Here is a 57,671-nt window from a genome sequence, read left to right as displayed (position 1 = left end):
AATTGAACCCGCCGAACGACCTTTATACATGGCACCATGGGCCTGAGCGCAATCTTCAATGACATATAGACCTTTTTCTGCAGCCAACTGCATAATCGGGTCCATATCGCACATCCAACCCGCCAAATGTACGCAAATGATGGCTTTGGTATTCGGTGTGATCACCGCTTCAATCGTACAGCGTGAAATATCTTGCGAATCCAGCTCAACATCGGCAAACACCGGATTGGCCCCTGCGGTGACAATTGAACTAGCAGAAGCTAAGAAGGTTCGTGATGTCACAATAACATCATCACCTGCGCCAATATCCAAGGCTTTCAAAGCAAGATCCAAAGCAACGGTACCATTTGCGACAGCAACCGCATGCGATGTTCCCACAAACTGTGCAAATTCCTTTTCAAATTCACGGCATTCTTGCCCTGTCCAATAGTTGACTTTATTGGATAAAAGAACTTTTGAGACCGCATCTGCTTCAGCTTGTGTGAAACTTGGCCACGGTTCAAATGCACTGTTTAACATGGATATTTTCCTAGTTTAAAAATTTATTTAGCTGTCAAAATTCGGGCAGGATTACCAACAACGGTAACACCGGCAGGTACACTTTTGGTCACTACTGCACCCATACCGACAATAGCGCCACGACCAATAATTAAAGGCTGCTCAGGTGTGCCTTGTTTAATCACTGCGCCTGCACCGATATAAGCATGATCTTCAATATGGATATTGCCATTGCATTTTACGCTCGGCGCAAAGGTAACGAAATCCCCAATGATGCAATCATGCTCGACATAGCTATATAAATTGGCATGAAAGCATTTGCCGATTTTAATATTGGATGTGATGGTAACAAATGGACTGAGCGCTGCACCTTCAGCAATTTCAGCTTCATCCATCAAAATGACGTTATCGGCTGAGATTGACCAAAGCCCAATACCATCTGCCTCTAAACGGTTGGCAATTTTTTCACGGACTTTGCTATTGGCAATCGCAATTTGCACGTATTTTTCAGCTGCTGGCTCATCCAAAAAGGTTTGATAGTTCATGGCACGATGACCGTTTACTTTCCCCATTGAATTGAGTGCATCATCAATAAATACAATTTCTGAAGCGTCGTGTTCACGGAGCAATTGCTGGCGTGCAACAGGCATTAAACTTCGGCCACAACCTGAAGCACCATAAATCGCATAGAGCTTAGTCATTTTTATGCTCCGATGAGCCGGTAAATTTGCTCATGGTCGCCTCACCTTCGGCACTGATATCATCCTTAGCAATCACCTTTTGAATTGTTTTCAGCATGATTTTAAAATCTAGCCACAACGATTGGTGTTCTACATACCAAGTATCGAGTTCAAATTTCTTTTCCCATGAAATGGCATTACGTCCATTCACTTGAGCGTGTCCCGTAATTCCCGGGCGGACATCATGGCGTTTGGCTTGCTCTGCATTATATAAAGGTAAATATTCCATCAGCAGTGGTCGTGGCCCAACAATACTCATATCGCCTTTAATCACATTCCACAATTCCGGCATTTCATCCAAACTGGTGGCACGCAGCATTTTACCAAATGACGTTAAGCGCTCACTATCGGGCAAGGGATTGCCCTGAGCATCCACTGCATCTTTCATGGTGCGAAATTTAATCATTTCAAAGGGCTGACCATGTAAGCCCGGACGTACCTGACGAAACAACACCGGTGAACCTAGATTTTTTTTCACCTTATAAGCCACCAAGGCATACACAGGAGATAATAGCACCAGCGCAGTTGAGGCAATTGCAATATCCAGTACACGCTTTAACATGGGTTCACTCATTCGGTTGATTTAACAGCTAAGCTAAGAAGCTTCGTTTCACGATTATAAATAAGATTCAAACAACAACATATTTAGAAAATGTTTTGCTGATTGAATTCATCATATCTTGGTTGTTCAACATCTATTGCACGGAATTATAGATCCGTCCAACGACGATTTACTGAAGTTCCGGGATTATTCATGCTCAATACCTTGGCATAATTCCCTGCAGCCGTTGCATTTTCAGGAATATCCTTGGTCACCACACTACCAGCACCAATCGTTGCATTATTACCAATTTTGACATGTTCAATAATGCAAACATTGGGGCCAATATAGACATTATCGCCAATTTCCGCTGCTTGACGTCCGCCATTGGCACCAATGGTGATAAATTGAGATAGATTCACATTGTTACCAATAATCGTCGTCGGATTGACCACCAATGGCCCACCATGACCGATATATAAACCATAGCCAATTTGAGTCGTGGTATGGATATCAATGCCATACTGCTTTTTTTTATAATAATAAATAGGATAGGCAAACTTCGCCCAAAATGATTTTGCACTGGCTAAGCGCAGCCAAAACGAAAAATTAAAGCCACGGTTAAAAAAATAATTTTTCAGAAATGCTTTGACCGTCACTGTACCCGTGTAACGATATAAATCACTTTTAATATATTTCAAAGTCATACGTTTAACTCAGATCCGGATATAAATTCAGGCAAAAATTTTAGCCATGCAATTGATATGCTTTTTAGATCATTCCCATTTCTGTCAGCATGTGGCGATTCACTTGATGCACATCATATTTATTTAAGGCAATTTCACGCGAACGCTGCCCCATGTAATCAATCAGTTTCGGATCTTCAATAAAATAGCGCATAGCTTGCACTAATTCATCTACCGATTTCACTGCCACTAAATAACCATTCACCCCATGATTGACGGTTTCACGACAGCCCGGTGCATCAGTGGTAATCACTGCACGACCCATCGCCATGGCTTCTAATACCGTACGTGGCGTGCCTTCACGGTAAGAGGGCAACACATAGATTGAACTGGCTGCAATTGCAGGTCGAACATCACTCAGTTTACCCCAAAATTGCAACCGTTGATCCGCAATCCAACAATCCAATTCGTCTTGTGCAATCGCGGATGGATTATCATCAATCCAACCAACCAAATGAAATTCTGCTTCGGGATAATCTTGTTTAATGATGCGCGCCGCTTCTGCATATTCACGTACGCCTTTGTCACCCAATAATCGTGCAATCAGCAAAAAGGATGCTTTAACCATACCCGCATCATTTTTCGGTAACGGCATCACCTTAAAATCTTGTACATTGACACCCGAACCATTCACCACCACTGTGGGCTTATCGGCAGCGAGCAAATGCATGTCTTGAAATAATTTCAAATCGTCTGGATTTTGGAAAAAGACTTTATTGGCATGTTTTAAAGCTTGCGCGTATAGACCATGCACCATTTTTTGGAAAATACTGCGTTGTCCCGACTCCACATTTTGAAAGGCATAGCCTAAACCGGTAATCAAAGCAAAACGTTGAGGAACTTTAGCCAACCATGCTGCCAAGGTGCCGTAGATCACCGGTTTAATGGTATAAGATAGCACCACATCGGGCTGAATTTGGCGAATGTGTTGATATAAATGCTTGAGTAATTTCAAGTCCGCAACCGGATTCGTCCCAGTGCGCTGCATCGGAATTTCATGTACCTGATAGCCGAGTGCAATGAGTTTACGATGTTCATCAGGAAATTGATGCAGCTCAGGTGCCATGATATTCACCTCATAGCCAAGTAAAGCAATCGCCTCCAATAATTTGCCACGAAAATTCAATGCAGAAGGTAAAAAACTGCTGATCATTAAAAATTTCATGCGTTTTGACTCCACATCTGCATGTATTGCTGACTCACATGGTCAATGGAAAAATTGGATTCAACCCGCTGACGCACCAACTGCTTCATGTTTATTTTTTCATTTGAACTGAGTTGAACATAATTCAAAATGGCTTGTGCTAAAGCTTTCGAATCCCGTGGCGGTACAATCCAGCCAAAGTCATCGACAATAAATTTAGCATCGCCCACATCGGTACTAATACACGGCAATCCCGAAGCCATAGCTTCAACCAAGACATTAGGAAATCCTTCGGTAATCGAGGTCATTAAAAAGGCATCAATCGACTGATAAAAAGCAGGCATATCCGAGATTTGATCGAGTAACTGAACTTTTTCACTCTCTAATTGATACTGCTCAAATAATGCTTTCACTTCAGGATGCTCCAAACTGGCGCCCCCACCCGCAATTTTAAATCGAATCGGATGGTCTTTGAGTAAGCTCATGGTTTCAAATAAATAAGGATAACCTTTAGCGGTATGATAACGCCCAGCAAAACCAATCGTAATCGGCTGATGTAACTCCAGATTAGGCTGAAATTGCTGCAAAAACACCCCATTTGGAATCACTACGCTTTGCGGATTATTTAATCCATATGTTTGATGCTGAATTTGTGAAGAATGCGCACAATACACAATACCCGTAGGCTGACTAGACAAATATCGACTCAGAATTAATGCTGTTTTGGTACTCAAAGACTCTTCTTTGGTCGAGGCCAAAGAATGATGAATACCCCAAAAGACTTTGGGTGCTTGTTTCAAACCCAATAGACTTAAACTGGTCAATACATTGGCATGATACATCCAGCATTGCACAGCCTGTGGTGCCCACTGCTTCAGTAATTGACGCAGTTTTAAAATCACTGGCAAGGTATTTATACCATTCCAACCCAAGGCATAATGTGCCTGACAACGCTGCAAAGTCGTTTGATAGACAGTCGAGGTTTTCATCAGTGCAATCACAATATGTTGATATTGCGATTCTGTTTGCTCAATCAAGCGGGCTAGCATCATTTCCGCCCCACCGACACCAGCAAAATTAGTGATGACATGCACAATGGTTGGTTTTGCTGTACTCATTGTGTTTGCTCCATCAAGCTAAGATATTGCTGTTGCACAGTCTGCTTATTGAACTGTTGGCAATGTTGTTCAAAATCCTCAAGCGTATAGTCTACATAAGCACCATATATGGCTTGCTGCATGGCATTCACCATCGCGGCTTTATCATTACATGGCACCAATAAGCCAAATTTTGAGTCTTGCAAAATTTCCATCGGGCCACTTGGACAATTGGTACTTACCACTTTCACTTGAGATGCCAAGGTTGAATCAATACACCCGGCAAGCCTTCCCAATTGGAACTTAAAACAAAGAGTGCTGCATATTTAAAATAGGCATAAGGATTGGCATCAAAACCGGGCAGGTCCACCACTTCCGTTAAATTGAGCGATGTCCGTAATGCTTCAAGCTCAGCCCTCAGCTCACCTTCACCTAATATAATTAAACGTGTTTCGGGATGTGCTTGATGCAGTTCAGCAAAAGAGCGAATTAAAAAAGCAAAATTTTTCGCTTCAGTTAAACGCCCTACCGCCAAAATAACCTTGTGATCTTTGCCAAAAAACCGATGCTGAACCGGTGCTTTCAGTTTTTCAAAATAAGCCGCATCTAAAACAGGATTATAGATGGTCTTTAAATTATTGGTTTGATATTGATAATAGTCACGAAAATCATCTCGTACCCCATTTGAGACACAGACCACTTGCGCTGCATCTCGATAGGTCCAATTGACCAAAGTTTGAAAGATCCATTTTTTCATCCCTGACAATTTCATGTTCTTTGATGGAGTCGAAACTTCACGGAAAATTAATTTCACTGGCACTTTTGCCAGTTTTTTTGCGATCCCACAGACAATATTACTGTGCGTTTGCGTCGCAACCAGCACTTGATAGTTTTCTTTTTGCAACAGTAATTTTAAAGGCTGTATCGCACTAATTACCCGACCACAAGCCAAATCAACCAAGTTAATTTTAGGACTAACTTCAGGCAATAATTTTGATTTTTCATCCGTGAGATTACAGACCACCAAATCAATATTCAGACCTTGTTCAGCAAAACTATTCGCCAGTTGAATCACTGTACGTTCTGCACCACCACCACCCAATGTGGGCAAAAAGAACATGACTTTATTCAACATGATGGAAGACCTAACAATGGGAGATTAAAAATGATGTTGTTGCGCAGCTTGTTTTGCATTTTGCAGTTCAATAGCGCGCTGCACACGCTGTTGATAATCACTAATACCCACTAATTCAGCATCGCTGACGCAGGTATCTTTAATTTTGGTTTGGAAGTCGGCAAAACTAGAAACGACTTTTGCAGGTGCACCGACTGCGACAGAATCATCTGGAATATCTTTGGTTACCACCGAACCTGCACCAATCACCACATTCGAACCAATAGTCACGCCCGGCATGACAATCGTGTTCACCCCAATAAACACATGTGAACCCACTTGAATTGGCGCAAAGCGTTGATAGCGTTGGCCTTCAGCATTTTTTACCAAACAGGTACTGCCATCATGGGTAATAAATTTCACCCCTGAAGTCACTGTAACATGGTCACCGATACTGACCAAAAATGGCTCTGAACCCCAACTTTTAATATAAATGCGGCAATGTTCACCGACCTTCACCCCTTTTTTACGCGCATACGCCACACTGCCTTTGAGCATAAAATAAGCCAAGTCAAAAATTGCAGTGAATACGGATTTAATCAATGCCATGCACAATACCTAAACGGTAAATAGAGAATGAAAGTGGGCTATTTTACGCTGATTTTCAGCCCAGACCTAGACGCTTTTTTCGCAGTAGACTTGGGTTAAAAATCATGGGGTAAATTCAATCTAAAAATGAATGGAAGCCAAACTACTATTTAATTTTTTTCGCCGGCACACCGACATACACGCCCGATTCAATTAAAGGTTTGGTCACAAGGCTACAGGCTCCAATCACCGTATCATTGGCAATCTGAACACCATCTAATACCGTCACCCGCGCACCGAGCCAAATATTTTCACCAAGCTGTACGCCTTGTTTGGTAATCGCATCTTTGACCAACACATCTGGATCATCAAATTTATGATTACTCGCAATAATAATGCTTTGCGTACCGATACGGGTGTTATCGCCAATGGTCACCCCACCGCAACCATTAATAAATGATTTGGAATTAATACTGACGTCTCGACCAATTTCAATCTGACCGCCAAAGCATTTGATATAACAACTTTCACCAATAAAACTATGGTCTGCAATATGTAATGAAGCACCCTTTTCTACAATCAAACTGACCTGATCGCCAATATAGACATGCTTACCAATTTTCACATCACCTGAAATTTCCAAGCAGCAATTTTTACCAAAATATTTAAATTGCGTCCCAAAAGCCAAGTTATAGAAAAACTTTCTCCCTTGTGCACTTAGCCAGTTCAGCAGTTTTAAGGCTTTAAAAAACATCATTTTTTAGTGCTCCATACCGCATATAAAATGGCAAAGTTATAGAAAATCAGCGATACAGGTACCGCCAGTAACATATAAATTTTATTTTCGACATAGAAATATAAAGCGGCAAATAAGCCAATTTTAATAATTAGCTCTATAATTTGTAATTTAAATAATACCTGACTATTTCGCTTTGCAATTAAAAAGGCTGAACTTGGTGGATTACAGAATATTGCCCAGTAACCCAATGCCAAAATCGCAAAATACTGAGAAATACCGACCCATTCTTGACCAAAAATCCATAAATACACCGATTCTGGTAAAACAAAGAAAATGGCAAAAAATGGTAAAGAAACCAAACTCAGCAACACACTACTTTTAAATGCATCTTGTGCCGCATCAGACTGTTTAAATTTACGAATAAAGAATTGGCGTAGGGTTTGTGAAATTAAATTAATTGGCACCCGCAGCGTACGTTCAACAATGGCATAAAAGCCCATCGCCTGCACACCAACAAAATGTGACACCGCATAATAAGGTAGGTTGTGTGAAAAGCTATTCAACAATGCATGTGGTGTGTTGCTATAAATAAAATCTTTATAACCTTTAAAGGCATTCCAACTGACTTGATACAATTGATGCTTCAGCACGTAGATGAATACTGCCAATAACATCAATACGGAACTGACGTTATAACTGTTGATGAGGCTGATACTGAGCACAAGCGGCAAAGATAATTGCACAGCCACCACGATCAAACTTCGAAAAATATTTAGTCCCGCGCAGAAAAATTCTTGATGTGCGGCGAACTGATAGTTGTATAGGCTTTGAATTAGGGTATTCGCCATAACACCACTGACAATTGCCAACACCATACTAAGCTCTAGAAAAAAACTCAGCACAACAGCGGCAACACAACTGATTGCCAAAGAGAAGACGGCACCTTCAAACATCAGGCTTTTTTTATCTGACTCTTCTGCGACCAATAAGGCTTGATCCAGCCTTAAATTGGCAATGGTCGATAAAACACTGACCACCGCCAAGGCAATGCCGTATGCGCCAAAATCATGGACAGAATATAAACGCGTTAAAAAAGGAAGTGCGGTAAATGTGATTACCGCACCAACTAATAAACTTGCTGTAATTAAGCCAAGCGACTGATATTTGGCGACGAGGCGTTGCATCATGTCAGATTATTAACATACCAACGCATCGCCAATTGAATACCTTCTGCAATTTTAAATTGCGGTGCATAACCTAAATACTGCTGAATTTTCGCAATACTGGCTTGTGAATGACGAACATCGCCAGCTCGAAACTCACGATAAACAGGATCACGCTCAAAATTCACTTGGTTTTCTGCGAGCGCCACTTGAATTGCACGATACAACTCATTCAAAGTCGTACGATCACCCAATGCGACATTATATACTTGATTTTTAGCTTCATCACTTTGTGTCGTTGCCGCTAAAATATTGGCTTGTACAACATTCTGAATAAAGCAGAAATCACGACTGGTTTCACCATCTCCATTAATGAAGACATCCTCACCAGCAATCATGACGCCGTCCATTTCGGAATTACAGCTGCATAAGCACCGTTTGGATCTTGGCGCTGACCAAAAACATTGAAATAACGTAGACCAATTGCTTTAAAGCCATATGTTTTTGCAAAAACATCTGCATACAACTCATTTACATATTTTGTCACTGCGTAGGGTGAAAGTGGTTTACCAATATGTTCTTCGACTTTGGGCAATGCAGGATGATCACCATACGTTGAACTACTCGCAGCATAGGTAAAGCTCGACACCTGCGCATCACGTGCAGCCGTGAGCATATTTAAGAAACCGCTGATATTGGTTTCATTAGTAGTAATCGGATCTGCTATTGAACGAGGTACTGAGCCTAAAGCGGCCTCGTGCAATACATAATCCACACCTGTGCAGGCATTTTGACAATCTGCAATATTACGAATATCACCTTCAATGAAGCGAAAATTTGTCCATTGCTCGATTGATACTAAACCTTGAACTTCATCCAAGTTATGCTGATGGCCCGTGGCGAAGTTATCTAAACCCACAACTTTTTGGTTCAGTTTTAACAAGGTTTCCAATAGGTTTGAACCGATAAAACCTGCAACGCCTGTCACCAACCATGTTTTCGGTGCTCGTTGCAATTGTGCACAAACCGTTTGATATTGGCTCATTTTCATATCCTAAAATGTGGTGAATTACAGACGCAAATCAGATTCAGATTGATCGAGTACATATTTCAAGTCATACAGCACATGACTCGCTTTACCTAAAGCACGAATTTCTGCTGCACCCATGGCTTTAAATTGCTCATGTGCCACCGCCAAAATCACTGCATCATATTGACCATTTTCAAGACGAGCTACTGGCGTAATACCGTATTCATGTTGAGCTTCAGCAGTATCGACCCAAGGATCATACACATCCGCTTGAATATGATATTCTTGCAACTCATGCACAATATCGATAATTTTAGTATTACGAATATCGGGGCAGTTTTCTTTAAAGCTAAGACCCAGTACCAGTACTTTCGCACCTTCAACCTGAATCTTTTTCTTGATCATACCTTTGACAAGCTGGGTCACCACATAAGCACCCATACTGTCGTTTAAACGGCGACCAGCCAAAATAATTTCAGGGTGATAACCAATCGATTGTGCTTTATGGGTTAAATAGTAAGGATCGACACCAATACAGTGCCCTCCAACAAGCCCCGGACGGAACGGTAAAAAGTTCCATTTGGTTCCTGCCGCCTGCAACACTGCTTCTGTATCGATATTCATTTTATTGAAAATCAACGCCAACTCATTAATTAAAGCGATGTTGACATCACGCTGAGTATTTTCAATGACTTTGGCTGCTTCAGCCACTTTAATACTTGGCGCTTTATGCGTACCCGCCTCGATAATCAGGTTGTAGACTTCATCGACATAATCTGCAACTTCAGATGTAGACCCAGAAGTAATTTTCAAGATATTAGTCACACGGTGCAATTTATCGCCCGGATTAATACGTTCTGGGCTATAGCCTGCATAAAAATCTTGGTTGAATTTCAGCCCTGAAACGTACTCTAAAACAGGAATACATTTTTCTTCAGTTGCACCCGGATAAACCGTAGATTCATAAACGACTACGTCACCTTGTGAAAGAACTCGACCAATACTTTCCGATGCTTTCACCAAAGGGGTTAAATCAGGCTGTTTGTACTCATCAATCGGGGTGGGAACTGTGACAATAAAGAAGTTACATGATTTTAAATCATCCAAATTTGCGCTATATGCTAATTGCGTAGACTGCGCCAATTCTTCCGGAGACACTTCTAAAGTGTGATCTTGACCTGATTTGAGTTCATCAATACGCTTTTGATGGATATCAAAGCCCACTACAGGGACCTTTTTACCAAACTCAACAGCCAGTGGTAAACCCACATAACCTAATCCGATAATGGCAATTTTTAATTCGGAGAGTTGTAACATACTGAAGCCTATGTTATCGATGAATCACAATCATCGTTATGTTGTAAATAGAGGGTTAATATAGCAGAAAATTAACTTACACATGGGGGAAAGATAGCTAACTTGTATCGTAATTCGCTATAAATGGTTGATCAACAATGGGGGGAATTTACACCTTATTTTAAGTTGCGTAGCGAGTTCAGCAGTAATTTCTTTTATTTTATAAAACTTTTACAATCTGACTAAACATCCCTTATAAAACTTACTATTGTAAACATCTTTGGCTATATTAAAGCGTGTGATTGGTATAGACTTTGCCATTCTGAAAATGAATAAATTGGATATCTTATCCCGTATTCTAATGGGTCAAATAATTTAATAAATAGGATTTGGATTCGAGTGAGTTACTATCGTTTTAGTTGCATATTAGCACTAGGTTTAAGTATGACAGGTTGTGCCATTACATCAGGCCTTCAAACCTATGATTTACCAGCAGAAGGTGCATATCAAACTGATCAAGGTGCTCAGTTAAATGTTGTTCCATTAACTCAAAACAATCTCCCAGCTATCAGCCAATCTAACAACCAAAATTATTCTGATCTTCAGTCTTTATTTAGATCTCAACAGTCGATTTATCGACTTAGCCCTGGTGATGTTCTTTCAATTCAACTTTGGGCTTATCCTGAAATTACCCCTCCTATTCAAGACGCAACCAACATTAAAGCAGTGGGCTATCCCATTGACCCGAATGGCCGCGTGCACTTACCTTTAGTCGGTTCTGTCAAAGTTTCAGGAAAAACGCTGGCTGAGGTGAACACCTTTTTACGTAGCCAATTTAGCAAATATCTGAAACACCCTGACGTGGTTGTTCGTGTCCTTTCATACGAAGGACGACGTTATTTCGTGAATGGCCAGGTTCTTAAAAGTGGTCAATATACTCTAAATGATCAACCGATTAGTCTTTACACGGCTTTAGGTCAAGCCGGCGGTATTGACACAAAAACAGGTGATACCACAAATATTCAACTCATTCGAAATGGGTCGACATATAATTTGAATACCATTCAATTAGAAAAAAATGGTCTATCCCTACACAATTTATTGATACAACCCAATGACACTATTTTTGTAAATACCAAACAAGATCAAAAATTATATGTCATGGGCGAGTCAAGCAAAAGTCAGGCAATTAGCTTGAGAGATCAAGGTATGACTTTAAGTGATGTCTTAGGTGAAAGTGAAGGAATCAACCCATACTCAGCAAGCGCAGCCAAAATTTATGTCATGCGAACTGATTTAAATAATAATGAATCGACAATCTATCATTTAAATTTAAGCAGCATCGGTAATTTAGCATTGGCCAATCAATTCCAAATGAAAAAAAATGACATCGTGTATATTGATGCCTCTGGTTTAGCTCGTTGGCAGCGCATCATGAATCAAATTATTCCATTCTCCAGTGCTTTATATAGCTTCGATCAGCTTGGAAAATAAGACATGGCCTTTCAAAACATCCTTGTTGTTTGTGTAGGAAATATTTGCCGAAGCCCTATGGCTGAGTATTTTTTAAAATCAAATTGCCCAAATCACAACATCGAATCTGCTGGCTTATCAGCAATGGTTGGGCATCCTGCAGATGAAAAAGCCATTCATTGTATGGATCAATTTAATATTGATATGCGCACGCATGTTGCTAAACAAATTACTGCATCTCTAATCAAGCAAGCAGATTTAATTTTAGTGATGAGCAATAATCAAGCCCAGCATATTGAAAAGCAATGGCCTTTTGCCAAGGGAAAGGTTTTTCGTTTAGGTCACTGGCAAGGTCAAAATGTACCTGACCCATACAAGCATGACCAAGCTTTTTTTAATGAATCCTGTCAAAACATCAAGCTATATGTTCAGGATTGGATCAAACATTTAATTTAAATTATTGAATAATCAGTTGTTAAACTATGACTCAAAACTCAAAAACAGAAGACGATACTATTGACTTAAAAGAGCTATTTTTTTCATTGATTGCTCAGTGGAAATTGATCGCACTTTGCATCATATTAAGTTTAATATGCGCCTTACTTTATATCCGTGTTACTCCATCAACCTACTCAACCGATGCTTTAGTACAAGTAGAAGATGGTAAAAGTGCTGCATCAGCAGCATTAATGGGTGAGTTGAAAGAAATCTCTGGTGGTTTAGGTCAGAAATCTCCAGCCGATGCTGAAATTGAAATCTTAAATTCACGCATGGTATTAGGTAAAGTGATTAATGATCTTAACCTTAATATTAAAGTGTTAGATAGCAAAAATACTGTACTCGGTCGACTCATGTCTGCTGAGCAAGGTCAATTAAAATTTGATGCCCAAGGTGTGAGTTATAGTACGCAACAACATCATTTTTTAATTAAGCAACTTGACGTTCCAAATTACTATTTAGATAAAAAATTAAATCTTAATTTTAAACCCGATAATAAATTTACATTAAGTTATAAAGATAAAATCTTGGTTGAAGGCTTATTAAACCAAACTAACCAATTCAACGATACTTATGGTACTTGGAAAATTAATATTTCAAGTCAAAATCCATTTGAACAAGAATTTATCATCTCCAAATTATCACTTCCTTCAGCCGTGAAAGCGCTCAAATTAAACTATGGCGTCTCTGAAAAAGGTAAAATGACGGGAGTCATTGGATTAAATTATTCAGGTGAAGACAAGCAACATATTACAAATGTATTGAATCATGTTTTGGCAATTTATCATGAGCAAAACATTGAACGTAAGACATTAGAATCCAAACAGACTCTAAATTTTCTTGATCAGCAACTTCCAGAATTAAAGCAGCAATTGGAAAAATCAGAGCTCAAATTCAATGAGTTCCGTGAAAAATATAATACAGTTGATGTGACTCAAGAATCAGAACTCATGCTCAAACAAAATATTGAGCTTGAGAAAATGCGTATTGAGCTAAAACAAAAGCAAGCTGAATTATCAGCCAAATACACTCCAGATCATCCATTAATGGCTGAAATTAATGCACAAGTCAGTGCACTAAATCAGAAAACAAGTGAATTAAATCAATCAATTAAGAGATTACCTGAAACTCAGCGTTTATATTTACAGTTATATCGTGATGTAAAAGTAAATACTGAACTTTACACAGCATTATTAAATAGCTATCAACAGTTAAAAATTGTGAAAGCAGGCGAAATTGGCAACGTTCGAATTATTGATACTGCTGTTGAACCTGATCGCCCGATTAAACCTAAAAAACTGATCATTTTAATATTGTCACTCTTTGTGGGTGGTTTTATTGGTGTCTTAATTGCACTCCTTCGCAATATGATGCGTTCAGGTATCAAAGATTCGACTGAAATCGAAAACAACCTTGATCTACCTGTCTATGCAACTGTACCGCGTTCTCCAATTCAAGAAAGCCGCATTAAACTCTTGAAGAAGAAGAAAACAATTCCTGTACTTGCTGTTAAACACAGTGATGACATTGCGATTGAAAGTTTACGTAGTATGCGTACAGCAATTCACTTTGCTTTATCATCTGCAAAAAACAATTTGATTATGATTTCAGGCCCTGCGCCTGAAGTGGGTAAATCTTTTGTTTCAACGAACTTAGCAACTATTTTAGCGCAAAGTGATAAGCGCGTACTGATTGTCGATGCCGATATGCGTCGTGGCTATTTAAATAAATACTTCAATCAAGACAATCAACCCGGTCTTGCAGAGTTTTTAAATGGGCAAAGTGACATTGACAGTATTGTCAAAACTACAGAAATTCCAAATTTAAGTGTAGTGACTCGCGGTAAGAGCCCAACCAACCCTTCTGAATTATTAAGCTCAAGTAAGTTTAAAGAGTTTTTAGATTTAATTGCCGACAAGTTTGATCATGTGATTATCGATACCCCGCCTGTGCTTGCTGTAACTGACGGTATTATCATTTCACAATTTGCAGGTGTGAATCTTGTCATCGCGCGTTATGCAAAAACCCAGATGAAAGAACTTGAACTCACTATCAATCGCTTTGAACAAGTGGGTGTCAAAGTTAATGGTATTATCTTAAACGATATCCAGCGTAGTTCTGCTGGTTATGGTTATGGCTATAATTATTCATACGGTTATAAAGCAGCTAAAGATCAAGATTAACTTTCAGCTATTTTAATAAGCCAGTGTTTATACACTGGCTTTTTTTATATAATCAATAAACAGGCACCTAAAGATTATGTATAAAAAATGTTTTATATATTCATGCTGTTATAGTATAAAAATTAGAAGATGACTATGATGAACTTTCCTACACAGTGTTTGCTCTAACTTTCTTAGCAATCGCATGTTAGGAAAAGTCTGCTAGAATTTCAGCAACTTTTTACATATAAAATAATTGTGGGAAAATATATGAGTAAGGCCCTACCTATCGCTGTCGCTGTTCTACTCGGCGGTGCCGCACTTGTTCCTGTTTACTATGCAACCAAGACACCTGCTACGCAATCAGCAACATCAACTCAACCTGCTGCAAATGCTTCAGCTGTCGCAAAAATTAGCTATGCATTAGGTTACGAAGTCGCACATCAAACACCACCTGAGTTGGATATTGATAGCTTTGTAACAGGTGTGCGTGCTGGCCATGCTCGTACTAAACCAGCTTATACAGAAGAAGAACTGCAAAAAGCATATACTGAGTTCCAACAAGAAATGCAGAAAAAACAACTGCAAAGTAATCAGCAAGCGCAAAGCTCAAGCGATAACTTTTTAAATGAAAACAAAGCAAAAGCAGGTGTTAAAACTACAGCGTCTGGCTTGCAATACCTGACAACCAAAGAAGGTACAGGCAAACAACCTCAAGCGACTTCTGTGGTAAAAGTACATTACACAGGTAAGCTTGTTGACGGTACTGTATTTGACAGCTCTGTAGAGCGTGGTGAACCGATTGAATTCCCACTGAACCAAGTAATTCCAGGTTGGACTGAAGGTCTACAGCTCATGAAAGAAGGCGGTAAAGCAACACTTTATATTCCAGCTAATCTTGGTTACGGTGCGCAAGGTGTTCCAGGGACTATTCCACCAAATAGCACATTAATTTTTGATGTTGAACTCATCGAAGTTAAATAATAAAACTATGCAGGAGAGCCTAAAAACTCTCCTGCTTCATTTTGAGATAAAAGCATGAAATTAGGATTGGGTTTATTGTGTTTTGCACTGTGCACAAGTAGCACCTTTGCCAAAGACGTTAATAATAAAAGTAGCGCCGCAGAGCAAGTCGGTTATAGCTTTGGCTATTTAATGGGTCGCAGTAATGCTGAATCTATTAAAGATCTCGATATTGATGCTTTTGTTTCAGGACTAAAAGCAGCATCCAAAGGTCAAGCTTCGTCGCTAACCGATGAAGAAATGACACGTGCCTTAACCCAATATAAAAAGCAAGCTGAAGCAAAACAACTCATTGAACTGAAGCAAAAAGCCGATGCAAATGCAAAAATTGGCAATGCATTCCTCAGTGAAAATGCGAAAAAGCCTGGCATGCAAATCACAAAATCTGGCTTACAGTATCAAGTGATTCAGCAAGGTAAAGGAAAAACGCCTAAAGCCAATTCAACTGTAAAAGTACATTATGAAGGCCGTCTATTGGACAATACGGTATTTGATAGCTCTATTGCACGTAACCAACCTGCTATGTTCCAAGTCAGCCAAGTGATCCAAGGTTGGACTGAAGGCCTACAACTAATGAAAGAAGGAGCAAAATATCGCTTCTTTATTCCTGCAAATTTAGCTTATGGACAAATTGGCTCAGGTGATGTCATTGAGCCAAACAGCACACTTATCTTTGATGTTGAACTCATCGAAGTTGTGAATAAATAAAATTCTAAAAATGTTTAAACTGGGCGTAATGATCAATTGATTACGCCCAATACTCAATTATTTAATTTCCACTTTCTTTATTTATTTATTTATTTTCAATCATCAAAATTTCACATTGCTATCTTAGATTTAGATAAATCATTTTTGTTATTTATGCTTTAATTTCTAAGCATTCAAACGATCCATTGCCTTACAGGGATTTAACCATGACCGTCAAAATTAAAACACGCGAAATTGAATATACTGCTGCAGATGGCACAAAATTGATCGGCTATTTTGCCGCGCCTGAAACATCTGAACCCGTTGCAGGTGTATTGGTTTCACCTGAATGGTGGGGACGTAATGAATATACCGAACAACGTGCTCGTGAATTGGCTGAACATGGCTATGCGGCTTTAGCATTGGACATGTATGGTGACAAAAAAGTTACCACAGATGCGAAACAAGCTTATGAATGGATGATGCAAACCTTTGATCATGCAGACACAATTGTGACCCGTGCGTCTGCAGCTTTAACCACTTTGGCACAGCAATCTGAAGTAAATGCAGCTAAACTCGGAGCAATCGGTTTTTGCTTTGGCGGTAAAGTGGTCTTAGACCTCGCACGTTCAGGAGCAGCACTTGAAGCTGTTGTGACATTCCATGCGACCTTGGCGACAGCAACACCGGCTCAAACCGGCCAAGTCCAAGCTGAGATTTTGGTGCAACATGGTGAACTAGACTCGATGGTAACTCTGGATGATGTGGCGAGTTTCCGTGAAGAAATGCATGCTGCGGGTGTGAACCATAATGTCATCGTGTATGCCGATGCCAAACATGGATTTAGCAATCCTTTGGCTGATGAACGTGCAAAAGCGAATAATGTCGATTTAGGCTATAACGCAGCAGCAGAGCAACAAAGCTTAAATGCGATGTATGAATTACTGGATCGAACTTTAAAAGCTTAATCATCATTTGGCTCAGAACTAAAGAGTGATGAAATAAAGTTTCAAATTCAAAAAATAAACGAGGAGATAAAGATGACAGAACTCAATTGCCCATATTGCAACTTCGACGAATATGACGTGCTTGCAAAAAATGATTTTGGTGTTGTGCTTCCTGAGCCTCATAGCTTGTCGAAGGGTCATAGTGTCATTGTTCCCCTTCGACATGTCAGTTCTTTTTTTGATGTGACAGACAAAGAACGTAAAAGTTTGATGTCGCTACTTGAACAAGCGCGTAATGAACTGAATTTAAAATATCAACCTACAGGCTTTCATATTGGTTTCAATGATGGTCATGTTTTTGGTGAGGAAACGGCTCATGTGCATATTCACATCATTCCACGCTATGATAACCAAAAACTAGCACTTGACTCACGTTGGGGTTTTGAAAATTAAACCATGACCCACTATGAAAAAGGAGCTTCGGCTCCTTTTTTAAAGCTCCATATCCTCTAGTCCAAGCAAACTATGTACGCCAAAGCAGCGACTTAAAGCATGTATACTATGCACAGATTTTAGTTTCGATGTTGCTTCATGTTTAAATTTTCAGATGCCCTGCTTGAATGGTTTGATATCCATGGTCGCCATGATTTACCTTGGCAAGTTGCAGATGATCCGTACAAAGTTTGGGTCTCGGAAATTATGTTGCAGCAAACCCAAGTCAAAACGGTTTTACAATATTTTGACCGTTTCATCACACGCTTTCCAACTGTGAACGACTTAGGCACGGCTTCTTGGGATGATGTCGCGCCCTATTGGGCTGGACTCGGCTATTATGCACGTGCACGTAATCTACATAAAGCAGCAGGAATTGTTGCACGGCAGGGACATTTTCCAAAGACTTTGGCTGAGTGGATCGAGCTTCCTGGTATAGGTCCATCTACTGGTGGTGCCTTAATGTCACTGGGTTTACGCCAATATGGCGTGATTATGGATGGTAACGTGAAACGTGTACTTTCACGCTTTTTTGCCATTGAAGATGACTTATCTAAACCGATGTATGAACGTGAAATGTGGAAATTAGCAGATGAGCTTTGCCCTATTGAACGCAATCATGACTACACTCAAGCCATCATGGACTTGGGAGCTACGATCTGTACCCCCAAAAAACCACTATGCCTATATTGTCCAATGCAACAGCATTGCAAAGCACATCAACAAGGTATTGAAGCAGACCTTCCCTTTAAAAAACCGAAAAAGGGTGTTCCTGTTCGCTCGGCAAAAGTCTTATTAATCCAATCTCAAGATGAATGGTTTTGGCTACAACGTTCAGACAGTGGCTTATGGGGCGGCTTATGGTGTTTACCTATTTTTGATGAGCTTCCAGCCTTACAACAGCAAGCGCAGACCTTAGCCTTAACCGCGTTGCCACAACGGGTCGAGATTTCACATAGCTTTACCCACTTTACTTGGCAACTTGAAGCATTATGTTTCAAAGCAAGCAATAATCAAAAAGAACATATCTCAATTGAACTACAAGGTCAGTGGTTAAGTCCAATTGCTGCAACACAGTTAGGTATACCAACAGCAATGAAAAAACTCATTTCTGCGCTAGAAAGTACGGCCGTATCTGTGCCATAGTCAGACTCGACTTAAATAACGAATAGGGATATTTGTGATTCAAAAAGTGTCTGTTAGCCGCCTTGTCGTTGGCACTGTAATCAGTTTATTTATAGCCCTACTTTCTGCCTGTACCTCAGCACCTAAAAAAGTACCCTCTTCTAGCCTTCCTGCTGCGGAAGTGAAAAAGTTGCAACAAATGCGCTTGGCTAATCAACTTCCTGTACCCGTTCATCAAGTCAAACGTAGTCAACTTAAAGACACTTGGGGTGCAGCACGCAGTCAAGGTCGCAGCCATGAAGGCATTGATATTATAGTTCCACGTGGAACAAAAGTATTGAGTGCCACAGAAGGTTTAGTTGCCGACTTACGTAATAACAATTTGGGTGGTAAAGTGATATGGATTATGGGGCCTGCTGGTTCATGGCACTATTATGCGCACCTTGATGGCCACAAACGTGGTTTACAGGTAGGCGACTATGTCAAAAAAGGCGATGTGATTGGTTATGTGGGTAACACTGGAAACGCACGCCATACCGCACCGCATTTACACTATGGCATTTACTTAAATGGTAAGGGTCGAAATGCGGTAAATCCTTATCTATATTTACGTTAATTTTTTAGGAATCTTACATGTCAGAAGCGTTGATCAATCGTCTGGTGGAATTTGCAGAATCAGGCAATCAACAAAAAATTAGTCTTAATGGTCAGTCACATCAGGGCTGGATCATGGAGATTACTGAAGAAGCCCTGCTGATTAGCACAGGTTACGCAGACAAATCTGGCAAAGATGTATGGATTCAATTTGCAGATTTAGGACAAGCTACCCTGTCCTATTGGGATAATAAAAGTGATCAATGGACTGAATTTAAAATTTAAGTTTCAGTTGTCACAGGAGCACTGGACATGACAAAACAACGCTGTGGTTGGTGCTCTGAAGACCCTTTATACATGCATTACCATGATCATGAATGGGGAAAAGCCAATCATGATGAAACACACTTGTTTGAAATGCTGTGTCTTGAAGGACAACAAGCTGGCCTTTCGTGGATTACCGTACTCAAAAAGCGTGACTGCTACCGTCAACATTTTTTTCAGCATGCTATAGCCGATATTGCTGCATTGACTGAAGTACAATTACAAGAAAAATTACAAGATGCTGGACTCATCGACATGTCGGAAAATTAACTGCTATTCGTGATAATGCCAAAGCATGGCAAAACCTTAAAGCACAAGGCATAGATCCCGTACAGTGGTTATGGTCATTTGTGAATAATACAGTTCAACAAAATGATGTCGCAGATTATCGCGCAGCTCCCGCACAAACCTTGCAGAGTCAAGGCTTATCTAAAGCATTAAAAAAACACGGCTTCAAATTTGTAGGCCCCACGACTTGCTATGCATTCATGCAAGCAATTGGCATGGTAAACGACCATGAAAATCATTGTGAATTTAAATAGTTAAGCAAATAAATTTAGAGTATTCATAGATTAATAAGGACTAAGGACAATGAGTGACAATTTAATTCGTGCTTTTGCTGCAATGAATGCCGGTGAAACATTGGTTCCCTATCAATTTGATGCAGGTGAACTACAAGCCCATCAAGTTGAAGTCAAAGTTGAGTACTGTGGTTTATGTCATTCAGATGTTTCAATTATCCAAAATGACTGGAAATCCTCAGTCTATCCGGTGATCCCAGGCCATGAAATTATCGGAACGATCACACAACTTGGTAGTGAAGCCAAAGGTCTAAAACTGGGTCAACGTGTTGGGATTGGTTGGACTGCTGAAAGCTGTCAAAACTGTGATCCCTGCATCTCAGGGCAGCAAGTACAATGCACGGGTGGAAAAACGGCTACCATCGTGGGACACGCAGGTGGTTTTGCAGATAAAGTCCGTGCAGGTTGGCAATGGGTGATTCCTCTCCCTGATGATTTAGATCCTGTGAGTGCAGGCCCACTTTTATGCGGTGGAATTACTGTATTTGATCCAATTTTACAGCACCAGATTCAAGCCATTCATCACGTTGCAGTGATTGGGATTGGCGGCTTAGGTCATATGGCAATTAAGTTATTGAAAGCATGGGGCTGTGAAATTACTGCATTCACCTCAAGTCTTGATAAAACGGAAGAACTCAAGGCCATGGGTGCAGACCATGTACTCAGCAGTCGTGACACGTCTGCACTTAAAGCACATCGCGGCACATTTAATTTAATTTTGAGTACAGTGAATGTCACTTTAGACTGGCAAGCTTATTTATCTACACTGGCACCAAATGGCAGTGTGCATATGCTCGGACTTGCACTGGAGCCAATGCAAATTCCTGCAGGTATGTTGATTAGTGGTGCTAAATCAGTCACTGGTTCTTCAACTGGTTCGCCTGCCGCACTGCGTCAACTTTTAAAATTTGCCGCACGTCAAAACATTGCACCACAGATTGAACTGTTCCCAATGTCACAAGTGAATGAAGCCATAGAACGCTTACATTCAGGCCAAGTGCGATATCGTATTGTGCTTAAAGCGGATTTTGATTAACGCTATTCAATTCAACGTTTAAAGCCTTTTTAACCCAATTGGCCAATAACTGTATCGCCTGTCGTATCTGTTCAGACAGTTCATGTCCTGCATTCAGGCGAATACAGTTACGGTAACGATCTGCACCACCAAACAACAGTCCCGGTACAATGTTGATACCGTGCTGTTGGGCAAAACAATACAGATCCCAACTGTCAATCTGCGCGGGCAATTGCAACCAGAGCGCATAACTTCCCTGCGGCTGATTCAAGCGAATCTCCACACCTTCAAATGCATGGCCAATAAAATCACGATATTGCTGTACTTGCTCATGCAGTTTAGGTCTTAAAGCCGTTAAATGCTGGCGATAAGCGCGACTGTAAATTAAATCAGCCAACCCCAATTGCAGCGGGGTATTCACCAAAACATTTTGAATCAGTAACTGCGCATGTAAATGTTTAAGCCGTGTTGGTAGGCAAAACCAACCCACCCGATAAGAAGGTGACAACGATTTCGAGACCGAACCGCAATACACCACATATCCGTGCTGATCCCAATATTGAATAGGTAAAGGACGCTGCTGCGCATGACTACACTCAGCATAAATATCATCCTCAATCACTGGACATTGATACTGCGCCGCCAATTGTGCAATTTTTTCTTTTTCTTGATTACTTAAACAAAAACCCAAAGGATTTTGAAAGTTTGCTGTTAATAAGCATGCTTTCGCATGGGGTTGTCGCATGGCTTGGGCTAAACGCTCTAAATCAAAACCCTGACTATCTGCAGGTATTTCAATGATTTTACGTTTTAATAAAGCGAGCAATTGCAACTGACCATTATAATTCGGTGTTGGCACAATAATGCTGTCACCGGGTTCAGTCATAGTTTGAATAATGGTCGAAAGTGCAGGCATGCAGCCATTACTGATATAAATTTGTTCAGCTGCAATATGAAATCCGTCCTCAGCCCAATGTGCGGATAACGCATCACGCAGTATTGGATGTCCTTGTCGATCACTATAAAGAAAATCTTCGGGCTTACAATGTTTCAGCGCACGCTGCACAGAACGACGTAAGGCTTCAGTAGGAATCAAATTTGGTGAGAGCTGAATGGAACCAAGATGAATCAATTGATTATTGATAGCATCTTCTTGAATCTGAATTTGTAATTCTAAATGCGACACATCACGCGATGCAGGTTGAAAATCTGGATGCTCTGGCAATGCTAAGTGATCATGCGGGTTAACAAGCTGCTGCTGTTTTACAAAATAGCCTGCCTTATTTTGCGCATAAATCAAACCTTGCGCCTCGAGCAACTCATAACAATTTTTTGCGGTATTCAAACTAATACCTTGCTGTTGAGCAAATTGACGAAGCGAATTGAGGCGCTGCCCTGCGATCAATTCACCGCTATAAATTTTATGCGCCATGCTTGCCGCTAAGCTTTGATATTGAAACGCCATCTGTACCCTTTTTTTAATATTTTCTGTATCTGTACCCATAAAAATAACAGATTTAAGCTGTGTTTATTCAGTTCAAAATCAAAAAATACAGAGGAGGATGTATGGCTTTCAAACTTACAAAATTTACTTTGGGCAGCGTTTTCATCGCTACATTTTTATTGAGTGCCTGTAAGCAAGATGCGCAAACTGCGGCAGAACAGCAGCAAAATTTCATTTGTAATGCTTTGATTGAAGGTTTTCTCAATGCCCAAAAGCTGAATGAATATAAATTAAGAAAGATCCAGCCCTTAGCAACCGGTAATCTGCAGCAAAAAATCTATGTCTATTCAGCTCAACACAGTAACAGCTTAAATTTGACGCCCCAACAAGCTAAGTTACGCTTTGCCTGTCAACAGACCTCGTCACGCCAAATTCAAATTAAATTGCATGATCCAAAAAAAGCTGACAACCAGTTAGAAACTCTGCTGAGTATTGAACTTCCAGAACCTCAACAACTTAAAAAGCTGACTGCTTATTCATTGGCTGAGTCATCACGACCGAGTTTGCAAAGATAGCGTCTATTTTAAAACGTCATGAAGTGCTATTGGTTTATAGGTTGCCAGTTGCACTTTCATTTTTTGCAGCATTTGATAAGGCTGTTGCTGTACGAACATATTCACAAAGCTGAGTGGAATCGACCCTTCAGGGTTCGCATACCCTGAAGTCGACACTTTCACTTTTTGATTACTTAAACGTTGGAAGGTCCAATCACCTTCATATTCGGTTAAACGTACATAATTGGGATGAAGTGGATAGCCTTTTTTAAGGGCTTTGTTTTGAATACTGATGTTGCCCTGTGCATCTTTGCGTATTTTACCCTGCACGACTAAGTCACGGTCTTTTAAGGGAAAAGGAAAATCCAAAACCATATACAGCGTAAATTCGCCTTTTTTGTCATCTCGGGACAGGACTTTTACGCTGCCCATATAAGGCACCCATTTCACTGCATTTTCTACATCTAAAACCAAACTGACTGCATTTTCCATCGGCACATCAAAACTGGTTTCAGCTTTATATTGAATGACAGGGTTTTGTTCATTTTGATAGGTCCAAACTTTAATATTATTTTTATGAATACTGAGTTTAGCATTGTCCATTGGTTTCGCTTGTACTGCCGCAGTCACTGCGACAGTACAAAGCATACATATGACTTTTTTCATTCCATTGATCATCTTATTTTAATTTTATTTTGTTGTTATAACGGAATTTAACGGAAGTTTATACCTCAATATCGTTAAAGCCCAATACATCTTTCATGTCATATTTACGTGCGTCACGACCCACAACCCATGCTGCGGCACGAACAGCACCGGCTGCAAAGTTCATACGATTGGTCGCTTTATGCGTAATTTCCACACGCTCACCTTCCGCAATAAACATCGCTGTATGCTCACCCACAATGTCACCACCACGAATGGTTTGGAAACCAATGGTTTTACGCTCACGCGGGCCTGTATGACCTTCACGACAATACACGGCATCTTCTTTGAGATCACGACCTAAAGCACCGGCAATCGCCTCACCCATCATTAACGCTGTACCTGATGGCGCATCGACTTTATGGCGGTGATGAGCTTCAATGACTTCAATATCTACTGTGTCACCAAATACTTTTGATGCAAGTTCAAGCAGTTTAATCGAAACGTTTACACCGACCGAATAGTTCGCTGCATACACCACTGGAGTGTGTGTTGCAGTTTCATCTAAATAGGCTTTTTGTTCGTCATTCATACCAGTCGTACCAATCACGATTGCCACCCCAGCTTCACGGCATAATTTTAAATGCTGTGCTGTTGCAACAGGAGCAGTAAAGTCGATGACCACATCACAATCTTTCAGTACATCAGCCAAGTTACCGACAACCTTCACACCCACTGCACCAATGCCAGCAAGTTCACCAGCATCTGCACCAATTAAGCTGCTTTCAGGACGTTCTACTGCAGCAGCCAATTGATAGCCCGCTTGTTGAACGGCTTGAATTAAGATGCGTCCCATACGACCGCCTGCACCTAATACACCAATGCGTGGAGAAGCTGACATAACATTTTCCTAATGTTGATTCAAAATTGGTCTTACTATAGCAAAACTCCATGCACAGGCTAAGTTGGAATTCATAAAAAGTGCAAATTTCCTGATGCATTTACAGTCAATGCTTACGCACTGCACTTCCATCGCTTTTCAATCTGATTGACGCTTACATCACCAAGCTCGCTCAATTTCACGGTATGATAGGCGCGTTCTTTTTATCCTGAATTTTCATGAAAACCCTATTGTATCTTTGTGCGGCAGTCTGTATTGCACTGGCATGGCTGATTCCGATTCATTACCGACCTTGGGCCACGTATACCGGTGAGCTTTATACCTTTTTTGCCCTGTTTGCCTTAGCGGCAACGTTCTTTAAAGAAAAGCTCATGGTGGCAAAAATTTCCTTGCCCCTGTTGCTCTTAGCGTTGATTCCCTTTGTGCAACTGGCTTTTGGGCAGGTGTATTATTTTAGTATTGCCTTACTCTGTATGCTGTTTGTGTTCAGCTTCTGGCTGTGTATCAATCTTGGTTTTAGCCTCTCACAAGGTACGGAAAAACGCGAAAAAACCTTCCTATACCTGAGCTATACCTTTGTTGCATCTGGGGTCATGACAGGGCTCATCGCAATATGTCAGTGGTTAGATTTCGACTCGTTTCTTCCTTTTGTGATGAAAATTAGTGGAACTACGCGCCCATTTGCAAACTTTGCTCAGCCAAATAACATGGCCACGTTTCTGCTCATGTCCTTGTTAGCCTGCTTATATGTTTATGAACAGCAAAAAGTTAAAACCCGCTATTTGGTCACTTGTGCAATTCCTATTTTAATTGGGGTCGCGCTCAGCCAATCTCGCACCTCTTGGGTGGCAAGTATCTGTGTCCTAGTCTATTTGGCTTATGCACAGTACAAAGATTATATCCGTCTTCGCTGGTTTTACAGCTTGGCCTGGTTTATCGGCTTTGTGGCACTGATTGTATTGATGCCAAAATTAAGTCAAATCATGAGCCAAATATCCGACATGAATATTCAAGAAAGTCGTGACGTAGTCAAACGTGCTGGTGGAGATATGTCTCGTTTAGCCATTTGGCAACAAATGGCGCATGCCGTAGCTGCACAGCCTTGGTTTGGCTATGGTTGGCATCAGACTAGTAGCGCTTTTGTCTCGATCTCTGACACGGTGCAAGGGCCTGTATGGATTCGTAGCTCACACAATTTTATTTTGGATTTCTTATTGTGGAATGGCGCCATTATTGGTGTACCGTTCTTGACCTATTTCGCTTATTGGGGCATCCAATTACAGAAGTTAGCCAAGTCTGCATTATCTGTGATTGGCCTATTGATGGTCGGTGTCTTCGTTATTCATGCCATGTTGGAGTTTCCGCAAAACTACGCATATTTCTTACTGCCTGCGGGTTTTATTATTGGGATTCTTCAAGCAGCGAAGCCACAGACGGCTACTTTGAGCCTGTCTCCGTGGTTTATCCGCATTGTTTTCGTGATTGGCGCCGTGCTGATTACGGTGATTTATCGTGATTATGCCAATGCAGCGATTCAGCTGGGTCAGGCATCAAAATATGAAAAAACACCGGAGAAAATCACCAACCATGAGCCGATCTATTTGCTCACGGAATTTAGACATCGGGTGGCGATTATTCGTTTAAATCCGTACTCCATCGTTTCTGAACAAACCATTCAGGATACTGAAAAATTGGTTCGCAGCTACCCAGCGAAATACCACATCATTAAATATGCACGTTTATTGGCCTTTAATGGTCGTGAGGCTGAAGCACGTCATCAGCTACAGCGTCTTAAAAATATCTATAGGCTCGACATGAGCTATGAGAGTTTATTACTACCTATAGCACAGCCGAAACCTTAAAACGCTCATTAAAAAAGCTGCAATTTTGCAGGCTTTTTTATAGCTAAGTTCAAATCACAGCGAACTCAAGCAAATCATATCAATTAATCAAATAAACGGTCGAAGAATGATTTTTTCTTCGGAGATGATTTATTGTCATCGCCATCCATCGTGTCTTGTAACTCTTTTAACAATTCACGTTGACGAGCCGTTAAATTCACTGGCGTTTCCACCACGATACGGCAGAGTAAGTCACCAGTCATGCTGGTACGTACAGGTTTCACACCTTTACCACGTAAGCGGAACAATTTGCCAGTTTGAGTTCCTTCAGGCACTTTCAAGCTCACACGACCATCGAGTGTCGGAATTTGAATTTCTTTACCCAATGCAGCATCTGCAATACTTACAGGCACATCCATATATAGGTCAGCGCCATCACGTTGGAAGATTTCGTGTTCACGTACCACCACTTCTACATATAAGTCGCCTGCTTGGCCATCACGGATCGCCTCGCCTTTGCCACTTAAACGTACGCGGTCGCCATTATCCACACCTGCAGGAATGGTCACTTCTAAAGTTTGCTGACGGTCAGAAACCCCTGAACCATGACATTTATTACATGGGTTCTTAATAATTTTACCTTGACCACGACAGGTGCTACAGGTTTGCTGCACAGAGAAGAAGCCCTGTTGCATACGCACTTGACCTGCACCATGACAAGTTTTACACGTTTCGACGTCGTTTGGATTTTTAGATCCTTTACCATCACAGGCATCACATGGCGCTGGCGCAGTAAAGGTAATGGTTTTTTTCACGCCTTTTACAGCTTCCTCAAGGGTAAGCTCCATAACATAGCGTAAGTCTGAACCACGGCGTGCACGTTGCTGACCACCACGGCCACCACCGCCAAATGCGCCACCGAATATGTCACCAAACTGACTAAAGATATCTTCTGCGCTAAAACCGCCACCGAAGCCACCGCCGCCGCCCATGCCGCCTTCAAACGCTTGATGTCCCATACGGTCATACATACTACGTTTTTCGCTGTCCGATAAAACTTCATATGCTTCTGCAGCTTCTTTGAATTTTTCTTCAGCTTCTGGGTTATCTGGATTACGGTCAGGGTGATACTTCATCGCCAACTTACGGTAGGCTTTTTTAATTTCATCATCACTTGCGGTTTTAGATACACCTAAAACCTCATAATAATCACGTTTAGCCATGTCTGGCGATGCTCCTCACGGAATTTAATTTAATACTTAACTGTGGTCTGAAATTGGGGAATCAAACCATTTTTTCAAGGGGTAGGCAGGAAAAAAATAAATCGACTTAGAAAACAGCCTTATTTTTAATGAATTTGGATAGACCTTGGATCCATGCATTTAATAAATACAAAAAGGCAATCGCAGCAAAGACCACACCAATTACCGTGCATGCAGTCACCCAAAGATAGGTGTCCCAATAATAGAAAAATAAAGGAATAAACCACAGTGCGGCAAAAATGGCCATCATGGAATAAATCACGACGGTGCGCATGACCCAAAGCGCTTGGGCTTGGAGCCAAACTTCTGCAGAATCGATTTGAGTGACTTTGCGTGCAAAGCCGTAGGCAAATACACCACTAATCAGGGTAAATAAAGCGAAAAACATGAAGACATAAGAAATCGCAACATAACGGCGATACTTAGCTAAACTCTCTACTGTCATCTGTGATTCAACCCCGTACACCACAATATGCCGCGCTGCACTTGTGGTTGTTTTACTTTTTAAAAATGTCTTTGTAGATCAGGTGCTACTATAGAGAAAAATTCAATATTTCGCACCCAATATTATGACACTTTTAAGGATTCTGCTGAGCTTTTTTCACTTTAAACCACTGTGCATATAGCGCAGGTAAAAAGAACAAGGTCAGCAGGGTCGCCACGATCAATCCACCCATAATCGCCACGGCCATTGGACCGAAGAATATGCTGCGAGAAAGTGGAATCATCGCCAATACAGCGGCCAATGCAGTCAACACAATGGGACGGCAACGACGTACCGTCGCATTGATAATCGCCTCCCAAGCCGACTCCCCGGACTGAATATCTTGTTCAATCTGATCAATCAAAATCAGTGAATTGCGCATAATCATTCCAGACAGTGCAATCGTGCCGAGCATCGCCACAAAACCAAAGGGTTTATTAAACAATAACAGGAATAACACCACGCCAATAATGCCCAAAGGTGCTGTTAAAAATACGATCATCGCCCGTGACATGCTGCGTAATTGAATCATCAACAAAGTCATGACAACTGCGAGAAATAATGGCATGCCTGCATTTACAGAAGTTTGGCCTCGTGCTGACTCTTCCACAGTGCCGCCTACTTCGAGTAGATAACCATTCGGCATCTCTGCACGTAACTGATCAAATGAATCTTTTAACTCACCCACCACCGTTGCAGGTTGCAATTTACTGCGAATATCCGCGCGCACAGTAATGGTCGGTAAACGGTTACGATGCCAAATCAAACCTTCTTCAAAGCTATACTCAATTTTCGCAATCTGCGCCAATGGCACTGAACCACCATTGCTGGTCGGTACTGCCAAACTGCTGAGCGAACCGACATCCAATCGCTCCGCTTGATCACCACGCATCCGAATTTCAATCAGCTCTCGTTTCTCACGATACTGATTAATCACCGCACCACTGATTGAACTATTCAGGAAATTGGACAGATCTAAGCTGGAAACTCCCATTTGACGTGCGCGATCTTGGTCGATGTCCAGTTTAATAACTTTGCTTGGCTCACCCCAATCCAAATGCACATTGGTGGTGTTCGGGTTTTCACTGACTTTTGCAGACACACGTTGTGCCCACTCACGCACTAAGCTTAGATCTTCACCCGACACGCGGAACTGCAATGGATAACCCACAGGTGGCCCATTTTCTAAAAGTGAAACCCGTGTACGTACTTCAGGTAAGAGCTTACGAATTTCTTCTGCTAATGACTGGCGGATCTCATTACGATCATCTAAAGATGAAGCCAATACCACAAACTGAGCAAAACTGGCTTGGGGTAACTGCTGATCTAGAGGTAAATAAAACCGCGGCGAACCGGTACCCACATAAGCCACAAAATTATCAATGCCTTGTTTTTTCGACAAGAACGCTTCGACTTTTTTTACTGCCGCTTCTGTGGCTTTCAGCGACGCACCTTCCTCAAGCTTTAAATCCACTAAAATTTCAGCACGGTTTGACGGTGGGAAGAACTGCTGTGGTACGGTTTTAAACATTAAAATCGATAACACAAAAATGCCCACCGTCGCTGCAATCACCGTCTTGCGATAAGTCACACAAGTGTCAACCCAACCACGGAAACGTTGATAAAACGGAGACTGATAAGGATCATGATGTTCGCCGGCATGATGCACCATCGGCTGAGGTTCAGGTTGTTTGCGCAAACGTGCCCACAGGCGCTGATACCACGGGGCTTTTTGTACCAAATCTTTGTTGAAATCGGGCAGTAATTTATCCCCCAAATAGGGAACAAACAGCACTGCTGCAAACCATGACACCACCAATGCGATAGTGACCACTTGGAAAATCGAGCGAGTGTATTCCCCTGTGCTCGATGCGGCTGTGGCAATCGGCAAAAATCCTGCAGCCGTAATTAGCGTGCCTGTTAGCATTGGAAATGCAGTCGTCCGCCATGCATGTCCGGCGGCTTGTAACCGGCTATAGCCCTGCTCCATTTTGATCGCCATCATTTCGACAGCAATAATCGCATCATCCACCAATAAGCCGAGTGCGAGAATCAATGCTCCCAAAGAAATCTTGTGCAAACCGACATCAAACATCTGCATACCGGCAAAGGTCATTGCCAAGACCAATGGAATGGAAAATGCAACGACAAGACCTGTAGGGAAACCCAAGGAGAAGAAGCTCACCAATAGGACGATAATCACCGCCTCAGCGAGGACTTTCATAAACTCATTGACACTGCGCTTCACGGCTACAGGCTGATCCGACACTTTTTTTAGTTCCATGCCCAAGGGCAAGGTTTTTTGCAAGCGGGCAAATTCTGTTTCTAGGTTTTTACCCAAAGCCAGAATGTCGCCACCTTTACGCATCGATACTGCAATGCCTAAACCATTTTCTCCCATAAAACGCATACGCGGCTGCGGTGGATCACTAAAGCCCCGATGTACATCTGCTACATCACCCAATTGAATCGTTCGACCATTCACCAATAAGGGCATCTGGCGCAGTTCATCAATGTTTTGTAAATTACCACTGACACGTACTTGAATCCGGTCAGAATTGGTTTCAAAAAAGCCAGCACTGGCAACCGTGTTTTGCTGCTGCAAGGCTTGTTGAATCGCCGTTACGGGTATGCCCATTTGTGTGGCTTTGGTGTTGGAAATTTCAATCCAAACTTTTTGATCTTGTAGACCAATCAAATCCACTTTCGCAACGTCTTTGACCCGTTGTAACTGGAGCTGTAAACGGTCGGCATATTCCTTCATGGTGGCATAGTCAAAGTCTTTGCCGGTCAGCACATAGATATTACCAAAGGTGTCACCAAACTCATCATTAAAGAAAGGACCTTGCACCCCAGATGGTAATTGATGGCGAATATCATTGACCTTTTTACGCACGGTGTACCAAACATCAGGGACTTGCTGCGAACGTAAACTGTCCTTGGCCACAAAGGTCACCATGGATTCACCCGGACGTGAATACGCCATGATGCGTTCATATTGCCCCGTGGTCATCAGTTCTTTTTCAATCCGATCGGTGACTTGTAGCGAAACTTCTTTGGCTGTTGCACCAGGCCAATAGGTTTGAATCACCATGACTTTAAAGGTAAATGGCGGGTCTTCACTCTGCGACAATTTGGAATAAGAAAATATCCCAACGATGCCCAGCAGAATCATAAAATAAAGGATTAAGCCTTTATTTTTCAGTGCCCACTCAGACAAGTTAAAATTCATTATTTAACTCCTGCCTGAATGTGTACCGCTCGATTTTCACGATCAACAGGTTGTATTTTTTGTTTTTCGCGGAGCAAATGCACACCGCCAACCACCACAAAATCCCCTGCTTGCAGACCACTAAGTACGGGCACGCTGTCACGTCCGTATTCACCTAAACTCACTGGAACTTTACGTACCGTATTATCTGCATTGACCACCATCACATATGCCTGCTGACCACTCGCAGACACACTCGATAACGGCACATGCAAAACATTCTGCTGTGCTTTGGTTAAAAATACCCGTGCACTTTGCCCCAGTTGAATGGCACTATTGCCTTCACGCAATGCCACTTTGACACTATATGTACGAGACTGATCGGCTGCAGGACTAATTTCACGCACATAGCCTGCAAATTTTTCCTGTGGTTTCGACCACAAGGTGACCCATGCATCCTGCCCTGTTTTAATTTCAGTAACCGCTTGTTCAGGCACACCAATGACCACTTCACGTTCACCTGCAATCGCCAATTGAAATGCCGGTTGTCCTGCTGCAATCACTTGACCAATCTCAATATTGCGCTCAGTAATGACCCCAGTTTTATTGGCAATTAATTGGTTATAACCGGTCTGATTACGACTCACATCATAATTGGATTGAGCTTGCTTTAAGTTCGACTGTGCTGCTTTATATTGGTTTTCTACAGCATCGTACTGCGAGCGACTCACGGCATTGACTGGCAATAATTGCTTAAAGCGTTTTAGTTCATCTTCAGCAATGTGTGCAGCGGAACGCGCACTTTCAAGCTGCGCTTGTGCTGCATTCAGTTGCAACTGTGCATCTTTGACGTCTAATTTTGCCAAGACTTGCCCGACTCGGACTTGGTCTCCAACATCGACATAGCGCTCAGTGATTTGGCCGCCAACCCGAAAAGCTAAAGCTGTTTGCTGGCGGGCTTGTACATCACCCGCATAACTTTTTTGTTCAAAATGTGTGGCGCCCGGCTGAGTCACCATCACAAATGGCACTTCCTGTTCCGTTTGGGCTTTATCCTTGCTGCATCCCCATAAGGTCACACTGCAAACGATAATCATGCTGACAACTGTGGTCTTAATCGTACTCATGAAGTTCGCTCTTAATAAAAAGTCTTTTTTAGGGCAGAATATTATTCAATTAATTTGGTTATTTTTTAATTAATAAACCATGCGGTACATTAATTAGATTAATTATCCTAAATCAATGACCTTTTCGCCTTTTTTGGAATTTTTTTAGCAAATGAATGTCGGCCGCCCGAAAGACTTAGAAAAACGACAACGGATTTTAGAGTCTGCAAAACAATTATTTTTAGAAATGGGCTATCACGGTTGCAGCATGAATCAGATTGCGCAACATGCAGGGGTCACCAAACTGACGGTCTATAATCATTTTCAGGACAAAGCCACCTTATTTACCAGTGCAATTGAAGATACCTGTGAATATATTTTAAATACTCGCCCGCGACATCTGCACAGCGAAAGTCATTTTATGCAGGCTTTCATTGAAATTTGTGAGTTGGGGCTGAACATCATGAATTTGCCAGAAGCCATTAAACTGGACTTATTACTTTTGGAGTTGGCTGCCGAACACAGTCCCTTGGTGGAACAGTTTTTCCGTGCCTCACATTTGAAAATGCGCCAAGTCTGGGAGAATTTCTTTCAAGACGCAGCAGCTTTAAATTTCATTCAGCAGGATAATCCTGCCCGACAAACTGAACTGATTGTGTCGCTACTGATGGGACTACGCCATCAAGAAGTCTTATTGGGCATGCGCCCAGTACCTGAAACAGCAGAGCGACAGGCCATTATTCACTCTGCCATCGACATCTTTATGCTGAAATATCAACTCGGCACACAGAGCTAAGCATTTTCTGAAATATTTCAAGGCTAAACTGAAACAAATGGCATAGCTACTGCTCATTTACCTAGAAAAGTCATCCGACTTTTGTCTGTACCCCCCTTTTGCCACAGCACTTTCGGGGTATAGTCGAGACAGGAATACGCGGAGAAATAACAAATGATTCAACAAATTGATGCTCCATTACGTGAAGACGTGCGCTTACTGGGCAATTTATTAGGTGAAACCCTAAAGCAGCATGCAGGACAAGATTTGTTTAATCAGGTAGAGCAAATTCGTGCTTTGTCTAAAGGCGCGCGCGATGGACAAGTTGAAGCTGAAAAACAGTTAGAACAATTATTTTTAAATTTAAAAGATGAAGAAATTCTGCCTCTGACCCGTGCATTTACGCACTTTCTCAACTTCGCCAATATTGCCGAACAATACAATGTGGTGCGCAGCCGTCGCCAAAGTGAGTTTGATGAGCAAGCACCATCACCGAATCCACTCGATCATTTATTTGAAAAATTTAAAAGCAATAACATCAGTGCGGACCAACTGTTCCAACAAATTTGTGAATTAAAAATTGAACTGGTCCTGACTGCACATCCAACTGAAGTCAGCCGCCGTACCTTGATCCAGAAATATGATGGGATTAATGATTGCCTGTTTAAAATGGATCAACAAAAACTTACACCACGCGAACGCAAAGCCGTACTGGATGATTTAAAACAACTGATTTGCTCGGCATGGCAAACGGATGAAATTCGTCAACATCGCCCGACGCCTGTCGACGAAGCTAAATGGGGCTTCACGACCATTGAACAGACCTTGTGGAATGCTGTACCCAAATTCATGCGTGAATTGGATGGCATGGTTCAAGATCATTGTGGCAAGACCTTGCCTTTAAATGTTGCTCCTGTGCGCTTTGCATCATGGATGGGCGGTGACCGTGATGGCAACCCAAACGTCACCCATAATATTACTCAAGAAGTGCTGTGGCTTTCACGTTGGAAAGCTGCCGACTTGTATTTACGCGATATCGAAGACCTGCGCTGGGAACTTTCGATTCAAGAATGCAGTAAAGAACTTAGTGATGCCTTAGGCCATTTCCACCCTGAACCCTATCGTGAATATCTACGTGATGCGCGGGAACGCCTCAAAGCCACTCGTCACTGGTTGGCACTAAAACTCCGTGGTGAAGATGCTGACGATAGCCAAGTCATTAAAAGCCGCCATGAGCTGCTCGATCCACTATTGGTTTGCTACCGTTCACTGATTGACAGCGGTTTACCTGAAATTGCCAATGGTCAGTTACTCGACTTTATTCATCGGGTAAATTGTTTCGGTATCGAATTACTCAAACTCGATATTCGTCAGGAATCCACACGTCATCGCCAAGCGATTTCTGCTATTACGGAATATTTAGGTTTAGGTAATTTTGAAACATGGACGGAGCAAGCCCGTCAAAACTTCTTGATTCAGGAACTCCAAAGCAAACGACCTCTGCTACCGAAGTTTTTAAATGAGCCGAAACAAAGTCTGATTGAACATCCGGATGTACAAGAAGTCTTTGCGACCATGCGCACTTTGGCAGAACAGCCACCTGAAAGTTTAGGGGCTTATATTATTTCCATGGCAGAACATCCGAGTGATGTCTTGGCCGTATTGTTACTGCAAAAAGAAGCCGGCATCAAACAAGCGCTACGTGTCGTGCCACTGTTTGAAACCTTAAAAGATTTGGATGGTGCAGCCCGTACCATGAATACCCTATTTAATATGCATTGGTATAAGCAGCATATTCAGGGTAAACACGAGGTGATGATTGGCTATTCAGACTCAGCCAAAGATGCGGGCTTTATGTCGGCAAACTGGGCGCAGTATCGTGCACAGGAAGAATTAACCGCAGTTGCGAAAAAACATGATGTACAACTGACATTATTCCATGGCCGTGGCGGTTCAATCAGCCGTGGTGGTGCGCCGACACAGCAAGCGCTGTTTTCACAGCCACCGGGTTCGATTTCAGGAGCGATCCGTGTCACAGAACAAGGGGAAATGATTCGCTTCAAGTTTGGATTAGAAGGCATTGCCTTACAAAACTTAGAAATTTACACCGCAGCGACCTTAGAAGCGACCTTATTACCACCGCCTGAACCGAAACAGGAATGGCGTCAGCTCATGCACAGCATGACGGATCTGTCGGTACAGGTGTATCGTCAAACCGTGCGTGAAAATCCGCATTTTGTAAAATATCTACGGACTGTGACACCAGAACTTGAACTGCAAATGTTACCGCTTGGCTCACGCCCAGCCAAACGTAAAGTTAGCGGTGGAATTGAGTCATTACGTGCGATTCCTTGGGTGTTCGCATGGACGCAAATCCGTTTGATGTTACCTGCTTGGCTCGGTACAGGTGCTGCGATTAATCAAGTGATTGATCAGGGTCAAAAGCAGACACTCGAAGAAATGTTAGAGCAATGGCCTTATTTCCAAACCCTGATTGATATGTTGGAAATGGTCTTGTCTAAGGCTGATGGTCATGTGGCGCTGTATTATGAGTCTCATCTGACTGATGACTCAGACCTCAAACAATTGGGCGAAGAGTTGCGTCAGCGCTTACGTGATGCGGTACAAACGCTATTAGCACTCAAAGGTGAATCAAAATTACTCAGCAGTAACGATGTGCTCGACCAATCCATGAAGGTGCGTAAACCTTATTTATTGCCACTACATTTACTGCAAGCCGAGCTAATGAAACGCCGCCGCGCTTACCTTGCCGAGCGTCAGGCTGAAAATACCCCAGTCGACCATGCGTTGATGGTCAGCATCGCGGGTATTGCGGCAGGGTTGCGTAACACTGGCTAAATCTTCCAAGTTTTCAAAAAGCACACAGAACTGTGTGCTTTTTTTTTGACCATTCATATTGGTTTTAATTTATTTTGGAATATATAAAATAAGAAAAATTTATGAAGAATTGGCTCCAAGCCTATTTGATTAATTGCATGATTTAATGCCTTTTTTACACCTTTAAAACTTTTACCATTTGGTAAATTTACATGTAAAGTCATGTAATTAGTTTGAACAAAATATTTTTAAAAGAGATTAAATCTTCTAAAAAACAAGAGTATGATGTGCACAATTTATCTATTGAGTGCTCATTTTATGTCCAATTGGTTTCCCAAATGGCGCCCGTACGAAGGCAATATTGATGCACGTCCTGTAGGTACAAATGAGTACCTACCTCCGGTGCAAAGTGTTGTATTGGGGATACAACATGCCTTTGCAATGTTTGGTGCAACTGTCCTTGCGCCATTTTTGATGGGCTTTGATGCCAACCTTGCGATTTTAATGTCGGGGATCTGTACCATCCTGTTCTTCTTTATGACAGGTGGTCGTGTACCAAGTTATTTAGGCTCAAGCTTTGCCTTTATTGGTGTGGTCATTGCCGCAACAGGTTATGCAGCGTCAGGTACTGGCGCGCCCAATGCCAATATTGCATTGGCTGCTGGCGGGATCATGGCCTGCGGTATTTTATATGCCATTTTTGGTTTTATCGTGATGGCAACGGGTACCCGTTGGATTGAAAAACTCATGCCACCTGTAGTGACAGGTGCAGTGGTGATGATCATTGGTCTCAACCTTGCCCCAGTGACCATTAAAGGGGTTGCCGGTAATAACTTTAATATGTGGATGGCATTAGTCACTGTACTATGTATGGGTTCGATTGCGGTGTTCACGAAGGGCTTATTACAACGCTTATTGCTATTGGTCGGTCTATTACTGGCATATTTGGTGTATTACATCATTTCCAATGTCATGGGTCATGGCACACCAATCAACTTCGTTCCAGTACAAGATGCAGCTTGGTTTGGTGTTCCTCAATTCCACTCGCCTGTTTTTGATTTCAATGCCATGCTGATCATTGCACCGATTGCGTTGATTTTGGTTGCTGAAAACCTTGGCCACATCAAAGCTGTAGGTGCGATGACAGGTGAAAACCTCGATCCGCACATTGGTAAAGCCTTCGTTGCAGATGGTGTTGCAACCACACTATCAGGCGGTGTCGGCGGTCCGGGTATGACCACCTATGGCGAAAATATAGGTGTGATGGCAGTAACACGTGTTTACTCGACCATCGTTTTTGTATTTGCAGGTGTATTCGCCATCTTCCTTGGTCTTTCTCCAAAGTTTGGTGCGATTATTCATACCATTCCGCAAGCCATTTTGACAGGTGCATCGATTGTTGTATTTGGTCTAATTACCATTGCAGGTGCGAAAATTTGGATTGAAAACAAAGTCGATTTCTCAAAAAATAAAAACCTGATGGTGGCAGCAGTCACGATTATTTTAGGTACAGGTGACTTTGCACTTCAATTCGGTAACTTCAACTTAGGTGGTATTGGTACTGCTACATTTGCAGCGCTGATTTTGAACTGGTTCTTTAGCTTGGGCGATAAATCAGAATAAGCCTCCAAAGCATTTAAAAAAGAATACAACATTCATTTGAAAAGCGGCCGAAAGGTCGCTTTTTTTTATAGCTGCTCTTTCGGTAAGATAAGGCATTAGCCAAGGAATACACCATATGCGACTGGATTTGTTCGACCTCCAATTGGTGCTGCACATTGTAGAAAGCGGCAGTCTGACCAAAGGCGCTGCTCGTTCTGCCATCTCGCTACAAGCAGCCAGTGAACGGATTAAAAAACTCGAACAGCATTACCGCACAGCCCTTTTCACTCGCCAAGCCAAAGGGGTCAAACTGACTCTTGCCGGTCAAACCTTGGTTGAACATGCACAGCGCATCTTAGGTGAGGGGCAACAATTAGAACACGCGATGCTGCCCTTTGCCCATGGGCTAAGTTCCAATATGACCTTATGGTGTAATTCATCTGCACAAAGTGAATATTTGCCGGTTTTGCTGCCACGCTATTTGCTGGAAAATCCCAATACACAAATTGAGCTGCATGAAGCCGAGTCTAAAGACATCATTGCAGCGATAGAGCAAGGTAATGCACAACTAGGCTTAATTTCAGGTTTCTTTAAATCTGAACAACTACAAACGCTTGAGTTTGCAAATGATCCTTTGGTACTGATTTGTCCTATAACTCATGAATTGGCCTCGATATCTAGCGTCAAACCCGCAGAGATTTTAAATTATCCCTTTGTCGGTTTGATGCAATATCATTCCTTGCAACAATCGATCGAGGCTCAAGCCAAATTATTCGGCTGTGAAATTCAGTATCGGCTGCGTTTGCCGAACTTTGCCGCAATCGCCCAAGTGGTGGCGAATGGTGTGGGCATTGCCATCATGCCAAAACGTGCAGCCCAACGATTAATCAATTTGTATGCCTTTGCCCAAGTTGAGCTCAGCGGTGACTGGGCCAATCGAAAATTGCTGCTCACCGCACGTAATTTTGATGATTTACCCTTAAATTATCAGCATTTCAGTCAGTTTCTACTGTCACAAAAATCTACTTTAGATGGCTAAGTCTAGGCTTCAAATCACTCCTAACTGGTGCAGCATCATATAGCCACCGAGGGCAATCAACCCGATAAAAAACACCTTACGGAATTCTTGTTCTGGAATGCGATAACGGATTTTTTTCCCTGCCCACATGCCAATGAGCGCTGGAATCAGTGCCATGGCTGACATGGCATAATCAATCGGAAAATCTTCCACAGGATTTTGCTGTAAGAACACTGCCAAACAAATAGTCGACGTGGTAAAGGCCAAACCGAGTGACTGTACGAGATCATCGCGTTTCAGTTGCAAACCTTGCAAATATGGCACCACAGGAATCACCACCACACCGGTCGCAACAGTCAGCGCTCCACCAAGATAACCGATCATTGGAGATAGCCATTTTTCATGTGGTGCAAAGTTCGGCAAGCTTTTGGCACAAAGCCCATACAGTCCGTATAGTGCCAACATGCCCCCCAGTAAAGCTTCACTTTTAAATTCACCATGTCCTAAAGTTGGAAAAATACTCCAAATTGAACCGACGATAATCCCAAGTAACAAGGGCCAAAAGCGTTGAATTAGTCGCAGCACCTGCCCTTCGGCAAATAGTTGCCAAAAGTTGGTGACCATAGATGGAATGATCAATAACGTGGCTGCCTGAAATGGACTGATCACCATGGTGAGGAGGCCCATCGATACCGCAGGCAGGCCTAACCCAATCGTGCCTTTAATTAGACCTGCGATTGCAAAAACGGTGATGACGAACCAAATCATGGCGAAACTCGCTGAAGAATTGGCTCTATGCTAAGCAATTCAGACGCTTTGAAAAATCAGTGTTTTTGGAATAGAGCCTCAATAAAAAGTTGAGGCTGTGCTTAAAATCAACTATAGACAAGGTAGTTGGATTCAATAAAAAAGTAATTACAATTTACTTTAATTACTGTCATAACTACTCATTTGCTCTTCAGCTAATTCATAAGAACTTTCGAATTGATATTTCACCGTTTCATCTTGAATCGAATCAATAAATTTTTTTATTTTATTTTTATATTCAACGTTCCCAGATTTATACATTGATAGCAAATAGCCCCACTCACCATAAATATACTGAGGGTCATTTTTTGATACTTTCCTTAATTCTTCTTTTAAAATCAATGCTAAATCGGAATAACATTTTTCATATTCATCTTTCGATCTTTTAGCATAATAGCTTAACTCACACTGAGTCACTAAAAGTTCCTGACTGAAAGAGTCATTTAACATTTTATGATTAAGATTATAAGCCTCTTCATACATGCCTGTTGCTAAGTAGATTTGCATTTCAATCTTTTGTCGTTCTTGATCATTCGTGATCTTTTTTATTTCAGACAAACTATCTTTCATTACTTTATCTGCGTTTTCTTTATCTCTCAGATTAAGTTTATTAATAGTATTTTTATAATCATTTATTATAGCTGTATCTTCTTTAGACAGCGTTGAAATTGATTCTTTTTTTTGAGCTTCTTTAACTTCATGCTGATTCAAACTAATTTTCTCAGACGAGCAAGCAGTACTACCAAATATAAAAAATAAGGTTAAGAAAATAAAAAAATGCTTCATCAAACTTCTCTCGCTGCGGAGTTTAAGGTAAAGGTATGAGTTTAAACTAGGAATTGGTGTAACTGTTCCACCATCAAACTTCAGTATATATCCCAAATCTAATTCAACTTTTAAGAGTGATATATCAGGTTCAGGTAAGTTGATATTACAAGATCCAACTGGCTCTTTTCCTTTTTCAGTATTCCAAATACCATTAGCAATTTTTAACTCTTGAGTTTTTAACAAGTCAAATTTTCTATTTTTTTCTTTAAATAGTCTTAGGGTCGCACGCGGAATAATTTTACTTGCATCATTTTTAACCACCGGCGGCATATATGACACCGTTACAAAAAGTTCTTTATTTTTAACAATATACGTAACAATAAAATCACATACTCCAGAGGCTAATTGTGCAACAATTCCAAATAATCCTTTTTTATCCTCATCATATGGAGGGATCGCAGTCTTAAATTTCACATAATCAGTTTGGTTTCTCTCTATATAGTAATTTTCATATTTTTTCTTATCACTTACAAAACTATTCGTTAAATTATTCTGCAACATACTTGGCTTAAAAATTGGGCTATTTAATGAACTTATTCCACCACTAGTCCCAACAACATGTACTTGGTTTGGCATCAATGAAGCCCCACAAGTAAATTTATCACCTACATAAGCCACTGCCTTTCCATCAAAAATCACATGATCATTACTCTTAATTAAGGTAGACCAAGTTTTACATTTTGGACAGGCGAAACCATCTCCCGCACGAAGAAAGAGATTCCCCATCTGTGAACTTCGGGACTGCGTGGACATGACTGTCCCACCGTGACTTGTTGTTGAGCCATGAATGCCAAATCCTTTAGACATTATTTGAGTCTCCCAAAGTTGGATTCATAAAACCTTCAGGGATAGTTGCATCATGATATAAGCGTAAAACATGGGAAGTGACCGGACTATCAATAATTTCATCGCCATTTTCTAATAATGATCCGATAAGTGCTGCGGCCCTGCCATCAACATTTAGAAGAAATCCTGCGCCGGAGATAATTTTTGCTGTCGAACCATCTAAATATATAGCTTCATCACCGACCAAAGCTAAAGAGATCCCGTTGACCTTATAAGCATGATTAGATGCTCGAACTAACCCACCTTTTTTTGTTTTTGAACCATTAAAAGCTGCATAATATTTGGTATGCGGCTTATGATTCCAATAGAGTTGTTCTGCTTGGTGAATCTTTTGAATATCGTCTTGAGAAAGTTTTTTTTAGCTGTTCTTCTGATAGTTCATGCAAAAAAGTAGGGCTAGTCATGCTAGATCCAATTATTGTAATTAGAAGTAGAATAACAAATAAAAAAATTAATAAAATTTCAAAATGTAAATCAAATCATCATCTTTTCAGTTGGTGATATTAAAAAAGAACATTAATAAATTTGATCTAATCTCAAAAACTAAAAATTACGGTCGAATCTCTTTCAACTCACGTTGAATAAAATGCTGAATCATATCGCGGTATAAACGTTCCACAATATCTGCATTTACACCGTGCTCTGTGGCTTGTAGACGAATTTTACTTATCACCGCTTCGACACGTTCTGGTGATTGAACATCCTGTACTGAACGCTTAAAACGCACCGCTTGATCGACATAAAACTGACGTGCAGCAATGAGCTCAATAATCCCCTGATCAATCACATCAATCTGTGCGCGGGCTTGCTCTAATGACTCAACTTTTTCTTTCTTCATCTTCTCTGGCTTCACTTTCAGCGGTGTTTTCACTTTTATACTTCTCTTCTAACACATTACTGAAAATACTTTCAATCATCCAAACGCGGTATAAGCTATTAAATACATAGCTTTGACCTGCAATACGTAATTCTAAAACAGGAAAATCGGGCTGTGACTTCATCTCACAGTGCATATCATTTTCTTTTAATTTTTCAGCAATATCGTTAGTAGTCAGTTCAGAAATCTCTAACTCATACTGTAAAGCCTGAAAATGTGCTTTGAAGGATAAATCACGCCCTTTGGTCCATACGGCTTCCAAAATGCGATACATAACATCAATACGCTGCTCTTCAGGTGCACTGTAGTAAAGCTGTGACATAGCTAATGTCGCAGCTTCTGTAGGCCGGCAAAATGGTGTGAACTTAACTTCGGTCCGTTTAGACAGACGTGTTGCCAAACTCCAGTCAAACAAATCACGACCGTGATACGACAATGGATACACATTCAGCTGAATATTATAATAGTCCGCCAATTCCTCACGAATATAAGCCAACAGTAACCATGAAATCGGATCTTCCATCGCGATATAAAGATCAAGCTCAGGATCGAGTCCCTGAATTTCATTCAGCTCTTCTGCATCACTGATCAGGTGCTCACGCCATTCAATATGATTGATCATAAAGATCGGGTTATCTGTCAGGAGTTTTTGTTGTTTTAAACGGCGCGTTAAACGCAGTAAATCATCTACAGCATGGTACTTACGTTCGCCAAATTCAAAATACCCCGTCAAAATTGCTAAGTCAGAAAAGATCCGTTCTGGAAAATCTTGCGCTTTATGATGACGGCTGGCCATCGCGTACAGTGTTCTCAGCTTGCCATACTGCTTTTGCCACAGCATGTGGAACACATCTTCAAGTAAATAGAGAAAGTCTTGGCCGCGTAATGGGGTATTTTTTAGAATAATTTCGGCTTGTTCTAAAGCTTCAGCGGTCGGTTGTTCAGGTGTTTCATGAAAACTAAAACGATGCTGCCGCGCTAAAATTTGGGCATCATTCAGACAATATTGTTGCCATTCTATCGATGACATTTGATTAGGAGGTTCAGCACTCTGACGACAAATAATCACTTTCAGTGGTTTAATTTCATCACTGAGAATTTCTTCTAATTGAGGCAGTTGCTGAGCAGCCAAATAGCTATAGACATCATCCAGTCGAAGATAAACACTCAGACCTTGTTCCGTGGGTAACACCGCTTGTCGGGTCGGTTTCTGATAAAACCAACTCGATCGGATTGGATCGAACCAACGGCGTAACAGTGACATGCGTTTTTTGCCTCAAAATGATGAATTGTGCCGAACCTGCCAGCACATGCTTAAAATTCAACTTCTATTATGAAGCTGTTTTAAATGAGATATAAGCCTTGTGCAAAACTTATATCAAGTCAGGGCTGAATGTTCAATGTTTAACAATGGATTAGACGTCTAGATTTAGGTCAGTCACCGCACCTTTTTCCGCACCAGAGGTCAACTTGGCAAATTTAGCCAATGCGCCGTGGGTATAGTTTGGTTTCGGTTTGACCCAGGCCGCACGACGTGCGGCAAGTTCATCCTCAGCCACATGCCAAGTCATTTCACGCGTTTCAGCGTTAATTGATATTTTATCGCCGTTTTTGACCAAGCCAATTGGGCCGCCTTCATAGGCTTCTGGTGTCACATGACCAATCACAAAACCATGGCTGCCGCCCGAGAAACGCCCATCAGTCAACAGTGCGACGGATTTGCCTAGACCTTTACCAATAATCGCTGAAGTCGGTTTCAGCATTTCAGGCATACCCGGCCCGCCTTTGGGTCCAACACCGCGGATCACCACCACTTCGCCTTCTTGTACTTCACCATCTAAAATACCGCGCATGGCACCCTGCTCACCCTCAAATACCCGCGCAGGCCCTTCAAAATATAGCCCTTCTTTACCGGTAATTTTAGCCACCGCACCTGTCGGTGATAAATTGCCTTTGAGCACTACTAAGTGCGAATCCTTTTTGATCGGTGCATCAAACGGCAGAATAATTTGCTGACCTGCAGGATAGTCTGCTACATCGGCTAAGTTTTCTGCCAAAGTTTTGCCTGTGACCGTCAGGCAAGAACCATCGAGCATACCTGCATCCAGCATGCGCTTCATTAGCGGTTGAATGCCGCCAATGGCAATCAATTCCGACATTAAATATTTACCCGATGGACGCACATCGGCCACCACAGGAATATCTTTACCGATGCGCACAAAATCATCTAAAGAGAGTTCTACGCCTGCAGTATGCGCCATGGCAATCAAATGCAGCACGCCATTGGTTGACCCGCCTAAAGCAATCAGCACTTTAATCGAGTTTTCAAAAGCAGCTTTGGTCATAATGTCGCGCGGCTTAATATCGAGACGCAGCAGGTTCATTACGGCTTCACCTGCGCGTTGGCAATCTTCAATTTTATCTGCTGAAACTGCTTCCTGCGCCGATGAACCTGGCAAGCTCATGCCTAAGGCTTCAATCGCTGAAGCCATCGAATTGGCCGTATACATACCGCCGCACGAACCCGGCCCCGGCAGCGCGACTTCTTCAATCTGCTTGACCTGAATTTCATTAATTTCGCCTTTGGCGTGCTGACCCACTGCTTCAAATACCGAAATCATGTCGGTATGCCCTGCTCCGGGTTTGATGGTGCCACCATAAATAAACAGGCCCGGACGGTTTAATCGCGCCAAACCCATGATACAGCCCGGCATGTTTTTGTCGCAGCCGCCTATGGCAATTACGCCATCATAGGCCTGACAGCCCACCACAGCTTCAATGGAATCGGCAATAATTTCCCGCGATAGCAATGAATACTTCATGCCTTCTGTACCGTTGGAAATGCCGTCAGAAATCGTAATGGTATTGAAAATAATGCCTTTACCGCCTGCAGCATTCACCCCGCTTTCAGCTTTACGCGCCAATCCATCAATATGCATATTACACGGCGTGACATTGGCCCAAGTCGAAGCAATGCCAATAAATGGGCGCTTAAAGTCTGCATCTTGAAAGCCCGTGGCACGCATCATGGAACGTGCAGGTGCATTTTCGATACCTTCATAAACAGGAGCGGAATGTTCACGGATATTATTTTTACTCATTGTTCTTCCTTGGCGATGGCTGATTTTGGCTTCAGCTTTGGCGGGTTCTTTTAAATTTATTGTATAGAAAGCGCTCGGCATGTAAAAGAAATTACATCTCAACAAAAGAGATTTTTAGCGCATGCAATACCATTCAATCACATGACAAAGCGACATGGATGTCGCTGTTTTCCTGTATGGCAGGGATGCCATATCAGCAGAACAAAAGATTTTTGTTACTTTGGATCTTTCAAAAGTAAGGGATTGCCTACACAAAGCCATATAAATTATAGCTACTATTCGAGGCTGTCTTTTTAGAATTTTAATGACATCCACTAATTATTAAATTTTATTTAGTTGCTTCAAGAAACATTATTTTTAATCAGATTAAGAAATCTATAACTTAGAATTATTGTCCCATTATTTCATTTAAAAGCTGATTACAGCGGAGTCTTACCTCTATAAAAGCTAATTTTCGGAGCTCGTATGTTACTTTTGTTTCGGCAAAGTAACCAAAACCATTTGTCATCCGCAAAACTCGGCAACTGTTTGCAACTAAAAAAATGATCGCAGAAACATTCACTTTTAAATTACCGTTTGCCTCAGACAGTTGCGGATGACATTTCCTCGTATCCAATGCAAGTTATGTGGATGTAAATTAAAAAAGCACCCCATGTGGAGTGCTTTTTTATTTGGAGATCTAAAATTTAGATTTCACGTACTGCGCCTTTCGCCGCACTCGTGGTATGCATTGCATAGGCTTTCAATGCTTTCGAAATTTTACGCGGACGCTCTTCCACTGGATGCCAACCTTTAGCTTCTTGCGCTGCACGGCGAGCGGCCATGGTTGCTTCATCAACAGCAAGGTTGATGGTACGGTTTGGAATATCAATTTCGATTAAATCGCCATCTTCCACCAAACCAATTGCACCACCTTCTGCTGCTTCAGGTGAAACGTGACCAATAGACAGGCCTGACGAACCGCCCGAGAAACGACCGTCAGTCAATAACGCACATTCTTTGCCTAGACCTTTCGATTTTAAGTAGCTGGTTGGGTACAACATTTCTTGCATACCCGGACCACCACGTGGGCCTTCATAGCGAATCACAACCACATCACCGGCTTTGATTTCATTACCCAAGATCGCCTCTACTGCTGAATCTTGGCTTTCAAACACACGTGCAGTACCGTTGAATTTCAAGATTGAATCATCTACACCCGCAGTTTTTACGATACAACCATCGAGCGCAATGTTACCGTAAAGCACAGCTAAGCCACCGTCTTTCGAGAACGCATGTTCAGCATTACGGATCACGCCATTTTCACGGTCACCATCTAGTCGTTGGTAATATCGATCTTGTGAAAATGCAGTTTGCGTTGGTACACCGCCTGGTGCTGAACGGAAGAATTGGTATACATCTTCATTTTCAGTACGGATAATGTCCCATTTATCTAAAGCATCTTTTAAGCTTGCTTCGTGAACAGTACCCACAGATGTGTCTAATAAGCCTGCACGGTCTAATTCACCGAGAATGGACATGATACCGCCAGCACGGTGTACATCTTCCATATGCACGTCGTTCTTCGCAGGTGCAACTTTACAGAGTACAGGCACTTTACGAGACAAACGGTCAATGTCGTCCATCGTGAAATCAACGCCAGCTTCATTGGCTGCAGCCAACAAGTGTAGAACGGTATTGGTTGAACCACCCATCGCGATGTCTAAAGTCATGGCATTTTCATACGAGGCTTTGGTCACCATTTCACGTGGTAAAACGCTGTAATCATCTTGTTCATAATGACGTTTAGCCAATTCAACAATTAAAGAGCCTGCGCGTTCGAATAATTTTTTACGGTTTGCATGTGTTGCCAATGTAGAACCGTTACCCGGTAAAGACAGACCCAATGCTTCTGTTAAGCAGTTCATTGAGTTTGCGGTGAACATACCTGAGCATGAACCGCAAGTTGGGCATGCAGAACGTTCGTATTCAGCAACTTCTTCATCAGTATAGTTGTCATCTGCAGCCACAATCATGGCATCAATCAAGTCGATCGCTTTGTCATTGCCACGGATTTTGACTTTACCCGCTTCCATTGGGCCGCCAGAGACAAATACCACTGGAATGTTCAAACGCATTGCCGCCATCAACATCCCTGGAGTAATTTTGTCACAGTTGGAAATACATACCATGGCATCGGCACAGTGCGCGCTCACCATGTATTCTACTGAGTCTGCAATCAAGTCACGTGAAGGCAATGAATACAACATGCCATCATGACCCATCGCAATACCGTCATCGACTGCAATGGTATTGAACTCTTTAGCTACACCGCCTGCTTGCTCAATTTGACGCGCCACGAGTTGACCAAGGTCTTTAAGATGAACGTGACCCGGTACAAATTGAGTAAATGAGTTCACGACGGCAATAATTGGTTTACCGAAGTCTTCATCTTTCATACCAGTTGCGCGCCATAAGCCGCGCGCACCCGCCATATTTCTTCCGTGTGTCGATGTTTTTGAACGATAGTCAGGCATTTTATATTTCCAACAAAGTTTGAGCTTGAAATGAATCCTACAGATTCACTCTGGCTAAATCATACTGACAATGATGTAAAATCAGTCGAATTTTAAACCTATCATACACCAAGCCATTGTTTTTAAAGATGGCTTTTTAAGCTGAGATTTGGGCAGATGGGTCTATAAATAAAACCGAGTGATTTGACGACAAAAATCTTTTAACTGAAATCTACTATACCGCCATCAATGCCTGCACAATACAAAACTTTCATGAATAATTTTTAAATTTTATATAAATATAATTTATTTAAAAATTGCAAATTTGCGATTTTGGGTTATGAAATCATTGAGCTTGCACAGCTTCAAAGTTGCAAAAATCAATTTCTAATGTTCTAAATTACGCATTAATCATTTGCTATAATCCACATATTCAACACAGATTCGGTTCATTCATTTTGAAAATCATCTTTGCCGGTACGCCAGAATTTGCCGCAACAGCACTAGCTGCTTTGCTCAACACACAACATGAAATTGTTGCGGTATACACTCAACCTGACCGCAAAGCTGGACGTGGACAAAAACTCACAGCTTCTGCCGTAAAGCAATTGGCTTTAGAGCACCATATTCCTGTTTACCAACCCCTTCATTTCAAATCATCGACTGAAGAAGGTTTAGCCGCACAAGCGGAATTAAAGGCCTTAAATGCCGATGTTATGGTGGTTGCAGCCTATGGTTTGATCTTGCCGCAAGTGGTGCTAGATACCCCGAAATATGGTTGCCTAAATATTCATGGCTCATTGCTGCCACGTTGGCGCGGTGCAGCACCGATTCAACGTGCCATCGCAACAGGTGATATTGAAACAGGTGTCACCATTATGAAAATGGCAGCCGGACTCGATACTGGCGACATGATGTATAAAACCATCTGCCCGATTGAAGCAACGGATACCTCTGCAACTTTGCATGACAAACTTGCAGAGCAAGGTGCAACTGCAATTGCTGCCGTTTTAGACACTGAACAAACATTGCAGCAATATCTGGACAGCCGTGAAGTCCAAGACGAAGCGTTAACGGTTTATGCACATAAGCTTTCAAAAGCCGAAGCAAAAATTGATTGGTCCATCGATGCTGTACAAATCGATCGTAATATTCGCGCCTTTAATCCGTGGCCGGTAGCCTTTATTCAGTTGGATGAACAAAACAACTTACGTGTTTGGCATTCTGAACTTTCTGCTGTGTCTGCACCGAACGCTCAAGCAGGTGAAATCATTGCCATCGACAAAAAAGGCATACACGTTGCCTGTGCCAATGGCAGCGTGATTATTTTGACCTCTTTACAATGGCCAGGTGCTAAACCACTCAACCCTGTACAAATTTTACAAACCCAAAAATTGACTATTGGACAAATTTTATAATGAAGCAATCTCCCAACGCCTCGACCCGAGACCTTAATTTACGTGCTCAGGTAGTGAAGACGTTATTGGCTGTCCAAAATGGTCAATCGCTGCAATCGGTACTCGCGCAGCAAATGAATATCGTGTCAGATAAAGACCGTGCGTTATTCCATGAATTGGTGCTCGGTTGTTTACGTCAATGGTATGCATTGAAACAACTGACTTTACCGCTTCTGTCTAAACCGGTAGATAACCAAGTGGTTGAAACCTGTTTATACCTTGGTTTGTACCAATTGTTGTGTACCCGTGTCGCAGCTCATGCTGCAATTTCTGAAACGGTGGAAGCTGCAAAACAATTGGGTATGGGAAGTCTAAGTGGCTTAATCAACGCAATTTTGCGCCGTGCAACACGTGAAACAGAACAGTTCTACGACGTACTTGAACAAGCCACCAATTTACCAAGTTGGTTAACCAAACGTCTGAAAAAAGACTGGGGCGAACAATTTGATGAACTTAGTTATGAGCTTAAGCAAATTGCACCACTGACTTTACGTGTTAATACACGCCAAGTCAGCCGTGACGAATACCTTGATATTTTGGAAGATGAAGGCATCGATGCACATCGCTGTGAACTCTCTAATGTCGGTATTGTGATGGACGAAAGCCTACATATTCCAAGTTTACCGGGCTTTGAAGCAGGTGGTTTTTCGGTACAAGATGAACATGCTCAACTGTGTGCAACACTATTACCAAATCTCGATGGTAAATTTGTGATTGATGCTTGTGCTGCGCCGGGTGGTAAAACCGCACATATTTTAGAGACTTTCCAACCGAAGAAACTCATTGCACTGGATCAAGATGAAAAGCGTCTAAAACGTGTGGTTGAAAACCTTGATCGTTTGGATCTCGATGGTACACATGTCGAAATCCAAACTGCCGATGCCATCACCTATACTGCTCCTGAACTTGCTGATTGTATCGTGCTCGATGCCCCATGTACTGCTGTCGGTGTAATGCGTCGTCATCCTGACATTCGTTTACTACGTCAATCGGGCGACATTGCAAAAACTGTAGTATTACAAAAGCAAATTTTGGAAAACATGTGGAAGCAGCTTAAAGTTGGCGGTACGCTGCTTTACATCACTTGCTCAATTTTAAAAGCTGAAAATGAACAGCAAATGGTTGAGTTCTTTGCCAATCATGCCGATGCCCAAGAAATTAAAATTGAAGCGGATTGGGGTGTTGAACAAATTCATGGTCGTCAACTGTTCCCGAAAGCGGGTTATGGCGATGGCTTCTTCTACTGTCGTATTCAAAAAACAGCTTAATCTGCAATAGAATTTGCTTTTTAGCACCACATAAAAAAGGAACCCGAGGGTTCCTTTTTTTATCAACGATGAAGCTTAATCTTCTTCATCTGGATGTTTTGCTAAATGGATCGACGCTAAGATCAAACCGCCCCAAAGCAAAACCATTGAAATGATCATCATGATTAATGCAGATGTATTCATGTTATTTCTCCTCAGGGTTTTTGTCTTTCATGCAACTAAATACAATGGCACCAAGCACAAAGATCGCAATGACTAAACCGGCTACAGGCAATAACACGTCAACTGGATAACCACCATAGCCTTTAGATGCAACGTCTTTAATGGTTAAGCCTAAAGCTACTAATAATGAAAGCGGAGTAACAACCGTTAATAAGAAGTTCCAACCAAAGCCCAATTTGATACTTGAATATTGATTCACATGATCACGTAATTGCGCAAGCAATGGACGACGGAACCAAGACACCAAGATAATCGAGAACAAACCACCCGCCACGATACCAATGTTATTGGCAAAGTAGTCAATGATGTCAACAAAAGTAATTGCACTATGCGTTGAGAAAATTAAGGTTGATACAATGGCAGAACCACCTGCCACAATCGTTACGGCTTTTTTACGTGACCAGCCGAATTTATCTTGGAACGACGCAATTGGCACTTCCAAAATACTCACCATTGAGGTGATCCCTGCTACAGCCAGTGACGAGAAGAACAAGAAACCAAATAAATCGCCGCCAGCACCTAAGCTAGAAATGATTTTCGGGAAAGCAATAAACGCAAGACCAATACCGCCTGAAACCACTTCATTTACAGGTACGCCCGCACTATGCGCCATAAAGCCCAATGCCGCAAAAATACCAATACCCGCTAAAATTTCAAATGATGAGTTGGCTAATGCAACGACTACACCTGAACCGGTCAAGTTGGTTTTTGCTTTTAAGTAAGACGCATAGGTCAACATAATCCCGAAACCAATCGATAACGAGAAGAAGATATGACCAAAGGCTGCTAACCATACTTTATAGTCAGTCATCGCATCCCAGTTTGGCGTAAAGAATGCATTTAAACCTTCTGTAGCACCAGGTAAACGTACCGCTTGAATCACCAAAATCGAGAACAAAATCACCAACAATGGAATAAAGATTTTATTCGAAAGCTCTACCCCCTTCTTCACACCACCATATAAAATGAACATGGTAATCGCCCAAACAATCACCAATCCAAAAAATAAGGTCGGTACAAAACCAAAGGCAATTCCATCGGCATTTTGCAAGTAGGTATTAAAGAAGAAGCCTTGCGTATCTTCACCCCATTTTTGACCAATTGAGTAGAAAATATAACTGCCGGCCCATGACAATACGCTGGCATAGTAGATCCCGATGATGAGTGTCACCATCACTTGCCACCAGCCTAATGCCTCACTGTTCATAAGTTTTTTATATGCAGTAGGCGGTGCTTTTCGGAATTTATGCCCCACTGCATAATCTAAGAATAATAAAGGCAAACCCGCTGCAAAAATTGCAATTAAATAGGGAATTAAAAATGCACCGCCACCATTTTCATATGCCACGTAAGGGAAACGCCAAATGTTTCCCAAACCTACAGCAGAACCAATAGCGGCAATGATAAATCCTGATCGTGCCGACCAGTTTTCACGATTATCTGACATAGAACACCTAAACCTCAGGCATCTTTAACTGCTGCTTGTTATGGTTATATCGCGAGCAAAAAAAGAACCATAAAAATAAAATTCTGGGTGTTTGATCTGGTGAGATACCTTGTGAGCGTCTATACCAAATTGCAAACAGAAAAATCACATGCGCATTTTGGTTAAAAACACCACAAATAACTTTCCCTTTGTATGAATTAACAATACTCACTTTTTTTAAGTTTTTCTGTAATTTCTACGGCAAATATTCCATTTTTATAATGTGTTTAGGCTTAAATGTTCATTTAATCAGCTTATTTTTCATACAATTTAAGTTATCAATAATATAACTTTTAGGAATATTTTATTTCCAATTAAATTTTTAAAGTTATTTCACTCGATAATGTCCGGTAATTTGATAAGCATACAAAAGATCTTCTTCCTGTGTGCCCTCTCCAATATTATGGATAATCAGCGGAACACCGCTAGCTTTCACTTTACGATCTGAAACCACACCGATATGCACTAAACCACGCCCTAAGTCCCAAGTGACAATATCTCCGGCCAAATACTGCTTATCTTTGACAACAAAGCCCTGACGTAGCATCCAGGTTTGAATATTGGGAACACGCCGATGATCAATATTTTTATCAGTACTTTTTAAGCCCCATTTTTGTGGATACTGCTTAAAATTGGCTTTCATATCTTCATGAATGGCTTGTTGTAAATCAATTCCTTGCTGTCGTAATGCACGAATTACCACGTCGGTACAAACACCCTTGATTAAAGGGACATCTCCCATCGGATAACGCAGTGCAGTATACGCAGGATCATAATATAAGGTTTTCCCAATCTGACTGCGTGCATCCGTCACCATTTGAGTGGCGTTAAAGGCAAAGACAGCCATATTCACGGTCATCAAACTGACCAATAATAAAATTCGTTTCATTTTTTTTTATTCACCTTAGATTTTGAAATGATTAAAAACTGGGCTTCGAACACAATCATGCTGAACCAAGCCCATGTTTAAACGACTACAGTTTTATCGCCAATACGCGTTCTTCTTGCATATCTCGAATGGCAGACTGAATTCCTTCACGGCCTAAGCCAGAATCTTTTACGCCACCATATGGCATGTTATCGACACGGAAAGATGGAATATCATTAATAATCACTCCACCAACCTCTAAGTGATTCCACGCATACAACATTTTATTCAAATTTTGCGTATAGACACCCGCTTGTAAACCAAAACGGCTGCTATTAATTTTGGCGATGCCTTTTTCAAAATTTTTGTATTTTTCTAAAATCGCTACAGGGCCAAAGATTTCATCTTTATACACTTCCAATGATTCATCGACATTTTCTAATAAAATTGGATCGAGCAATGCACCCTGATGTTCACCACGAACCAATGCTTTAACACCTTTTTTTACTGCTTTATCGACCCATTTATGTACGCGTGTTGCTTCTGCTTCCTTAATCATTGGACCGACCATGGTGCTTTCCAAATGAGGATCAGCGGCTTTAAGTTGCTTCATTCTCGCCACGAGTTTTTTCTTCACATCGGCATAGATATCGGCATGCACCAAGATGCGTTGTACGCTGATACACACCTGCCCTGCATGGTTATACGCCCCACCGACTAAACGTTCAATAAATGCCGTTGAAATTTCAGTATCAGGCTCAACCAATACCGCAGCATTACCGCCAAGTTCTAAAGTCACTTTTTTACGTCCCGCACGCGCTTTCATATCCCAACCGACTACATCGGAACCGGTAAAGCTGAGCAGTTTAAATCGGTCGTCAGTGACCAAGACGTCTGCATGTTCGCGTGGACAAGGTAAAACCGAAAAAGCACCTTTAGGTAAATCTGTTTCTGCTAAAACTTCCGCAATTTTTAAAGCTGAAATAGGCGTCAAACTTGCAGGTTTCAGCACAAATGGACAGCCTGCGGCAATGGCAGGTGCAATTTTATGCGCAGTAAGATTGATCGGAAAATTAAACGGGCTGATCAACGATACAGGACCAATTGGCACATGTTTGACCATACCTTGATATCCAGATGCTGCTGCGGTAACCGCCAATGGGATCATGCGACCATCATCCATCTGTGTGACAGCATCGGCAGCAATTTGAAAGGTATTGATTAAACGTTCAACTTCAGCAGCTGCGGCTTTACGCGGTTTTCCACCTTCCGCAATTAAAATTTCAGTCAATTCTGCACGCATTTCATTAAAACGTTTAACACAGTGCAGTAAGATTTTTTGTTTTTGAAAAGGTTCCAATGCCGCCATTGCAGCGCTAGATTTAACCGCTGAATCAATGGCTTTTTCAATGGTTGCAGCATCTGCGAGTGCAACGCGTGCATATACGTCTTGGGTATATTTTTGATTCACTTCTAACCACTGATCGGTAGTCGCTGCTTTACCTGCAACATAGAGCGGATAGTCTTTTATATCTTGTACGGCTTTGGACATGACGATATTTCCATGATCTTGAGACATTATTGATAAATGTGAATAAATCTATGCCCTATATCATGCGCTGACTGAGCCCAGAGTTCACTATATTTAAGTAACAAAATGAACCACAAGCCTCAAACTTGATTACTTATCCGGCCTGAACTTCATCCCCTATTTTCAAACCTCTGCTTGCACTGAAAAACGTATGATCGAGTCTCTATATAACAATGACATTAAATTAGAAAAGTTATTTAAAATAAAAAATCTCATTATTTATCATAATATTAATAAATTCTTCAAAACTAAATTAATAATAAAAAATGTGAATACAACATGAAAAAAGCCCATCAAATGACGGGCTTTTTAAATCTATGATTTAGCTATACGAACGTTGTGTTTTCACTGAAGCCTTATTCACATTTTCTAAAGCAGCAACTTCTTCATCCGTTTGCGCTTTGCGAATAAAGAACACTGCAATCGCTGAGATGACTACTGGAATTCCCACAGCCATAAAATTAATTTGATGTGGCAATTCTTGTGATAATAAATAGCCGATCAGAATCGGGCCAACAATCGCACCTGTACGCCCCACAGCAGATGCCCAACCAATACCTGTAGAACGAACAGACAGCGGATAATACTGTGCAACATAGCTATAGAGTAAGATTTGAGAACCAATTGCTGATGCACCTGCCACTGCAACCAAAAGGTAGATCACAGGCTGTGGAGAATTAAAGCCGAGTAAAGATAATGCCACAGCACCTGCCAGACATAATGTAATGATCACCGGTTTTAAATGGAACTTATCCGCTAAGATACCTCCCCCAATCGTACCAATTACCGCACCAATATTCATCGCCAATAGGAACGTCAAACTGCTACCTAATGAATAACCTGCGGCCATCATTAGTTTTGGTAACCAACTACCTAATGCATACAGAGTTAATAGGCACATAAAAAAGCATAGCCAAAACAACATCGTACTTATGCCACGACCTTGCTTATACAATGCTCTAACAGACGCTCCACCCGGAACAGCAACTTCAGTCAGTTCAAGTTGAGTATTTGCAGTCACCGTTTGCTCTGGTGCAATGGTTTGAATCATCCTACGAGCTTCATCGTGACGATTCACCTTCACCAAAAATGTGAGCGATTCAGGTAAAAACTTCCAAGCAAATGGCAACAGTAACAGTGGAATACCCGCAATGAAGAACATGATTTGCCAGCCATAATCCGCAGTAAACCATGAACCAAATAGAGCGGCCATGATGCCACCCATTGCATAACCACTGAACATAGTGGTCACTAAAGTACTGCGTAGATGCTTAGGTGCATATTCAGACGTCAATGCCACAAGGTTCGGTAATACTCCACCAATGCCAAGTCCAGCAATAAAACGTAAAGCACCAAATTCAGTAGGATTTGATGCAAAACCGCCTAGAAATGTGAATGTACTGAATAAAAATACACAGATCATGATGACTTTCTTACGGCCAATCTTATCAGCCAAAGTACCAAACATCATGGCACCAAACATCATCCCTGCAAGTGCTGTACTCGCAAGCATGCCTGCCTGAACAGCTGTTAATCCCCAATCTTTCATCAATAAAGGCAGCGCAACACCATTGATCGCTAAGTCATAACCATCAAATAAAATAAGAATTAGACACCACATCATGATGCTGAAATGCGATTTTGTGAACTTAGCGTTATCGACAACGCTATTCACATTCATTGTGCTTGTAGACATTGAACCTCACCTCCAATTGTGAGTTTTATTTTTCGCTACAATGCCGTTTTTCAATGTAAATTGTCCAAAATTACAAAGGTATAGACCCATACCTTTCAGATATATCTATGTCATTTGGGAATAAAATGTCATAAAAACTTAGATATTTTTGAAATATTTATACATAAAAAAATCGATGGACTGCGGGTCTAGTTTTAATAATGATTAATTATCAATGTGTTATTAGAAGCTAAATCACAATCAGACGATAGATTATTTGATATGAAAATTGTCAGAATAAAACTCAAATTTTATAGAAAAAAATCGCAGTTCTACGATCTAAGTCGTAGATTTCTAAATCATAAGTCATCAGCCATCACTTAAGTCGATAATTAGGCATTTAAACTGTTGTTTTAGCTGACTTACATTCAGATTTTCCGGCATTTTAAGCTAGTAATTCTCCTGATTAATCATTTTTGAATGCGTTTTTTGTCTAATAATCATCCATTTTTAGATAATTCAAGCCTCAATCTATCAATATTTTTATCATCTCCCTGTTTTGTGCTTTTTCTTTTCTTCCTATTTCCCTTTCCCTCACGCATAAAAAAACACCCCCTGCACTAGTCAGGGGGTGTTTCGAATAATGAGCTGGCGATGACTTACTCTCACATGGGTAACCCCACACTACCATCAGCGCTAAGAGGTTTCACTTCTGAGTTCGGGAAGGGATCAGGTGGTTCACTCTTGCTATTGTCGCCAGCACAACTGTTATGGATACTTGCTTAGTCTAATCTCAGAGCAGTGCTCTTCGTGCTAAGTTTTCTACCAAATGAGTTATTAACAGAAGTACTT

Annotated in this window: 49 protein-coding genes, 1 rRNA gene and 3 pseudogenes (1 of these 53 running past the window's edge); 20 read left to right on the top strand and 33 right to left on the bottom strand. The window is 41.5% G+C overall.

The window, feature by feature from the left end; genetic code table 11:
* From AVJ20_RS10525 to tviB, 13 genes and pseudogenes are all read right to left on the bottom strand, one after another.
* On the bottom strand, window positions 1-519 hold the start of the coding sequence (locus tag AVJ20_RS10525) for a DegT/DnrJ/EryC1/StrS family aminotransferase (RefSeq protein ID WP_111885175.1). Its footprint begins 654 nt before the window's first position; the window shows 519 of its 1,173 coding nt (coding positions 1-519); its start codon is at window positions 517-519; the stop codon falls past the left edge of the window.
* A 23-nt stretch (window positions 520-542) separates the two neighbouring features.
* Window positions 543-1,199, bottom strand: a complete 657-nt coding sequence (locus AVJ20_RS10520; protein ID WP_111885174.1) for an acetyltransferase — start codon at window positions 1,197-1,199, stop codon at window positions 543-545.
* Window positions 1,192-1,800: a sugar transferase gene (locus tag AVJ20_RS10515; protein ID WP_111885173.1), complete on the bottom strand. Its 609-nt coding sequence runs from the start codon at window positions 1,798-1,800 to the stop codon at window positions 1,192-1,194. Before AVJ20_RS10515 ends, AVJ20_RS10520 begins: the two co-directional genes overlap by 8 nt.
* 146 nt (window positions 1,801-1,946) lie before the next feature.
* Window positions 1,947-2,486 (bottom strand): serine O-acetyltransferase, encoded by a 540-nt coding sequence (locus AVJ20_RS10510; RefSeq protein WP_111885172.1) that lies wholly within the window; start codon window positions 2,484-2,486, stop codon window positions 1,947-1,949.
* A gap of 64 nt (window positions 2,487-2,550) precedes the next feature.
* A complete protein-coding gene (locus tag AVJ20_RS10505) occupies window positions 2,551-3,690 on the bottom strand; it encodes a glycosyltransferase family 4 protein (protein ID WP_111885171.1) in 1,140 nt (379 codons plus the stop codon).
* Complete coding sequence (locus AVJ20_RS10500; protein ID WP_111885170.1) at window positions 3,687-4,787, bottom strand: glycosyltransferase; 1,101 nt, start codon at window positions 4,785-4,787, stop codon at window positions 3,687-3,689. The genes AVJ20_RS10505 and AVJ20_RS10500 overlap by 4 nt, the downstream gene beginning before the upstream one ends.
* Window positions 4,784-5,029, bottom strand: a complete 246-nt coding sequence (locus tag AVJ20_RS18690; RefSeq protein WP_228157199.1) for a hypothetical protein — start codon at window positions 5,027-5,029, stop codon at window positions 4,784-4,786. The genes AVJ20_RS10500 and AVJ20_RS18690 overlap by 4 nt, the downstream gene beginning before the upstream one ends.
* Complete coding sequence (locus AVJ20_RS10495; RefSeq protein WP_228157198.1) at window positions 5,014-5,901, bottom strand: glycosyltransferase; 888 nt, start codon at window positions 5,899-5,901, stop codon at window positions 5,014-5,016. Before AVJ20_RS10495 ends, AVJ20_RS18690 begins: the two co-directional genes overlap by 16 nt.
* A gap of 24 nt (window positions 5,902-5,925) precedes the next feature.
* Entirely contained in the window at window positions 5,926-6,489 is a 564-nt protein-coding gene (locus tag AVJ20_RS10490) for an acyltransferase (protein WP_111885169.1), read from the bottom strand.
* A gap of 145 nt (window positions 6,490-6,634) precedes the next feature.
* Entirely contained in the window at window positions 6,635-7,225 is a 591-nt protein-coding gene (locus AVJ20_RS10485) for an acyltransferase (protein WP_228157197.1), read from the bottom strand.
* Window positions 7,222-8,394, bottom strand: coding sequence for an oligosaccharide flippase family protein (locus tag AVJ20_RS10480; RefSeq protein WP_111885168.1), 1,173 nt, complete (start codon window positions 8,392-8,394; stop codon window positions 7,222-7,224). Before AVJ20_RS10480 ends, AVJ20_RS10485 begins: the two co-directional genes overlap by 4 nt.
* Window positions 8,391-9,415: pseudogene (locus AVJ20_RS10475) on the bottom strand (NAD-dependent epimerase/dehydratase family protein). The gene AVJ20_RS10480 and the pseudogene AVJ20_RS10475 overlap by 4 nt, the downstream one beginning before the upstream one ends.
* A gap of 24 nt (window positions 9,416-9,439) precedes the next feature.
* A complete protein-coding gene (tviB, locus tag AVJ20_RS10470) occupies window positions 9,440-10,717 on the bottom strand; it encodes a Vi polysaccharide biosynthesis UDP-N-acetylglucosamine C-6 dehydrogenase TviB (RefSeq protein ID WP_111885167.1) in 1,278 nt (425 codons plus the stop codon).
* Window positions 10,718-11,140: 423 nt separating this feature from the next.
* Between tviB and AVJ20_RS10465 the strand changes: the two genes are divergently transcribed.
* The 12 genes and pseudogenes from AVJ20_RS10465 to ahr all read left to right on the top strand — a co-directional run bounded on the left by AVJ20_RS10465 (window position 11,141) and on the right by ahr (window position 21,638).
* Window positions 11,141-12,190, top strand: a complete 1,050-nt coding sequence (locus AVJ20_RS10465) for a polysaccharide biosynthesis/export family protein (protein WP_111885166.1) — start codon at window positions 11,141-11,143, stop codon at window positions 12,188-12,190.
* Window positions 12,191-12,193: 3 nt separating this feature from the next.
* Window positions 12,194-12,625, top strand: coding sequence for a low molecular weight protein-tyrosine-phosphatase (locus AVJ20_RS10460; protein ID WP_111885165.1), 432 nt, complete (start codon window positions 12,194-12,196; stop codon window positions 12,623-12,625).
* Between the two features lie 26 nt (window positions 12,626-12,651).
* Window positions 12,652-14,850 (top strand): polysaccharide biosynthesis tyrosine autokinase, encoded by a 2,199-nt coding sequence (locus AVJ20_RS10455; protein WP_111885164.1) that lies wholly within the window; start codon window positions 12,652-12,654, stop codon window positions 14,848-14,850.
* Between the two features lie 249 nt (window positions 14,851-15,099).
* The gene (locus AVJ20_RS10450; RefSeq protein ID WP_067765642.1) at window positions 15,100-15,813 is read left to right on the top strand and encodes an FKBP-type peptidyl-prolyl cis-trans isomerase; all 714 of its coding nucleotides are present in this window, start codon (window positions 15,100-15,102) and stop codon (window positions 15,811-15,813) included.
* A gap of 54 nt (window positions 15,814-15,867) precedes the next feature.
* Window positions 15,868-16,560, top strand: coding sequence for an FKBP-type peptidyl-prolyl cis-trans isomerase (locus AVJ20_RS10445; RefSeq protein ID WP_111885163.1), 693 nt, complete (start codon window positions 15,868-15,870; stop codon window positions 16,558-16,560).
* Between the two features lie 206 nt (window positions 16,561-16,766).
* Window positions 16,767-17,507, top strand: coding sequence for a dienelactone hydrolase family protein (locus tag AVJ20_RS10440; protein ID WP_111885162.1), 741 nt, complete (start codon window positions 16,767-16,769; stop codon window positions 17,505-17,507).
* Window positions 17,508-17,579: 72 nt separating this feature from the next.
* The gene (locus AVJ20_RS10435; RefSeq protein WP_067765651.1) at window positions 17,580-17,939 is read left to right on the top strand and encodes an HIT family protein; all 360 of its coding nucleotides are present in this window, start codon (window positions 17,580-17,582) and stop codon (window positions 17,937-17,939) included.
* Window positions 17,940-18,077: 138 nt separating this feature from the next.
* Window positions 18,078-19,124 carry an A/G-specific adenine glycosylase gene (gene mutY, locus AVJ20_RS10430; RefSeq protein ID WP_111885161.1) on the top strand — a complete coding sequence of 349 codons (1,047 nt, stop codon included), beginning with the start codon at window positions 18,078-18,080 and terminating at the stop codon, window positions 19,122-19,124.
* Between the two features lie 79 nt (window positions 19,125-19,203).
* Window positions 19,204-19,719 (top strand): M23 family metallopeptidase, encoded by a 516-nt coding sequence (locus AVJ20_RS10425; RefSeq protein WP_228157200.1) that lies wholly within the window; start codon window positions 19,204-19,206, stop codon window positions 19,717-19,719.
* Between the two features lie 17 nt (window positions 19,720-19,736).
* A complete protein-coding gene (locus AVJ20_RS10420; protein ID WP_067765657.1) occupies window positions 19,737-19,982 on the top strand; it encodes a hypothetical protein in 246 nt (81 codons plus the stop codon).
* 27 nt (window positions 19,983-20,009) lie between these two features.
* Window positions 20,010-20,563: pseudogene (locus AVJ20_RS10415) on the top strand (DNA-3-methyladenine glycosylase I).
* A 49-nt stretch (window positions 20,564-20,612) separates the two neighbouring features.
* The gene (ahr, locus tag AVJ20_RS10410) at window positions 20,613-21,638 is read left to right on the top strand and encodes an NADPH-dependent aldehyde reductase Ahr (protein WP_111885160.1); all 1,026 of its coding nucleotides are present in this window, start codon (window positions 20,613-20,615) and stop codon (window positions 21,636-21,638) included.
* Here the strand turns inward: ahr and AVJ20_RS10405 are convergent.
* Complete coding sequence (locus AVJ20_RS10405; RefSeq protein WP_111885188.1) at window positions 21,619-23,082, bottom strand: PLP-dependent aminotransferase family protein; 1,464 nt, start codon at window positions 23,080-23,082, stop codon at window positions 21,619-21,621. The two genes, ahr and AVJ20_RS10405, sit on opposite strands and share 20 nt — an antisense overlap.
* 101 nt (window positions 23,083-23,183) lie before the next feature.
* Between AVJ20_RS10405 and AVJ20_RS10400 the strand changes: the two genes are divergently transcribed.
* Window positions 23,184-23,636, top strand: a complete 453-nt coding sequence (locus AVJ20_RS10400; RefSeq protein ID WP_228157196.1) for a hypothetical protein — start codon at window positions 23,184-23,186, stop codon at window positions 23,634-23,636.
* Between the two features lie 3 nt (window positions 23,637-23,639).
* Here AVJ20_RS10400 and AVJ20_RS10395 read toward each other — a convergent pair whose 3' ends face one another.
* Both AVJ20_RS10395 and dapB read right to left on the bottom strand, forming a co-directional pair.
* Window positions 23,640-24,281 (bottom strand): START domain-containing protein, encoded by a 642-nt coding sequence (locus AVJ20_RS10395; RefSeq protein WP_111885159.1) that lies wholly within the window; start codon window positions 24,279-24,281, stop codon window positions 23,640-23,642.
* A 58-nt stretch (window positions 24,282-24,339) separates the two neighbouring features.
* Window positions 24,340-25,161 carry a 4-hydroxy-tetrahydrodipicolinate reductase gene (gene dapB / locus AVJ20_RS10390; RefSeq protein WP_111885158.1) on the bottom strand — a complete coding sequence of 274 codons (822 nt, stop codon included), beginning with the start codon at window positions 25,159-25,161 and terminating at the stop codon, window positions 24,340-24,342.
* Between the two features lie 218 nt (window positions 25,162-25,379).
* On the opposite strand from dapB, the gene AVJ20_RS10385 reads away from it, so the two are divergent.
* The gene (locus tag AVJ20_RS10385; RefSeq protein ID WP_111885157.1) at window positions 25,380-27,023 is read left to right on the top strand and encodes a PglL family O-oligosaccharyltransferase; all 1,644 of its coding nucleotides are present in this window, start codon (window positions 25,380-25,382) and stop codon (window positions 27,021-27,023) included.
* Window positions 27,024-27,106: 83 nt separating this feature from the next.
* Here AVJ20_RS10385 and dnaJ read toward each other — a convergent pair whose 3' ends face one another.
* The 4 genes from dnaJ to AVJ20_RS10365 form a co-directional block, all read right to left on the bottom strand.
* A complete protein-coding gene (gene dnaJ, locus AVJ20_RS10380; RefSeq protein ID WP_111885156.1) occupies window positions 27,107-28,225 on the bottom strand; it encodes a molecular chaperone DnaJ in 1,119 nt (372 codons plus the stop codon).
* A gap of 106 nt (window positions 28,226-28,331) precedes the next feature.
* Window positions 28,332-28,709: a hypothetical protein gene (locus AVJ20_RS10375; RefSeq protein WP_111885155.1), complete on the bottom strand. Its 378-nt coding sequence runs from the start codon at window positions 28,707-28,709 to the stop codon at window positions 28,332-28,334.
* A gap of 133 nt (window positions 28,710-28,842) precedes the next feature.
* Window positions 28,843-31,980: an efflux RND transporter permease subunit gene (locus AVJ20_RS10370; protein WP_111885154.1), complete on the bottom strand. Its 3,138-nt coding sequence runs from the start codon at window positions 31,978-31,980 to the stop codon at window positions 28,843-28,845.
* Entirely contained in the window at window positions 31,980-33,086 is a 1,107-nt protein-coding gene (locus AVJ20_RS10365) for an efflux RND transporter periplasmic adaptor subunit (protein ID WP_111885153.1), read from the bottom strand. The genes AVJ20_RS10370 and AVJ20_RS10365 overlap by 1 nt, the downstream gene beginning before the upstream one ends.
* A gap of 151 nt (window positions 33,087-33,237) precedes the next feature.
* Here AVJ20_RS10365 and AVJ20_RS10360 point away from each other — a divergent pair, with 151 nt between their 5' ends.
* From AVJ20_RS10360 to AVJ20_RS10345, 4 genes are all read left to right on the top strand, one after another.
* On the top strand, window positions 33,238-33,861 hold the full coding sequence (locus tag AVJ20_RS10360; RefSeq protein ID WP_111885152.1) for a TetR/AcrR family transcriptional regulator: 624 nt from the start codon (window positions 33,238-33,240) through the stop codon (window positions 33,859-33,861).
* Between the two features lie 153 nt (window positions 33,862-34,014).
* A complete protein-coding gene (ppc, locus tag AVJ20_RS10355) occupies window positions 34,015-36,699 on the top strand; it encodes a phosphoenolpyruvate carboxylase (RefSeq protein WP_111885151.1) in 2,685 nt (894 codons plus the stop codon).
* Between the two features lie 297 nt (window positions 36,700-36,996).
* Window positions 36,997-38,301, top strand: coding sequence for a solute carrier family 23 protein (locus AVJ20_RS10350; RefSeq protein WP_111885150.1), 1,305 nt, complete (start codon window positions 36,997-36,999; stop codon window positions 38,299-38,301).
* A 115-nt stretch (window positions 38,302-38,416) separates the two neighbouring features.
* Window positions 38,417-39,319, top strand: a complete 903-nt coding sequence (locus AVJ20_RS10345) for a LysR family transcriptional regulator (protein WP_111885149.1) — start codon at window positions 38,417-38,419, stop codon at window positions 39,317-39,319.
* Between the two features lie 9 nt (window positions 39,320-39,328).
* Here AVJ20_RS10345 and AVJ20_RS10340 read toward each other — a convergent pair whose 3' ends face one another.
* From AVJ20_RS10340 to ilvD (AVJ20_RS10310), 7 genes and pseudogenes are all read right to left on the bottom strand, one after another.
* A complete protein-coding gene (locus AVJ20_RS10340; protein ID WP_111885148.1) occupies window positions 39,329-40,066 on the bottom strand; it encodes a sulfite exporter TauE/SafE family protein in 738 nt (245 codons plus the stop codon).
* Window positions 40,067-40,225: 159 nt separating this feature from the next.
* Window positions 40,226-41,740 carry a PAAR domain-containing protein gene (locus AVJ20_RS10335; protein WP_111885147.1) on the bottom strand — a complete coding sequence of 505 codons (1,515 nt, stop codon included), beginning with the start codon at window positions 41,738-41,740 and terminating at the stop codon, window positions 40,226-40,228.
* Window positions 41,733-42,183 (bottom strand): annotated as a pseudogene (locus AVJ20_RS10330) (PAAR domain-containing protein). The gene AVJ20_RS10335 and the pseudogene AVJ20_RS10330 overlap by 8 nt, the downstream one beginning before the upstream one ends.
* 146 nt (window positions 42,184-42,329) lie before the next feature.
* The gene (locus tag AVJ20_RS10325; protein WP_078191648.1) at window positions 42,330-42,617 is read right to left on the bottom strand and encodes a chorismate mutase; all 288 of its coding nucleotides are present in this window, start codon (window positions 42,615-42,617) and stop codon (window positions 42,330-42,332) included.
* Entirely contained in the window at window positions 42,598-43,920 is a 1,323-nt protein-coding gene (locus AVJ20_RS10320) for a hypothetical protein (RefSeq protein ID WP_111885146.1), read from the bottom strand. Before AVJ20_RS10320 ends, AVJ20_RS10325 begins: the two co-directional genes overlap by 20 nt.
* 151 nt (window positions 43,921-44,071) lie before the next feature.
* Window positions 44,072-45,757: a dihydroxy-acid dehydratase gene (ilvD, locus tag AVJ20_RS10315; RefSeq protein WP_111885145.1), complete on the bottom strand. Its 1,686-nt coding sequence runs from the start codon at window positions 45,755-45,757 to the stop codon at window positions 44,072-44,074.
* 686 nt (window positions 45,758-46,443) lie between these two features.
* A complete protein-coding gene (gene ilvD, locus AVJ20_RS10310) occupies window positions 46,444-48,273 on the bottom strand; it encodes a dihydroxy-acid dehydratase (RefSeq protein ID WP_111885144.1) in 1,830 nt (609 codons plus the stop codon).
* A gap of 437 nt (window positions 48,274-48,710) precedes the next feature.
* On the opposite strand from ilvD (AVJ20_RS10310), the gene fmt reads away from it, so the two are divergent.
* Window positions 48,711-49,670, top strand: a complete 960-nt coding sequence (fmt, locus tag AVJ20_RS10305) for a methionyl-tRNA formyltransferase (protein WP_111885186.1) — start codon at window positions 48,711-48,713, stop codon at window positions 49,668-49,670.
* Complete coding sequence (gene rsmB, locus AVJ20_RS10300; RefSeq protein WP_111885143.1) at window positions 49,670-50,977, top strand: 16S rRNA (cytosine(967)-C(5))-methyltransferase RsmB; 1,308 nt, start codon at window positions 49,670-49,672, stop codon at window positions 50,975-50,977. Before fmt ends, rsmB begins: the two co-directional genes overlap by 1 nt.
* 75 nt (window positions 50,978-51,052) lie before the next feature.
* Here rsmB and AVJ20_RS10295 read toward each other — a convergent pair whose 3' ends face one another.
* The 6 genes from AVJ20_RS10295 to rrf form a co-directional block, all read right to left on the bottom strand.
* Complete coding sequence (locus AVJ20_RS10295) at window positions 51,053-51,160, bottom strand: methionine/alanine import family NSS transporter small subunit (RefSeq protein ID WP_078194501.1); 108 nt, start codon at window positions 51,158-51,160, stop codon at window positions 51,053-51,055.
* A gap of 1 nt (window position 51,161) precedes the next feature.
* Window positions 51,162-52,646 carry a sodium-dependent transporter gene (locus AVJ20_RS10290; RefSeq protein WP_111885142.1) on the bottom strand — a complete coding sequence of 495 codons (1,485 nt, stop codon included), beginning with the start codon at window positions 52,644-52,646 and terminating at the stop codon, window positions 51,162-51,164.
* A gap of 367 nt (window positions 52,647-53,013) precedes the next feature.
* On the bottom strand, window positions 53,014-53,544 hold the full coding sequence (locus AVJ20_RS10285; RefSeq protein WP_416240545.1) for a DUF1287 domain-containing protein: 531 nt from the start codon (window positions 53,542-53,544) through the stop codon (window positions 53,014-53,016).
* A 115-nt stretch (window positions 53,545-53,659) separates the two neighbouring features.
* Complete coding sequence (locus tag AVJ20_RS10280; RefSeq protein WP_111885185.1) at window positions 53,660-55,105, bottom strand: aldehyde dehydrogenase family protein; 1,446 nt, start codon at window positions 55,103-55,105, stop codon at window positions 53,660-53,662.
* A gap of 361 nt (window positions 55,106-55,466) precedes the next feature.
* Window positions 55,467-56,840: an MFS transporter gene (locus AVJ20_RS10275; RefSeq protein WP_111885140.1), complete on the bottom strand. Its 1,374-nt coding sequence runs from the start codon at window positions 56,838-56,840 to the stop codon at window positions 55,467-55,469.
* A gap of 625 nt (window positions 56,841-57,465) precedes the next feature.
* A 5S ribosomal RNA gene (rrf, locus tag AVJ20_RS10270) occupies window positions 57,466-57,580 on the bottom strand.
* Window positions 57,581-57,671: the final 91 nt, after the last annotated feature.

Source organism: Acinetobacter sp. CFCC 11171, assembly GCF_003268405.1.
Classification (GTDB): domain Bacteria; phylum Pseudomonadota; class Gammaproteobacteria; order Pseudomonadales; family Moraxellaceae; genus Acinetobacter; species Acinetobacter amyesii.
This window is presented reverse-complemented; position numbering and strand designations above follow the sequence as displayed.

Coding starts and splice junctions, on each gene's coding strand:
- AVJ20_RS10500 (WP_111885170.1), bottom strand. CDS start 4,787: ATGAGTACAGCAAAACCAACCATTGTGCATGTCATCACTAATTTTGCT.
- AVJ20_RS10450 (WP_067765642.1), top strand. CDS start 15,100: ATGAGTAAGGCCCTACCTATCGCTGTCGCTGTTCTACTCGGCGGTGCC.
- AVJ20_RS10510 (WP_111885172.1), bottom strand. CDS start 2,486: ATGACTTTGAAATATATTAAAAGTGATTTATATCGTTACACGGGTACA.
- AVJ20_RS10490 (WP_111885169.1), bottom strand. CDS start 6,489: ATGGCATTGATTAAATCCGTATTCACTGCAATTTTTGACTTGGCTTAT.
- AVJ20_RS10505 (WP_111885171.1), bottom strand. CDS start 3,690: ATGAAATTTTTAATGATCAGCAGTTTTTTACCTTCTGCATTGAATTTT.
- mutY (WP_111885161.1), top strand. CDS start 18,078: ATGTTTAAATTTTCAGATGCCCTGCTTGAATGGTTTGATATCCATGGT.
- AVJ20_RS10365 (WP_111885153.1), bottom strand. CDS start 33,086: ATGAGTACGATTAAGACCACAGTTGTCAGCATGATTATCGTTTGCAGT.
- rsmB (WP_111885143.1), top strand. CDS start 49,670: ATGAAGCAATCTCCCAACGCCTCGACCCGAGACCTTAATTTACGTGCT.
- AVJ20_RS10435 (WP_067765651.1), top strand. CDS start 17,580: ATGACAGAACTCAATTGCCCATATTGCAACTTCGACGAATATGACGTG.
- AVJ20_RS10325 (WP_078191648.1), bottom strand. CDS start 42,617: ATGAAGAAAGAAAAAGTTGAGTCATTAGAGCAAGCCCGCGCACAGATT.
- AVJ20_RS10520 (WP_111885174.1), bottom strand. CDS start 1,199: ATGACTAAGCTCTATGCGATTTATGGTGCTTCAGGTTGTGGCCGAAGT.
- AVJ20_RS10290 (WP_111885142.1), bottom strand. CDS start 52,646: ATGTCAGATAATCGTGAAAACTGGTCGGCACGATCAGGATTTATCATT.
- AVJ20_RS10420 (WP_067765657.1), top strand. CDS start 19,737: ATGTCAGAAGCGTTGATCAATCGTCTGGTGGAATTTGCAGAATCAGGC.
- AVJ20_RS10335 (WP_111885147.1), bottom strand. CDS start 41,740: ATGTCTAAAGGATTTGGCATTCATGGCTCAACAACAAGTCACGGTGGG.
- AVJ20_RS10280 (WP_111885185.1), bottom strand. CDS start 55,105: ATGTCCAAAGCCGTACAAGATATAAAAGACTATCCGCTCTATGTTGCA.
- AVJ20_RS10285 (WP_416240545.1), bottom strand. CDS start 53,544: ATGACCGTGAATATGGCTGTCTTTGCCTTTAACGCCACTCAAATGGTG.
- AVJ20_RS10375 (WP_111885155.1), bottom strand. CDS start 28,709: ATGACAGTAGAGAGTTTAGCTAAGTATCGCCGTTATGTTGCGATTTCT.
- AVJ20_RS10495 (WP_228157198.1), bottom strand. CDS start 5,901: ATGTTGAATAAAGTCATGTTCTTTTTGCCCACATTGGGTGGTGGTGGT.
- tviB (WP_111885167.1), bottom strand. CDS start 10,717: ATGTTACAACTCTCCGAATTAAAAATTGCCATTATCGGATTAGGTTAT.
- AVJ20_RS10440 (WP_111885162.1), top strand. CDS start 16,767: ATGACCGTCAAAATTAAAACACGCGAAATTGAATATACTGCTGCAGAT.
- AVJ20_RS10485 (WP_228157197.1), bottom strand. CDS start 7,225: ATGATGTTTTTTAAAGCCTTAAAACTGCTGAACTGGCTAAGTGCACAA.
- AVJ20_RS10465 (WP_111885166.1), top strand. CDS start 11,141: ATGACAGGTTGTGCCATTACATCAGGCCTTCAAACCTATGATTTACCA.
- AVJ20_RS10275 (WP_111885140.1), bottom strand. CDS start 56,840: ATGTCTACAAGCACAATGAATGTGAATAGCGTTGTCGATAACGCTAAG.
- AVJ20_RS10340 (WP_111885148.1), bottom strand. CDS start 40,066: ATGATTTGGTTCGTCATCACCGTTTTTGCAATCGCAGGTCTAATTAAA.
- AVJ20_RS10405 (WP_111885188.1), bottom strand. CDS start 23,082: ATGGCGTTTCAATATCAAAGCTTAGCGGCAAGCATGGCGCATAAAATT.
- AVJ20_RS10480 (WP_111885168.1), bottom strand. CDS start 8,394: ATGATGCAACGCCTCGTCGCCAAATATCAGTCGCTTGGCTTAATTACA.
- AVJ20_RS10395 (WP_111885159.1), bottom strand. CDS start 24,281: ATGAAAAAAGTCATATGTATGCTTTGTACTGTCGCAGTGACTGCGGCA.
- AVJ20_RS10345 (WP_111885149.1), top strand. CDS start 38,417: ATGCGACTGGATTTGTTCGACCTCCAATTGGTGCTGCACATTGTAGAA.
- AVJ20_RS10295 (WP_078194501.1), bottom strand. CDS start 51,160: ATGAATACATCTGCATTAATCATGATGATCATTTCAATGGTTTTGCTT.
- AVJ20_RS10445 (WP_111885163.1), top strand. CDS start 15,868: ATGAAATTAGGATTGGGTTTATTGTGTTTTGCACTGTGCACAAGTAGC.
- AVJ20_RS10460 (WP_111885165.1), top strand. CDS start 12,194: ATGGCCTTTCAAAACATCCTTGTTGTTTGTGTAGGAAATATTTGCCGA.
- ilvD (WP_111885145.1), bottom strand. CDS start 45,757: ATGAGTAAAAATAATATCCGTGAACATTCCGCTCCTGTTTATGAAGGT.
- AVJ20_RS10400 (WP_228157196.1), top strand. CDS start 23,184: ATGGCTTTCAAACTTACAAAATTTACTTTGGGCAGCGTTTTCATCGCT.
- ahr (WP_111885160.1), top strand. CDS start 20,613: ATGAGTGACAATTTAATTCGTGCTTTTGCTGCAATGAATGCCGGTGAA.
- AVJ20_RS10385 (WP_111885157.1), top strand. CDS start 25,380: ATGAAAACCCTATTGTATCTTTGTGCGGCAGTCTGTATTGCACTGGCA.
- AVJ20_RS10455 (WP_111885164.1), top strand. CDS start 12,652: ATGACTCAAAACTCAAAAACAGAAGACGATACTATTGACTTAAAAGAG.
- dnaJ (WP_111885156.1), bottom strand. CDS start 28,225: ATGGCTAAACGTGATTATTATGAGGTTTTAGGTGTATCTAAAACCGCA.
- AVJ20_RS10320 (WP_111885146.1), bottom strand. CDS start 43,920: ATGTCACTGTTACGCCGTTGGTTCGATCCAATCCGATCGAGTTGGTTT.
- ppc (WP_111885151.1), top strand. CDS start 34,015: ATGATTCAACAAATTGATGCTCCATTACGTGAAGACGTGCGCTTACTG.
- AVJ20_RS10350 (WP_111885150.1), top strand. CDS start 36,997: ATGTCCAATTGGTTTCCCAAATGGCGCCCGTACGAAGGCAATATTGAT.
- AVJ20_RS10370 (WP_111885154.1), bottom strand. CDS start 31,980: ATGAATTTTAACTTGTCTGAGTGGGCACTGAAAAATAAAGGCTTAATC.
- AVJ20_RS10360 (WP_111885152.1), top strand. CDS start 33,238: ATGAATGTCGGCCGCCCGAAAGACTTAGAAAAACGACAACGGATTTTA.
- AVJ20_RS10515 (WP_111885173.1), bottom strand. CDS start 1,800: ATGTTAAAGCGTGTACTGGATATTGCAATTGCCTCAACTGCGCTGGTG.
- dapB (WP_111885158.1), bottom strand. CDS start 25,161: ATGTCAGCTTCTCCACGCATTGGTGTATTAGGTGCAGGCGGTCGTATG.
- ilvD (WP_111885144.1), bottom strand. CDS start 48,273: ATGCCTGACTATCGTTCAAAAACATCGACACACGGAAGAAATATGGCG.